General features: G+C 72.5%; 48 protein-coding genes, 1 tRNA gene, 1 other RNA gene and 1 pseudogene (2 of these 51 only partly in view). 18 read left to right on the top strand and 33 right to left on the bottom strand.

Annotated features, from left to right (window positions below; all coding sequences use genetic code 11):
* Positions 1–598 carry the 5' portion of an immune inhibitor A domain-containing protein gene (locus ACZ60X_RS22150; protein WP_469600990.1) on the bottom strand. The gene continues 1,766 nt to the left of window position 1, outside the view, so only the first 598 of its 2,364 coding nucleotides appear in the window; the start codon lies at positions 596–598; its stop codon lies off the left edge, out of view.
* 304 nt (positions 599–902) lie between these two features.
* Between ACZ60X_RS22150 and ACZ60X_RS22145 the strand changes: the two genes are divergently transcribed.
* Positions 903–1,133, top strand: a complete 231-nt coding sequence (locus tag ACZ60X_RS22145) for a hypothetical protein (protein WP_469600987.1) — start codon at positions 903–905, stop codon at positions 1,131–1,133.
* Between the two features lie 20 nt (positions 1,134–1,153).
* Here ACZ60X_RS22145 and ACZ60X_RS22140 read toward each other — a convergent pair whose 3' ends face one another.
* Both ACZ60X_RS22140 and ACZ60X_RS22135 read right to left on the bottom strand, forming a co-directional pair.
* Positions 1,154–1,816: an RDD family protein gene (locus tag ACZ60X_RS22140; protein ID WP_469600985.1), complete on the bottom strand. Its 663-nt coding sequence runs from the start codon at positions 1,814–1,816 to the stop codon at positions 1,154–1,156.
* Between the two features lie 77 nt (positions 1,817–1,893).
* Entirely contained in the window at positions 1,894–3,612 is a 1,719-nt protein-coding gene (locus ACZ60X_RS22135; protein WP_469600982.1) for an RDD family protein, read from the bottom strand.
* Positions 3,613–3,850: 238 nt separating this feature from the next.
* Between ACZ60X_RS22135 and ACZ60X_RS22130 the strand changes: the two genes are divergently transcribed.
* A complete protein-coding gene (locus ACZ60X_RS22130) occupies positions 3,851–4,264 on the top strand; it encodes an SsgA family sporulation/cell division regulator (RefSeq protein ID WP_469600980.1) in 414 nt (137 codons plus the stop codon).
* A gap of 26 nt (positions 4,265–4,290) precedes the next feature.
* Here ACZ60X_RS22130 and ACZ60X_RS22125 read toward each other — a convergent pair whose 3' ends face one another.
* A complete protein-coding gene (locus ACZ60X_RS22125; protein ID WP_469600978.1) occupies positions 4,291–5,715 on the bottom strand; it encodes an FAD-binding oxidoreductase in 1,425 nt (474 codons plus the stop codon).
* 531 nt (positions 5,716–6,246) lie between these two features.
* Positions 6,247–7,392: a 4-hydroxyphenylpyruvate dioxygenase gene (gene hppD, locus ACZ60X_RS22120; protein WP_469600976.1), complete on the bottom strand. Its 1,146-nt coding sequence runs from the start codon at positions 7,390–7,392 to the stop codon at positions 6,247–6,249.
* 122 nt (positions 7,393–7,514) lie between these two features.
* Here hppD and ACZ60X_RS22115 point away from each other — a divergent pair, with 122 nt between their 5' ends.
* The 5 genes from ACZ60X_RS22115 to ACZ60X_RS22095 are packed head-to-tail and all read left to right on the top strand — an operon-like array spanning position 7,515 to position 11,811.
* Entirely contained in the window at positions 7,515–7,994 is a 480-nt protein-coding gene (locus ACZ60X_RS22115; RefSeq protein WP_469600973.1) for an Lrp/AsnC family transcriptional regulator, read from the top strand.
* Between the two features lie 20 nt (positions 7,995–8,014).
* Entirely contained in the window at positions 8,015–8,662 is a 648-nt protein-coding gene (locus ACZ60X_RS22110; protein ID WP_469600971.1) for an ABC transporter permease, read from the top strand.
* Positions 8,655–9,932, top strand: coding sequence for a betaine/proline/choline family ABC transporter ATP-binding protein (locus tag ACZ60X_RS22105; protein ID WP_469600968.1), 1,278 nt, complete (start codon positions 8,655–8,657; stop codon positions 9,930–9,932). Before ACZ60X_RS22110 ends, ACZ60X_RS22105 begins: the two co-directional genes overlap by 8 nt.
* Positions 9,929–10,789 carry an ABC transporter permease gene (locus ACZ60X_RS22100; protein ID WP_469600965.1) on the top strand — a complete coding sequence of 287 codons (861 nt, stop codon included), beginning with the start codon at positions 9,929–9,931 and terminating at the stop codon, positions 10,787–10,789. The genes ACZ60X_RS22105 and ACZ60X_RS22100 overlap by 4 nt, the downstream gene beginning before the upstream one ends.
* A 59-nt stretch (positions 10,790–10,848) precedes the next feature.
* Entirely contained in the window at positions 10,849–11,811 is a 963-nt protein-coding gene (locus ACZ60X_RS22095; protein WP_469600962.1) for a glycine betaine ABC transporter substrate-binding protein, read from the top strand.
* A 39-nt stretch (positions 11,812–11,850) separates the two neighbouring features.
* Here ACZ60X_RS22095 and ACZ60X_RS22090 read toward each other — a convergent pair whose 3' ends face one another.
* The 4 genes from ACZ60X_RS22090 to ACZ60X_RS22075 form a co-directional block, all read right to left on the bottom strand.
* A complete protein-coding gene (locus ACZ60X_RS22090) occupies positions 11,851–12,642 on the bottom strand; it encodes a S16 family serine protease (protein ID WP_469600960.1) in 792 nt (263 codons plus the stop codon).
* Between the two features lie 494 nt (positions 12,643–13,136).
* On the bottom strand, positions 13,137–13,778 hold the full coding sequence (locus tag ACZ60X_RS22085) for an IclR family transcriptional regulator (RefSeq protein WP_469600956.1): 642 nt from the start codon (positions 13,776–13,778) through the stop codon (positions 13,137–13,139).
* Positions 13,779–14,141: 363 nt separating this feature from the next.
* Positions 14,142–15,938: a DEAD/DEAH box helicase gene (locus ACZ60X_RS22080; RefSeq protein ID WP_469600953.1), complete on the bottom strand. Its 1,797-nt coding sequence runs from the start codon at positions 15,936–15,938 to the stop codon at positions 14,142–14,144.
* Between the two features lie 201 nt (positions 15,939–16,139).
* Positions 16,140–17,579, bottom strand: coding sequence for an MFS transporter (locus tag ACZ60X_RS22075; protein ID WP_469600950.1), 1,440 nt, complete (start codon positions 17,577–17,579; stop codon positions 16,140–16,142).
* A gap of 173 nt (positions 17,580–17,752) precedes the next feature.
* Between ACZ60X_RS22075 and ACZ60X_RS22070 the strand changes: the two genes are divergently transcribed.
* A tRNA-Cys gene (locus ACZ60X_RS22070) sits at positions 17,753–17,824 on the top strand.
* 18 nt (positions 17,825–17,842) lie between these two features.
* Here ACZ60X_RS22070 and ACZ60X_RS22065 read toward each other — a convergent pair.
* The 8 genes and pseudogenes from ACZ60X_RS22065 to ACZ60X_RS22030 form a co-directional block, all read right to left on the bottom strand.
* Positions 17,843–19,003, bottom strand: a complete 1,161-nt coding sequence (locus ACZ60X_RS22065; RefSeq protein ID WP_469600948.1) for an SUKH-4 family immunity protein — start codon at positions 19,001–19,003, stop codon at positions 17,843–17,845.
* Between the two features lie 112 nt (positions 19,004–19,115).
* A pseudogene (locus ACZ60X_RS22060) lies at positions 19,116–19,617 on the bottom strand (AAA family ATPase).
* A gap of 47 nt (positions 19,618–19,664) precedes the next feature.
* Positions 19,665–21,974, bottom strand: coding sequence for a xanthine dehydrogenase family protein molybdopterin-binding subunit (locus tag ACZ60X_RS22055; RefSeq protein WP_469600947.1), 2,310 nt, complete (start codon positions 21,972–21,974; stop codon positions 19,665–19,667).
* A complete protein-coding gene (locus ACZ60X_RS22050) occupies positions 21,971–24,079 on the bottom strand; it encodes a (2Fe-2S)-binding protein (protein ID WP_469600944.1) in 2,109 nt (702 codons plus the stop codon). Before ACZ60X_RS22050 ends, ACZ60X_RS22055 begins: the two co-directional genes overlap by 4 nt.
* On the bottom strand, positions 24,076–24,969 hold the full coding sequence (locus tag ACZ60X_RS22045) for an FAD binding domain-containing protein (protein WP_469600941.1): 894 nt from the start codon (positions 24,967–24,969) through the stop codon (positions 24,076–24,078). Before ACZ60X_RS22045 ends, ACZ60X_RS22050 begins: the two co-directional genes overlap by 4 nt.
* A gap of 298 nt (positions 24,970–25,267) precedes the next feature.
* Positions 25,268–26,920 (bottom strand): beta-N-acetylhexosaminidase, encoded by a 1,653-nt coding sequence (locus tag ACZ60X_RS22040; protein WP_469600938.1) that lies wholly within the window; start codon positions 26,918–26,920, stop codon positions 25,268–25,270.
* 186 nt (positions 26,921–27,106) lie between these two features.
* A complete protein-coding gene (locus ACZ60X_RS22035) occupies positions 27,107–27,388 on the bottom strand; it encodes a DUF3039 domain-containing protein (RefSeq protein WP_031159440.1) in 282 nt (93 codons plus the stop codon).
* 29 nt (positions 27,389–27,417) lie between these two features.
* A complete protein-coding gene (locus ACZ60X_RS22030; protein WP_469600935.1) occupies positions 27,418–27,990 on the bottom strand; it encodes a YqgE/AlgH family protein in 573 nt (190 codons plus the stop codon).
* 278 nt (positions 27,991–28,268) lie between these two features.
* Here ACZ60X_RS22030 and murA point away from each other — a divergent pair, with 278 nt between their 5' ends.
* Positions 28,269–29,609 (top strand): UDP-N-acetylglucosamine 1-carboxyvinyltransferase, encoded by a 1,341-nt coding sequence (murA, locus tag ACZ60X_RS22025; RefSeq protein WP_469600932.1) that lies wholly within the window; start codon positions 28,269–28,271, stop codon positions 29,607–29,609.
* A 130-nt stretch (positions 29,610–29,739) separates the two neighbouring features.
* Here murA and ACZ60X_RS22020 read toward each other — a convergent pair whose 3' ends face one another.
* The 7 genes from ACZ60X_RS22020 to ACZ60X_RS21990 form a co-directional block, all read right to left on the bottom strand.
* Positions 29,740–30,021: an HU family DNA-binding protein gene (locus ACZ60X_RS22020; RefSeq protein ID WP_023550134.1), complete on the bottom strand. Its 282-nt coding sequence runs from the start codon at positions 30,019–30,021 to the stop codon at positions 29,740–29,742.
* Positions 30,022–30,421: 400 nt separating this feature from the next.
* Positions 30,422–31,837 carry an NAD-dependent malic enzyme gene (locus ACZ60X_RS22015; protein ID WP_469600929.1) on the bottom strand — a complete coding sequence of 472 codons (1,416 nt, stop codon included), beginning with the start codon at positions 31,835–31,837 and terminating at the stop codon, positions 30,422–30,424.
* Between the two features lie 356 nt (positions 31,838–32,193).
* On the bottom strand, positions 32,194–34,545 hold the full coding sequence (locus tag ACZ60X_RS22010) for a HelD family protein (RefSeq protein ID WP_469600927.1): 2,352 nt from the start codon (positions 34,543–34,545) through the stop codon (positions 32,194–32,196).
* A 343-nt stretch (positions 34,546–34,888) separates the two neighbouring features.
* Complete coding sequence (locus ACZ60X_RS22005) at positions 34,889–35,671, bottom strand: anti-sigma factor family protein (protein WP_469600925.1); 783 nt, start codon at positions 35,669–35,671, stop codon at positions 34,889–34,891.
* Positions 35,672–35,721: 50 nt separating this feature from the next.
* Positions 35,722–36,315: a sigma-70 family RNA polymerase sigma factor gene (locus tag ACZ60X_RS22000; protein ID WP_385847370.1), complete on the bottom strand. Its 594-nt coding sequence runs from the start codon at positions 36,313–36,315 to the stop codon at positions 35,722–35,724.
* 235 nt (positions 36,316–36,550) lie between these two features.
* On the bottom strand, positions 36,551–37,144 hold the full coding sequence (locus ACZ60X_RS21995) for a CGNR zinc finger domain-containing protein (RefSeq protein ID WP_469600921.1): 594 nt from the start codon (positions 37,142–37,144) through the stop codon (positions 36,551–36,553).
* An 89-nt stretch (positions 37,145–37,233) separates the two neighbouring features.
* Positions 37,234–37,392: a hypothetical protein gene (locus ACZ60X_RS21990; RefSeq protein WP_469600918.1), complete on the bottom strand. Its 159-nt coding sequence runs from the start codon at positions 37,390–37,392 to the stop codon at positions 37,234–37,236.
* Between the two features lie 572 nt (positions 37,393–37,964).
* On the opposite strand from ACZ60X_RS21990, the gene ACZ60X_RS21985 reads away from it, so the two are divergent.
* Both ACZ60X_RS21985 and ACZ60X_RS21980 read left to right on the top strand, forming a co-directional pair.
* On the top strand, positions 37,965–39,305 hold the full coding sequence (locus ACZ60X_RS21985; protein WP_469600913.1) for a S1 family peptidase: 1,341 nt from the start codon (positions 37,965–37,967) through the stop codon (positions 39,303–39,305).
* Positions 39,306–39,453: 148 nt separating this feature from the next.
* The gene (locus ACZ60X_RS21980; RefSeq protein WP_469600910.1) at positions 39,454–40,002 is read left to right on the top strand and encodes a hypothetical protein; all 549 of its coding nucleotides are present in this window, start codon (positions 39,454–39,456) and stop codon (positions 40,000–40,002) included.
* Between the two features lie 196 nt (positions 40,003–40,198).
* Here ACZ60X_RS21980 and ACZ60X_RS21975 read toward each other — a convergent pair whose 3' ends face one another.
* The 4 genes from ACZ60X_RS21975 to ACZ60X_RS21960 all read right to left on the bottom strand — a co-directional run bounded on the left by ACZ60X_RS21975 (position 40,199) and on the right by ACZ60X_RS21960 (position 45,390).
* Positions 40,199–41,350, bottom strand: coding sequence for a uroporphyrinogen-III synthase (locus ACZ60X_RS21975; protein WP_469600907.1), 1,152 nt, complete (start codon positions 41,348–41,350; stop codon positions 40,199–40,201).
* 123 nt (positions 41,351–41,473) lie between these two features.
* Entirely contained in the window at positions 41,474–42,844 is a 1,371-nt protein-coding gene (locus ACZ60X_RS21970; RefSeq protein ID WP_469600905.1) for a nitrate/nitrite transporter, read from the bottom strand.
* A 162-nt stretch (positions 42,845–43,006) separates the two neighbouring features.
* Positions 43,007–43,696 carry a response regulator gene (locus ACZ60X_RS21965; RefSeq protein ID WP_469600902.1) on the bottom strand — a complete coding sequence of 230 codons (690 nt, stop codon included), beginning with the start codon at positions 43,694–43,696 and terminating at the stop codon, positions 43,007–43,009.
* Entirely contained in the window at positions 43,693–45,390 is a 1,698-nt protein-coding gene (locus ACZ60X_RS21960) for a sensor histidine kinase (RefSeq protein WP_469600898.1), read from the bottom strand. Before ACZ60X_RS21960 ends, ACZ60X_RS21965 begins: the two co-directional genes overlap by 4 nt.
* 238 nt (positions 45,391–45,628) lie before the next feature.
* Between ACZ60X_RS21960 and ACZ60X_RS21955 the strand changes: the two genes are divergently transcribed.
* The 3 genes from ACZ60X_RS21955 (at position 45,629) to ACZ60X_RS21945 (ending at position 48,511) form a co-directional block, all read left to right on the top strand.
* Positions 45,629–46,489: an ABC transporter ATP-binding protein gene (locus ACZ60X_RS21955; protein WP_469600895.1), complete on the top strand. Its 861-nt coding sequence runs from the start codon at positions 45,629–45,631 to the stop codon at positions 46,487–46,489.
* On the top strand, positions 46,486–47,361 hold the full coding sequence (locus tag ACZ60X_RS21950; protein ID WP_469600892.1) for an ABC transporter permease: 876 nt from the start codon (positions 46,486–46,488) through the stop codon (positions 47,359–47,361). Before ACZ60X_RS21955 ends, ACZ60X_RS21950 begins: the two co-directional genes overlap by 4 nt.
* Before the next feature lie 70 nt (positions 47,362–47,431).
* Entirely contained in the window at positions 47,432–48,511 is a 1,080-nt protein-coding gene (locus ACZ60X_RS21945) for an ABC transporter substrate-binding protein (protein WP_469600889.1), read from the top strand.
* Between the two features lie 48 nt (positions 48,512–48,559).
* Here ACZ60X_RS21945 and ACZ60X_RS21940 read toward each other — a convergent pair whose 3' ends face one another.
* Positions 48,560–49,528: a LysR family transcriptional regulator gene (locus ACZ60X_RS21940; protein ID WP_469600887.1), complete on the bottom strand. Its 969-nt coding sequence runs from the start codon at positions 49,526–49,528 to the stop codon at positions 48,560–48,562.
* Positions 49,529–49,612: 84 nt separating this feature from the next.
* On the opposite strand from ACZ60X_RS21940, the gene ACZ60X_RS21935 reads away from it, so the two are divergent.
* The 4 genes from ACZ60X_RS21935 to ACZ60X_RS21920 are packed head-to-tail and all read left to right on the top strand — an operon-like array spanning position 49,613 to position 53,935.
* Positions 49,613–50,902, top strand: coding sequence for an MFS transporter (locus tag ACZ60X_RS21935; RefSeq protein WP_469600884.1), 1,290 nt, complete (start codon positions 49,613–49,615; stop codon positions 50,900–50,902).
* Positions 50,896–52,194: an ABC transporter substrate-binding protein gene (locus ACZ60X_RS21930; protein WP_469600879.1), complete on the top strand. Its 1,299-nt coding sequence runs from the start codon at positions 50,896–50,898 to the stop codon at positions 52,192–52,194. The genes ACZ60X_RS21935 and ACZ60X_RS21930 overlap by 7 nt, the downstream gene beginning before the upstream one ends.
* Positions 52,191–53,114 (top strand): carbohydrate ABC transporter permease, encoded by a 924-nt coding sequence (locus ACZ60X_RS21925; protein WP_469600877.1) that lies wholly within the window; start codon positions 52,191–52,193, stop codon positions 53,112–53,114. Before ACZ60X_RS21930 ends, ACZ60X_RS21925 begins: the two co-directional genes overlap by 4 nt.
* Positions 53,111–53,935: a carbohydrate ABC transporter permease gene (locus tag ACZ60X_RS21920; protein WP_469600874.1), complete on the top strand. Its 825-nt coding sequence runs from the start codon at positions 53,111–53,113 to the stop codon at positions 53,933–53,935. The genes ACZ60X_RS21925 and ACZ60X_RS21920 overlap by 4 nt, the downstream gene beginning before the upstream one ends.
* Positions 53,936–54,016: 81 nt before the next feature.
* On the opposite strand, the gene ssrA is transcribed toward ACZ60X_RS21920, so the two are convergent.
* From ssrA to ftsX, 4 genes are all read right to left on the bottom strand, one after another.
* Positions 54,017–54,385: a transfer-messenger RNA gene (gene ssrA, locus ACZ60X_RS21915) on the bottom strand.
* 106 nt (positions 54,386–54,491) lie between these two features.
* Positions 54,492–54,971, bottom strand: a complete 480-nt coding sequence (smpB, locus tag ACZ60X_RS21910) for an SsrA-binding protein SmpB (RefSeq protein ID WP_469600871.1) — start codon at positions 54,969–54,971, stop codon at positions 54,492–54,494.
* 75 nt (positions 54,972–55,046) lie between these two features.
* On the bottom strand, positions 55,047–56,231 hold the full coding sequence (locus tag ACZ60X_RS21905; protein ID WP_469600868.1) for a S41 family peptidase: 1,185 nt from the start codon (positions 56,229–56,231) through the stop codon (positions 55,047–55,049).
* A gap of 68 nt (positions 56,232–56,299) precedes the next feature.
* Positions 56,300–56,689, bottom strand: partial view of a permease-like cell division protein FtsX gene (gene ftsX, locus ACZ60X_RS21900; protein WP_469600866.1) — the end only. 528 nt of this gene lie beyond the right edge of the window; the window shows 390 of its 918 coding nt (coding positions 529–918); its start codon lies off the right edge, out of view; it ends in the stop codon at positions 56,300–56,302.

The raw sequence follows: 56,689 nt of genomic DNA, 5'->3' as shown, positions 1-56,689 counted from the left end.
CCTTGACCCAGTCGGAGACCTCGCCGTCGACCGAGTAGCGGCCCGAGGACTGCTTCTCGTAGTACTTCTTCAGCGACTCGGTCTTGCTGCCGGTGCCGAAGTAGAGGTCCTGGAAGTGCTTCCGGCCGTAGTCCGGCTGCCAGGCCGTCGAGTTGTCCTTCGTCCGGTCCGGCGCGGCGATGGTGTTGTGCAGCGGGCCGGGCGTGCCGCCGTACTTCGGGTCGGTGCTGTCCCCGAACTCCACCAGGATCGTGAAGATCTTGTCGGTCTTCTCGCGGCCCAGCTCGACGTACTTGCCGTCGCCCCTGCCGCTCTTGAGCTGGACGACCTTGGAGCCGTCCCGCTCCCTGGCCTTGGCCTTGCCCGATATCAGCTGGGCCAGCGCCTCCTGGCGCTGGGCCTCGCGGGTCTTGCTGAGCGGGCCGTCGAGGTCGTGCGCCTTCTGCGTCACCGGTGCCGGGTCGTGCCGGTTCGCGGCGGCGGAGCGGGCCGGCTGCACGGCGGCCTCCGCGACGGCGAAGGTGGCGAACGTGGCGGACGCCGCCGCGAGCGTCACACCGACCGCGGCCACCCTGAACGTCCAGGATCTGCTGGTCACTTGTTCCTCCCCTGCGCCTGTTCGACGCATGTCAAGTGACGACATTTGACTAGAGGTTTAGAAGAAAAGACAGATCTTGACTCGCTCGGGTGGGGTGCACTATGCCGTCCTGGTGTTCGCTTTACGAATCTGCGAGCGGACTATGCCGCCACCCCATGACTCCGTGCGCCCCCTGTGCACCGGGACCGTGGGTTAGGTCACGCTTACCGACCGTCCGGCTCGGGCATGCACGCGAAGAGAGTCGAACGGCAACCCCCGATCCACCGACGACGATCCCCCGAAGACTTCCGAGGACACGATTGCCATGCCTCGTCCGACCGCCGCACAGCTCGCCTACGGTTCCTGCACCGTGATCTTCTCGACGCTCGCCATGCTGCTGCTGTCCCGGACGGGTTCGGGCCTCGGGATCACCGTCATCGCCCTCGCGGCCCTGGCCCTCGGGCTGCTCGTCGCGATGACGGTCCCGCTGCCGAAGGCCCGCACGGTCCCGGCACCGGCCGAGCCCGCGCCCAGGGAGGAACCGGTCTCCCTGTGAGGGGTTGACACGTCACTCGCTCACGCCGTGCTGACCACCACCGTCTTGGCCGCCTTGTCGTGCAGGCCCTGCTTGTACGGCCGGTCGAAGTAGCTCCAGCCGCCGCAGATCGCCGTCCAGACGCAGGCGCAGCAGAAGGCGAACGGCACCCACAGCACCAGGGAGCGGATCAGCATGGTCTGCACGGAGGGGGTGGCGCCGTTGTCCAGGTTCGCCACCCGCATGCCGAGCCACTTCTTGCCGAGGGTCTGGCCGTACCTGCTCATCATGTAGGTGTCGTACGCGATGTAGAGCACGGCCCCGATGAACGACTGCGCGACGGACTTGCCGACCTCGACGTGGTCGCCGTTGATGTCGTACTCGCGCACCCCGAACGCCCAGGTGAGCAGCCAGACGACGATGCCGACGAGGATGATGTCGAAGATCCGCGCGAGGGTCCTCCTGCCGCTGTCCGCCAGCGGGGGCATCCCGGCGAGCGGATCGGCGGGATAGCCGTAGGGGCCACCGCCGTACGGACCACCGCCGTAGGGGCCGCCCCCGGGCGGAGGGGGCTGGGCACCGCCGGGCGGGGTGTCGTACGGCGAGCCCGGTCCCTGGCCCGACTGGTCCGACGGGGGCCGCTTCCTGAACGGGTCGTCCTCGGGGGGCTGCTCTGCCGAGCCGGGAGGCGGTTGGCTGCTCATGGCCCGAGTGGACCGCGAACGCCCCGGCGCCGCATCCGGCGGGCGGCCGGACGGAGTAGCGCGGGGCGCGGTCGGGGTCAGCCGGCGACGAAGGTGTGCGCCGCCTTGTCGTGCCAGCACTGGCGCCAGGGCCGGTCGAACAGGCACCACAGCACACCCACGATCCCGACGCCGAGCAGCCCGGGGACGCTGAAGACCAGCCAGCGGCGCAGCGCCGGGCCGAAGGCGGGCGGCTCGTACCCCTCGATGTCCCGCACCTCCAGCCCCAGCAGCCGCTTGCCCAGGGAGCGGCCCCACTTGACGGTCGGCAGCACCTCGTAGGCCACGCCGACGAGGAGGAGGACGGCGACCACGACGCCGAGGCTGGTGGCGGTCGTGCCGTCGAGCAGCCAGACGGTGACCTCGCGGCCGGACAGCCTGGCCGCGTCGATCTTCTGCTGGACGTGGTCGGCGGCCCGCAGCCCGAGCGGTACGGCGGCGGCGGCCGTCACGAGGCCCACGATCAGGGTGTCGATCAGCCGGGCGGCCAGCCGCTTGCCGAGTCCGGCGGGCCGGGCCGCTGCCTGGCGGCGCGCGGCCGCCTGGAAGAGGTCCTCCACCGGCGGCTTCCACGGCGCCACGGGCTGCTCGTCACCGCCGCCGGCCAGTTGGTGCACCTGCTGTGCCCAGGATGTCTGACCGCCGCCGGGGCCGCTGGTCAGGGGGGTGGCGGGGGCCGCGGCCTGGGCGGGTACGGAGGGGGCGACGGCGGCGGGCGACGCCTGGGGCGGCTGTCCGGCGGCGCGCGCCGCGGCGGCCTTGCCCGCGCCGAAGCCGGGACCGCCGGCCGGGGACGGGCCCGCCGCGGAGGCGGCGGAGGGCGGGGTGGGCGCGCCGACGGGGCCCTGCGGGCCGTACCCCTGTGACACCCCGGGCCCGCCGAAACCGGCTTCGGCGCCGGGGGCTTGGGGGGTGGCGGCCTGGGAGCCGGGCGCCTGCGGACCGGCGGAGTGGCCCCCGGGGCCCTGGGGGCCCGGAATCTGCGGACCGGCGGAGTGGATCGCGGGGCTCTGGGGGCCGGGGGCCTGCGCACCCGTGGCCTGGGGACCGGCCGTCCGGGCGCCGGCGGAATGCGGGCCGAAGCCGGCGGGCGCACCGGCAGCGCCGGCCGCGCCCCGCCCCTCGGAGCCCGGGTTCTGGGCCGCGCCGTACGGGCCGAAGCCCGTGCCCGGCCCGGCCTGCCCACCGGGAGCCTGGGCGTCTGAGGCCTGCGGGCCGGGCGCGGACGGCTGTGCGCTGCGCTGTACCTGGCCCGGTACCGGGCGGAAGGTGATGGTGCCCTCGTCCTTGACGGCCGCGGGGCCGGGGACCGGGCGGCGGAAGATGAAGGTGCCGCCGTCCGGGGCGTCGTCCTCGTGGGCCGCCGTGCCGTCGGCGCTGCGGCTGCCGCCGGCCGGCCCGCCCGGCGGCCCCGCGGGGACCCGGGGATCCGCGGCCCACGGGCCGCGCCGGTCACTGCCGGCACCCGTCTCTCCCGCCGCGTGGCCGAAGGACCCCTGGCCGGACGCCCCCTGGCCGGCAGGCCCCGGCTCCGTGTCCTCGTCGAAGAAGTGGGGGCCCGTCTCCTCCACCGCCGGGGTCGCGGGGCGGACGCCCGGGGGCGGGGTGAGCGGCTCGCCGTCCTTCGGCGCCGGACGGCTGGTGCCGGGCACCCAGGAGGCGCCGTTCCAGTACCGGACGTAGCCGGGGATGGACGGGTCCGGGTAGTAGCCCTCGCGGGGCCGGTCGTCGCCTGGGGCCGGGGTTGGGGCGCTCATGTCCGTCGTCCCGTATCTGCTCGGGGGTGGGATAGGGGCTCCACATCTATCAGACCGGGGCGTCCCGCAACGCCAGTCCCGTGGGACCGAACCCCTTCCGGGTGGGAGCCGTGCACGGCTCCCACCCGTCCGCGGGAGAAAAATCCCCGAACCCGCGTAATGGCCCGGCCCCTGCCCCCTCTCCCCGGGTGCGGGCCCGTTCCGAGCGGTCCGCCGAGGAGAGAGAAAGGGCAACGTCATGCATCACACCGTGGTGGAACGGGAGCTGGAGCTGAAGCTCGTCCTGTCGCCGGAGCGCAGCGTCCCGGTCCCGGCCCGGCTCGGCTACCGCTCCGACGACCCCTACGCCGTCCACATCGCCTTCCACATCGACTCCGACTTCCCCGTCCACTGGACGTTCGCCCGCGACCTGCTGGTGGAGGGGGTCTTCCGGCCGTGCGGGCACGGGGACGTGCGGGTGTGGCCGACGAAGTCCGACGGGCGCAGCGTCGTGCTGATCGCGCTCAGCTCGCCGGACGGGGACGCGCTGCTCCAGGCGCCCGTCCCCCAGGTGTCGGCCTGGCTGGAGCGGACGCTGACGGCCGTGCCGCCGGGCATGGAGGGCGCGCGGCTCGGCATCGACGACGCGCTCGACCAGCTGCTGGCCCGGTGAGCCGGCGCGCCGAGTGCGCGAAGGGGTCAGAACAGCTTGCCCGGGTTGAGGATGCCCAGCGGGTCGAAGGCGTGCTTCACCGCGCGCTGCATCTCGACGCCGACCGGACCGATCTCCCGGGCCAGCCACTCCTTCTTCAGCACGCCGACGCCGTGTTCGCCGGTGATGGTGCCGCCCAGCTCCAGGCCGAGGGCCATGATCTCGTCGAAGGACTCGCGGGCCCGCCGGGACTCGTCCTCGTCCTGGGCGTCGAAGCAGACGGTGGGGTGGGTGTTGCCGTCGCCGGCGTGGGCGCAGACGCCGATGGTGAGCCGGTACTTCTCGGCGATCCGCTCGACGCCCTCCAGCATCGCGCCGAGCCGCGAGCGCGGTACGCACACGTCGTCGATCATCGTCGTGCCCTTGACCGCCTCCAGCGCGGTCAGCGAGAGCCGCCGGGCCTGGAGGAGGAGTTCGGACTCGGCGGCGTCCTCCGCCGGGACGATCTGGGTGGCGCCGGCGGCCTCGCACAGGGCGCCGACGGCGGCCAGGTCGGTGGCCGGGTCCGGGGTGTCGAAAGCGGCCAGCAGCAGCGCCTCGGTGGTCTCCGGCAGACCCATGTGGGCGAGGTCGTTGACCGCCTTGACGGTCGTACGGTCCATCAGTTCGAGGAGGGACGGGACGTGCCCTCCCTCCATGATCCGGCACACGGCGTCGCAGGCGGCCGCCGCGGAGGGGAACTCGGCGGCCAGCACCAGCTGCTGCGGCGGCTTCGGCTTCAGCGCGAGGACCGCGCGCACGACGATGCCGAGGGAGCCCTCGGAGCCGACGAAGAGCCGGGTGAGGTCGTAGCCGGCCACCCCCTTCGCCGTACGGCGGCCGGTGGACATCAGGCGGCCGTCGGCGAGGACGACGTCCAGGCCGAGCACGTACTCGGCGGTGACCCCGTACTTGACGCAGCACAGACCGCCGGAGCCGGTGCCGATGTTGCCGCCGATCGTGCACATCTCCCAGCTGGAGGGGTCCGGCGGGTAGTACAGGCCGTGCTCCTCGACCGCGCGGGAGAGCGTGGCGTTGATGACGCCGGGCTCGACCACCGCGACGCGGTCGACGGGGTTGATCTCCAGGATGCGGTCCATCCTGGTCAGGGACAGTACGACGCAGCCGTCGCTGGCGTTGGCGGCGCCGGACAGGCCGCTGCGGGCGCCCTGGGGGACGACCGGGACGCGCAGCTCGGTGGCGACGCGCAGGACGTGCTGCACCTGCTCGACCGTACGCGGCAGGACCACGGCGGCGGGGGCGCCGGCGGGGCAGAAGCTCGCCATGTCGTGGGAGTAGGCGGCGGTGACGTCGGGGTCGGTCAGGACGGCCTCGGCGGGCAGGCCGGCCAGGAGCCGGTCGGTGAGACGGCTCGTCCCTGCGGTGTCCGCGGTGTCCTCGGAGCGGGGCGCTTCGATACGGCTCATGATCACAGCGTGACACTCACGGCCATCGGTGTGAACCCCGTCCCCGGCCTCCTTGGGCCACGTGGGGCGCGCTGACCACGCCGACGCACAGTGCGCGCCGTGGACCCCCGGCCGAGCGTGCCGGTCACGTCCCCGCCGGCCGGGCTCGCCGCGCCGCGCCGACAGCGGTGGCCGCGCCGGGTGCCGTGCGCCGCGCCGGCGGGCGGGGCCGCTGCGGGCGCGGTGCTGACACCGCTGCCGCGCCAGGCCCCGCGGCCCCCGGTGGCCCGGCCGCCCGCCGCCGGTCCGCAGGCGAAGGGCGTCGGCCGCGCCGGGCTCGGGGGTGCCGGCCGCGCTGCCGCGGCCGGCGGCGCTGACCGGGCGGCAGGAGCGGCGGGTGCGGGCGCGGCCGGGGGACGCGCGGGCGTGGGCGGTGCTGGGCGGCGCCCACGCCCGATGCGCGACCCACCGCCGGGCGTGCGCCGGCGGCACGGGCGGCGCTGCGGGCGCTGGGCGACCCTCCCGGGGAGGCGCCGCCCAGCTTGAGCACAGGGGCGGCTACAGGTTGCCCCGCTTCTCCTGCTCGCGCTCGATGGCCTCGAACAGGGCCTTGAAGTTGCCCTTGCCGAAGCCCATGGAGCCGTGCCGCTCGATGATCTCGAAGAAGACGGTCGGGCGGTCCTGGACCGGCTTGGTGAAGATCTGCAGCAGATAGCCGTCCTCGTCGCGGTCGGCGAGGATCTTCAGCTCGCGCAGGGTGTCGACCGGCACGCGGGTGTCGCCGACCCACTCGCCGAGGGTGTCGTAGTAGGAGTTTGGGGTGTCGAGGAACTCGACGCCGGCGGCGCGCATGGTGCGCACGGTCTGCACGATGTCGCCGGTGTTCAGCGCGATGTGCTGGACGCCGGGGCCGCCGTAGAACTCCAGATACTCGTCGATCTGGGACTTCTTCTTGGCGATCGCGGGCTCGTTGAGCGGGAACTTCACCTTCAGGGTGCCGTCCGCGACGACCTTCGACATCAGCGCGCTGTACTCGGTGGCGATGTCGTCGCCCACGAACTCCTTCATGTTGGTGAAGCCCATGACGTTGTTGTAGAACGCCACCCACTCGTCCATCCTGCCGAGTTCGACGTTGCCCACGCAGTGGTCGATGGCCTGGAAGGTGCGCTGGGCGGGCTGCTCGACGATCGGCTCGGCGGCGGTGTAGCCGGGCAGGTAGGGGCCGTCGTAGCCGGTGCGCTGGACGAGGGTGTGGCGGGTCTCGCCGTAGGTCGCGATCGCGGCGAGGACGACGGTGCCGTGCTCGTCCTTGACCTCGTAGGGCTCGGCGAGGGAGCGGGCGCCGTGCTGGACGGCGTAGGCGTGGGCGGCGCGGGCGTCGGGGACCTCGATGGCCAGATCGATGACGCCGTCGCCGTGCTCGGCCACGTGCCGGTCGAGGAAGCGGCCCCAGTCGGTGCTCGCCTTGATGACCGAGGTGAACACGAACCGGGCGGAGCCGTTCTCCAGCACGTAACTGGCGGTCTCGCGGCTGCCGTTCTCCGGTCCGGAGTAGGCGACCAGCTTCATGCCGAAGGCGGTGGAGTAGTAGTGCGCCGCCTGCTTGGCGTTGCCCACGGCGAAGACGACCGCGTCCATTCCCTTGACCGGGAAGGGGTCGGCCTGCCGGGCGGTGTCGGGAGTGAGGTGTGTGGTCTGCGTCATAGCGGAAGGGTGGCCCCGCTCTGCAAGGTGCGCAATAGTTCTCGTATTCGCTGGGCAATCTGTACAGCAGTACGGCCGCTTCGGCGGGCTTTCTGTACAGGATGCTCATCCCTGGAGGTGCCGTGGCGATCGATCATCTGGACGGGCGGATCATCGTGCTGCTGGCGGAGGAGCCGCGCATCGGGGTGCTGGAGATGTCCCGGCGGCTCGGGGTGGCGCGCGGGACCGTGCAGGCGCGGCTGGACCGGCTTCAGTCGAACGGAGTCATCCGCGGATTCGGTCCGCAGGTGGATCCGGCGGCCCTCGGCTACCCGGTGACGGCCTTCGCCACGCTCCAGATCCGGCAGGGTCAAGGGCCCGATGTCCGCGCCCACTTGGGAGGCGTACCGGAGGTGCTGGAGCTGCTGACCACGACCGGCAGCGGGGACATGCTGTGCCGGCTGGTGGCCCGCTCGAACGCCGATCTTCAGCGGGTGATCGACCGCGTCGTCGGTTTTGATGGCATCGTCCGGGCCTCCACGGCGATCGTCATGGAGAACCCCGTTCCGCTGCGGATCATCCCGCTGGTGGAACAGGCGGCCCGGGACAGCGAAGCGACCTAGGCGGATGTCGGGGTGAGCGGGTGAACTTCTGGGAGTACCTGGGCAACCGTCACCAGCAGCTGCTCGCCGACGCCTACCAGCACGCCGGCGCGGTCTTCCAGTGCATGGTCCTCGCGACCGTCATCGGGGTGCTGATCGGGGTCGTCACCTACCGCACCGACTGGGCGGGCAACCTCGCCACCACCGCGACCTCCACCATCCTGACCGTTCCCTCCCTCGCCCTGATCGGTCTGCTCATCCCGGTCGTCGGGCTGGGCGTGCCACCGACGGTGACCGCGCTGACGCTGTACGGGCTGCTGCCGATCGTGCGCAACGCGATCGTGGGCCTGCGCGGGGTGGACCCGGCCCTGGTGGACGCGGCCCGGGGCATCGGCATGTCGCGGTCCATGCGGCTGCTGCGGGTGGAGCTGCCGCTGGCCTGGCCGCCGATCCTGACCGGGATCCGGGTCTCCACGCAGATGCTGATGGGCATCGCCGCGATCGCCGCCTACGCCTCCGGCCCCGGGCTCGGCAACGAGATCTTCCGCGGGCTCGCCTCCCTGGGCAGCAGGAACGCGCTGAACCAGGTGCTCGCGGGCACGCTCGGGATCATCATCCTCGCGCTCCTGTTCGACGCCGCGTACGTCCTGATCGGGCGGCTGACCATTCCCAGGGGGATCCGTGACTGAGACCCCCACCCGCGAGGGCCCCGGCGCGCAGACCCCCGCCCGCGAGAGCCACGGCGCCTCGATCGAGCTGGAGAACCTGACCAAGCGCTACCCGGGCAGCGCCCAGCCGGCCGTGGACAACGTGAGCATGGAGATCAAGGCGGGCGAGACGGTCATCTTCGTCGGCCCGTCCGGCTGCGGGAAGTCCACGACGCTCAAGATGATCAACCGGCTGATCGAGCCGACCAGTGGCCGCATCCGCATCGGCGGCGAGGACGTCACCGACATCGACGCGGTGAGGCTGCGCCGCAAGGTCGGGTACGCCATCCAGTCGGCCGGGCTCTTCCCGCACATGACCGTCGCCCAGAACATCGCCCTCGTCCCCAGGATGATCGGCTGGAAGAAGGCGCGGATCCGCTCCCGCGTCGAGGAACTGCTCGACCTCGTGGGGCTCGACCCGGGCGAGTTCCACGACCGCTATCCGCGCAGGCTCTCCGGCGGCCAGCAGCAACGCGTGGGCGTGGCGCGGGCGCTGGCGGCCGACCCGCCGGTGCTGCTGATGGACGAGCCGTTCGGCGCGGTCGACCCGATCACCCGTGACCACCTTCAGGACGAGCTGATCCGGCTCCAGCGCGAGCTGCACAAGACGATCGTGTTCGTCACCCACGACTTCGACGAGGCGATCAAACTGGGCGACCGGATCGCCGTCCTGCGCGAACGCTCGCACATCGCGCAGTTCGACACCCCGGAGGCGATCCTCACCAACCCGGCCGACGACTTCGTCTCCGGTTTCGTCGGCGCCGGCGCGGCCCTGAAGCGGCTGAACCTGACCCGGGTGCGGGACGTGGAGATGCGGGACTACCCGACGGTGACCGTGGACACCCCGCTGCAGCAGATCTTCGGGCATCTGCGCGGCAGCGGCACCAGCGAGATCCTGCTGCTCGACAAGCGGCGCCGCCCCTACAAGTGGCTGCGCCGCGGCGACCTGATGCGGGCCAAGGGCTCGCTGGCCCGCGCGGGCACGCTCGTGCACGACACGGTGACCCGGGACGCGACCCTGCGCGACGCGCTGGAAGCGGTGCTCACCGACAACGCGGGCCGGGTCGCGGTGACCGGGCGGCGCGGCGAGTACATCGGCGTGGTCGACATGGAGACGCTCATGAACTCCGTGCACGAACTGCTGGAGGCGGACCGGCTGGACGCCATGGAGCACCAGCACGACCTGGAGGAGGCCCGCGCCCGGCAGACCCATCTGGAGCAGGAGGGCCCCGGAGGGGTGACGAAGGCATGAGCACCTCTTCCGGCCCGGACGTACGCCCCGACGGCGAACACGAGGTCAGGGGGCTCGCCTTCCGCGACGAGGGCGAGGCCGAGCAGGAGGCCCCGCGTCCGGCGCAGCGCCCGCCCGCGCGCCGGGTGACCTGGCAGCGGCTGACGGTCCTGCCGGCGTTCCTCGTCGCCGTACTGCTCGCGACCTGGCTGTGGTTCCGGCAGGCGCGGCTCGACACGATCTCGAAGAACGCCCTGTCGAACGGCCAGGTCTCCAAGGCGCTGTGGCAGCACGTGGAGCTGACGGTGGTCTCCACGTTCTTCGTGCTGGTCATCGCGATCCCGGCAGGCGTCGTGCTCACCCGGCGGGCCTTGCGCCGGGTCACCCCGGTGGCGGTGGCCTTCGCCAACACGGGCCAGGCGACGCCCGCCATCGGTCTGCTGGCCCTGCTGGTCATCTGGCTGGGCACGGGGACGCGTGCCCCGCTGATCGGCATCATCGTCTACGCGATCCTGCCGGTGCTGGCCAACACGATCGCCGGCCTGCGGGCCAACGACCCGACGCTGCTGGAGGCGGCCCGCGGCATCGGCATGTCCCCGCTCGGCGTGCTGGCCCGGGTCGAACTCCCGCTGGCGGTCCCCCTGATCCTCGCGGGCGTCAGGACCGCCCTCGTACTGAACGTCGGCACGGCGGCCCTGGCGACCTTCGGCGGGGGCGGCGGCCTGGGCGTGCTGATCACCACCGGCATCACCACCCAGCGTATGCCGGTGCTGGTGCTGGGCTCGGTCCTCACCGTGGCGCTCGCCCTGCTCGTGGACTGGCTGGCCTCGCTGGCCGAGGTGCTGCTGCGGCCGCGCGGCCTGGAGGCGGGGACGTGAGAACGGCGGGCGCGGACGTGGGAGCGGGGGGTGCCGGCAGCGGAGGAGGAGGCGCAGGCATGAGAGGGCGTACGTGCCTGGCACTGGCGGCGCTGCTCACGGCGCTGGCCGCCGGCTGCGGCCTGACCAGCGGCTCCCCCATGGTCGACGACGTGGCGCCGGGCGCGATCGGCACGGGCGAGCCGCTCAAGGGCGCCCATCTCACCGTCACCTCCAAGGAGTTCACCGAGCAGCTGGTCCTCGGCGCCATCATGGGGATCGCCTTCCAGGCGGCCGGCGCGGACGTGCTGGACCGCACCGGCATCCAGGGCTCGATCGGCTCGCGGGAGGCGGTCAGGGGCGGCACGGCGGACGCGCAGTACGAGTACACGGGCACCGGCTGGATCACGTACCTCGGCCACAGCCGGCCGATCCCCGACCCCCACCAGCAGTGGCAGGCGGTGCGCGACGCCGACCTCAGGAACGGCCTGACCTGGCTGCCGCCCGCGCGGCTGAACAACACCTACGCCCTCGCCATGAACCAGGCCGGCTTCAGGAAGTACGGCACGAAGACCCTCTCCGACGTGGCGGCCCTCGCGGCGAAGGACCCCGGCGCGGTCACCCTGTGCGTGGAGAGCGAGTTCGCCAACCGCGCCGACGGACTGCCCGGCCTGGAGAAGGCGTACGGCATGCGGATCCCGGCGGGGAACGTCACGCAGATGGACACCGGGATCGTCTACACCCAGGTGGCCAAGGGCAAGTGCACTTACGGGGAGGTGTTCACCACCGACGGGCGGATCAAGTCGATGAACCTCGCGGTGATGACGGACGACCGGAAGTTCTTCCCCGACTACAACGCCGCCCCGGTGATCAACAGCGAGGTCCTGCGGAAGTGGCCGGCCATCGCGAGCGTCATCGGACCCGTCACCGACAGGCTGGACAACTCGGTCGCGCGGATGCTGAACGCCAGGGTGGACGTGGACGGCCAGGACCCGCACCAGGTGGCGCTGGACTGGATGCGGCAGCAGGGGTTCGTGAAGTAGGGGCCGCGTGGCGGCTGTCCGGTACGCCCCGGGGCCCGGTCAGCAGCCGGGGACGGAACCCCTGCCGCTCTCCAGGGCCTTCAGGGAGTTCACCGCGCTGCTCAGCGTGGTGACGGGGACCAGCTTCAGGCCCTTCGGCAGGTCGGCCCGGGCGTCGCTGCACTCGGCCTTCGGCACCAGGAAGACGGTGGCGCCGTCACGGCGGGCGGCCTGTGTCTTCAGAGCCACCCCGCCGACCGCGCCGACCGTGCCGTCGGCGTCGATCGTGCCGGTACCGGCGATGGTGCGGCCGCCGGTGAGGTCACCGCCGTTGCCGTCGCCCCGCAGCTTGTCGACGATCCCCAGCGTGAACAGCAGGCCCGCGCTCGGGCCGCCCACGTCGGCGAGCTTCAGTGTGACCCTGACCTTGTCGGCGCTCAGCCGCAGGTACTTCAGCGCCGCCTGGGTCGCCGCGTCCTGGGACTGCTGCATCTGCGCCTGGTTGTGCTGCTCGATCTCCTTGACGGTGCCACCACTGGGGTACACGGCGTCGCGCGGCATCACGGCCCGGTCCGTGCGGAACCAGCCGTCCACCACGTCCGCCAGGGACACCGGGGCGTCCGGAGCGGTCGCCACGATGGTCACCATCCGCAACTGCCCGCTGGTCCTGCGGACCTGCGCCCCCGAGACGGTGATCACCTCGGCCCCCTTGTTCTCACCCAGCACATTCGCCGTCGGCCCCGGCTGCGCCACGGAGAACGGCAACGGCGCGAACACCGCCGTGGCGGCCAGCGCCACGACGGGCACGGCGCAGACGGCTACGGCCTGGGGACGTGTGAGACGTGAGAGCACGGACTCAATCTAACGTGACCGCCACGGGCGCCATACGTCACGTGCCCCAGGCGACGTCCGGAACAGGCCGGTACGCGGCAGGCCTGCCGCGCTGGTCGCGGCGGCGGCGTCCGGTGCGGGCCTCCCGGCGGTACGGCACCGGTCTCCCACGCGGGGCACGGCAGGGGCGACGGACAGGCACGGCGACGGCGGGGCCCCTGCGGGCGCCCTTGCGTCACGTGCTCAAGGCGGCGTACGGAGCGGACCTCCCGGCGGTACGGCCCGCGGACGCGGCCGGTACGCCCGGCGGGGGTGGCGATGGCGTCCTGTGGGGGCCGGAGGGGTGAGGTCGGCGGATGCGGGGGGTACGCCCCGCGGACGCGGCAGGTGCGGCCGGCGGTCACCACGCGTACGGCCCGCGGACGCGGCCGGTACGCCCGGCGGCCGCCGGGCCAGCGGGCACGACGACGCGGGCGGCACGTGCGACGGCGTGGCAGGCAGCGCGCGGCCACGGCTCAGCGCAGCGCTTCCGCCACCTCCCGGGCCGCTTCCACGACCCTCGCTCCCACCCGCTCCGGTACGGAGTCGGCCAGCATCACCACGCCCACACTGCCCTCGACCCCGGTGACCCCGACGAGCGGCGCGGCGGCGCCGCTGGCCCCGGCCTCCAGCTCCCCGTGCGTCAGCGTGTATCCGGGATCGGCCGCGGGCGACTGCCGGGCGGCCAGAATGGCCCTCCCCGCCGCCCCGCGGTCCAGCGGGTGCCGGAAACCGGCCCGGTACGCCACGTGATAGTCCGTCCACGTCGGCTCGACCACGGCGACGGCCAGCGCCTCGGCCCCGTCCACCAGCGTCAGATGAGCCGTCGCCCCGATGTCCTCGGCGAGCGAGCGCAACGCGGGCAACGCCGCCTCCCGGACCAGCGGGTGGACCTGCCGGCCGAGCCGCAGCACCCCGAGGCCCACCCGGGCCCGCCCGCCGAGGTCGCGCCGGACGAGCGCGTGCTGTTCGAGCGTGGCGAGCAACCGGTACACAACGGTGCGGTTCACGCCCAGTTTCGTGGACAACTCGGTCACGGTCAGCCCGTGGTCGGTGTCGGCCAGCAGCTTCAGGACACGCAGTCCTCGGTCGAGCGTCTGGGAGGTCTCCGCGGTCACGACGCCCACTCCTTCGGTGGTGAGGCCGGCGGGCCCCTGAGCGGCGGATGCGTGGCCGAGTCCCGTCGGCGACGCGTTCAGAGGCCGCCGATCGGCAGAACGGCTCCGGCGGCTCCGGGCCAGGGTCGCTTCACGGCTGCGCTCCGCGGCGACGCTGCCACGGGGCGTGTGCGTAGCGGGACAGTAGCGAAGGCAGTTCGCTGAGCGGAAGCCTTCGTCCAGAATCCGGGCAAGGGCAGATCCGGCCTGCCTGCATTCGTCCGGATACGCACGGGGCGCCGCACAGCGCCGACACAGCCGACCGGGACCAGGGGGAGCGGGTGGGCGGGTCGGCGGAAGGACGCGGCCGACCCCAGCGGAGCGTCACCGCATGCGCGTCGCCCACTCCTGCACCTTCGCGATCCGCTGCTTGAGCTGCCCCGCCGTCGCCTCCGCGCTCGGCGGCCCCCCGCACACCCGCCGCAGCTCGGTGTGGATCACCCCGTGCGGCTTGCCGCTCTGGTGGACGTACGCGCTGACCAGCGTGTTCAGCCGCTTGCGCAGCTCCATCATCTCCTTGTGGGAGACCACGGGACGCCGCTCGGCGGGCAGCTCCAGCAGATCCGCCTCGGTGTCCGGCTTCTTCTTGCTGTGCGCGATCTGCCGGGCCTGCCGCTTCTGGAGCAGCAGCTGCACCTGGTCGGGTTCGAGCAGCCCCGGGATGCCGAGGTAGTCCTGCTCCTCCTCGCTGCCCGGGTGCGCCTGCATACCGAACTCGGCGCCGTCGTAGAGGACCCGGTCGAAGACGGCCTCGGACTCCAGCGCCTCGAAGGAGAACTGCTCCTGCTCGCCGGTGTCCTCGTCCTGCTGCTTGTTCGCCTCCTCCATCTCCTTCTCGGATTCGGCGTACGGGTCCTCCTCGCCCTCCTTCTTCGGCTTGTCGAGGGCGTGGTCCCGCTCCTTCTCCATCTCGCCCGCGAAGGTCAGCAGGTCGGGCACGGTCGGCAGGAACACGGACGCGGTCTCGCCCCGCCGCCGGGACCGTACGAAGCGCCCGACGGCCTGCGCGAAGAAGAGAGGAGTGGAGATGGTCGTGGCGTAGACCCCCACCGCGAGCCGCGGCACGTCCACGCCCTCGGACACCATCCGGACCGCGACCATCCACCGGTCGTTGCCCTCGCTGAACTCGTCGATCCGCTTCGAGGCCCCGGCGTCGTCGGACAGCACGAGCGTGGCCTTCGTCCCGGTGATCTCGCGGATCAGCTTGGCGTAGGCGCGGGCGGAGTCCTGGTCGGAGGCGATGACGAGGGCGCCGGCGTCCGGGATGGCCTTCCTGACCTCGGTCAGCCGCTGGTCGGCGGCGCGCAGCACGCTCGGCATCCACTCGCCGCGCGGGTCCAGCGCCGTGCGCCAGGCCTGGCTGACCGCGTCCTTGGTCATCGGCTCGCCGAGCCGCGCGGCGATCTCGTCACCCGCCTTCGTACGCCAGCGCATGTTGCCGCTGTAGGAGAGGAAGATGACCGGGCGCACGACATGGTCGGCGAGGGCGTTGCCGTAGCCGTAGGTGTAGTCGGCGGCCGAGCGCCGGATACCGTCCGGCCCCTCCTCGTACGTCACGAAGGGGATCGGGTTGGTGTCCGAGCGGAACGGCGTACCCGTCAGCGCCAGGCGCCGGGTGGCCGGCTCGAAGGCCTCCAGGCACGCCTCGCCCCAGGACTTGGAGTCACCGGCGTGGTGGATCTCGTCGAGGATGACGAGGGTCTTGCGCTGCTCGACGCGGTTGCGGTGCAGCATGGGCCGGACGCCGACACCGGCGTAGGTGACGGCGACCCCGTCGTACTCGCGGCCCAGCGGTCCGGCGCTGTACTCGGGGTCGAGCTTGATCCCTATCCGGGCCGCGGCCTCGGCCCACTGCTTCTTCAGGTGCTCGGTCGGTGCGACCACGGTCACCTGCTGCACGACGTGGTGGTGCAGCAGCCAGGAGGCGAGCGTCAGCGCGAAGGTCGTCTTGCCGGCGCCGGGCGTGGCGACGGCGAGGAAGTCGCGCGGCTGCTCCTGTACGTACTTCTCCATCGCCCCCTGCTGCCAGGCACGCAGCTTGCTGGCGGTACCCCAGGGGGCCCGGCCGGGGAAGGCGGGCGAGAGGTGGTGGGACGTCGCGGAGGAAGCGGAAGCAGACATAGGGGTGGACCCGGAGGGTCCTCCGTTGAGGGTGGTGGCGGGTGACGGGCGGGCAGTAGTCACGGTCTCCGTTTTTGTGGGGCTCGGGCTCGGCTACGTATGACAACCGGGCCACCCTACCGGCGCCGCCCCGCCGTCAACGCCCGGACGAGGCCGGGTCAGCCGTGGGTGGGACCCACGTCACAGCGGCGGTGATCGCCGTCAGCTGCGCAGCCGCCGGATCACCCACGCCCCCACCAGCGCGACCCCCGCCATCGGCAGGAAGACGGCCGCGAAGGCGAGGGGGCGGGTGCCGTCGGCGGTGGCGGCCGCGCCGGCCGCCGTGCTGCCGCCGCCCAGGGCCGCGAAGGCGGCGCCGGTGGCGGCGAGGAGGACGACGTTGGACAGGGCGTCGGAGATCTGGAGCGCCGCGGAGTTGGCGCCGGCCTCCTCGGGGGCGGACAGCCGCAGCAGGAGCACGCTGGTGGAGGAGATCACCAGGCCCATGCCGAGGCTGCCGAAGGCCCAGGCGACGGCGGCGATCCACACGGGCACGGCGGGCTGGAGCACGCTGGGCGCGGTGACGACGGCGCCGGCGACCAGCAGCATCCCGAGGGTCATCAGCCGCTCCCGGTACGGCGCCATGCGCGGGCGGGACTGGACGAACGAACCCAGCGCCCAGGTCGGGCCGCCCGCCGCCAGCGAGAACCCGGCGAGCGTCGGCGACAGCCCGCGCTGGGTGACGAGCATCAGCGGCACGAAGGACTCGGCGACGATGAAGGATCCGGCGGACAGCCCGCGCAGCAGCACGACGGAGGGCAGTCCGCGGGCGGCCCGGAAGGTGCCGCGCGGGAGCAGGCCGAGGACGGCGGGCACGAGCAGGGCGGCCCCGGCCAGTGCGGGCAGTACGGCGAGGGGCCGCGGGTCCTGGGCGGCGTACTGGAGGAGTCCGGCGCCCAGGGAGATGCCGAGGGCGAGGCGGATGCGCCGCCGGTCGAAGGAGCCGGTACCGGGCCCGGTCCGGACCGGGCCGGACGCCCGGCGCCGTATCTGCGGCAGGGCGAGGACGAGCGGGAGGACGACGAGGACGGGGATGCCGAGGAAGACCCAGCGCCAGCCGAGGTGTTCGGTGACAGCGCCGGAGGCGAGGGGACCGACGATGGAGGGCACCACCCAGCCGGCCGCGAAGGCCGCCATGATCGCGGGCCGCAGCCGCTCGGGGTAGGCGCGGCCCACGACGACGTACAGCGCGACGATGACCAGCCCGCCGCCGAGTCCCTGCACCGCCCGCCCGAGGATGAACACCCACATGGTCCGGGCGGTGCCGGCGATGACGAGCCCGGCGGCGAAGCCCGCGATGCCGGTGCTCAGCGGGCCGAGGGGGCCGCGCCGGTCGGACCACTGGCCGGAGAGCACCATGCCGAAGAGGCTGGTGGTGAAGTACCCGGAGAACGCGAACGCGTACAGCGCCACTCCGTCCAGCTCCCGCGCCGCCACCGGCATCGCGGTGCCGACGGCGGTCGCCTCGAACGCGATCAGCAGCACGACGGAGACGATCCCGACGCTCAGCGACCGGTACGCCCCGCTCAGCACACCTTCGTGATCGGCTTCTGCGTCGGCTGCGGTCACGACGTCGGCGTCGCGGGGCTCCAGGGCGGTCATGCCCGACAGCGTAAGTCCCGCAAGCCCCCTTTGCCCCTGTCGGAAGCCCGGTCCCACCTGGGACCTCGGTCGTACACCCCCGTTTCGTGAACGCGGTGTGGCAGTCGCATTGCAGCCCCGCCGCACCTCTTGAGCCCCTCACCTGCCGCCCGTAGGTTCAATCCCACGAACAAGGCCGTGTGCCCGAGTGGTTGAGGGGCTCGCCTGCAAAGCGAGTTACGTGGGTTCGATTCCCGCCACGGCCTCTGCGCGGGCGGGGTGTGTCAGAGCACTCCGCCCGCTTCGTCCTGGAACAGTTCCGTCCAGTAGTGCCAGTCCGTGTCCGCGGACGTGCCCGTGGGGTCGACGGTCGACAGGGTGTGGATCATGGCCGCGGCCAGGTCGTCGTAGGCGAGCGTCGTCAGTTCGTCGTGCAGGTGGCGGTGGATGGTGCGCTCGTGGTGCAGCAGCCAGAGGGTGAAGGCGAGCGTGGAGACGTCCGTGTTCAGGGGGTGGAGCGTGGCGTCCGGCTCGCTGAACTGCAGGACCGCGCCCGTTCTGCCGTCGACCAGCAGGCTGGTGTCCTCCAGCAGGTAGCCGAGTCGGATCAAGTGGTCGGCGTGGGCGGGGAGTTCGTCCAGGGGGAACTCGCCCGGGCGCTCCTGCGTGAAGTGCTCGCGCAGGGTCGGCAGGGGGACGTCCGTGTCGCTATGGAAGAGGACCGCCTGCTCCGGCAGTCCCGTCTCGCGCAGGAAGCGCCGGGTCGGCTCGTGCGTGAGCGTCGGGGGGAAGTCGACCTCCTCGAAGCGGGTCACGCGGCCGGGCCCGAACTCCTCGTCCAGGACGCGCGCGGGGACGTCCAGGGTGAGGCCGGACGCCGTGCCGGGGCCGGCGACGAGGGCGAGCGGGCGGATCAGGGCAGCCACCTTCCAGTACGGCGGGATCTCGCCGTCCGCGCCCTCCTCGAAGAGGGACAGCAGGCGGCGCGTCGCCTCGGCGGCCGTCTCGGGGCCGTACCGCCCGGCCAGGGACGCGAACCGGCCGCGCAGGCCCGCCAGTTCCTCGGTGACGGCGGCGAAGCTCAGGAGCGTGGCGAGGGAGGGCGCGAAGGGGCGGGCGTCGGCGGGGTCGAAGAGGTAGGCCGTGGTCAGCTCGCCCGTGGCGCCGTCGAGCAGGATGGACTCGCGCTCCATGCCGGCCGGGGTGAGCAGTTCGCCTATCACCAGGCGGGCCCGCAGCTCCTCCGCCAGGCGGAAGGGTGCCTCCGTGGCGTCGCCCAGCGTGCGCAGGCCGTGCGTGCGCAGCGGGGAGAAGGTCAGCAGATCGGTGTCCACGGGCAGTCCGGCGCCGGCGAGCAGGCCGCGCGTCGGTGCGTGTGTGACGTAGCGGTCAAGCTCCGCCTCGGTCAGCGTGATCGCCGTAACCCCGGTGTCGGTCGTGCTCATCGCTCCCCCGCGATCTTCCCCGTGCCCCGCCATGCGTCCGCGGGAGCCGTTGCCCCCACTGCTTGCGCAGCCTACGCCGCCCCACTGACAACGCCCCTCGCCCGCCAAGACGTCAGGCGACGCGCGCACGTTGCACGCCGGCGAGGCTCGCCGCGACCGTCTCCTGCGGCGTCCACCGGGAGGTGTCCAGCCACAGGCCGATGCGCGGGGTGCGCCGGCGCAGTTCCTCGTCGAGGGCGGCCACCGTCCACGCTGCGCCGCCGTAGCCCGTCTTCGGCCGCCCGGCCTCGCGGGCCGCGACCGTCTCCGCGTCCGGGGCGAGGACGACGACGTGCAGGGGGCGGGTGCGGATCAGGCCGGTGCACGTCCGCAGGTGCTCGCCGAGCAGCACGTCCTGCACCACCGCCGTGAAGCCCGCCTCGGCGTACGCGTCCGCCGTGGCCGCCGACAGCCGGTGGCGCAGGCGCAGTTGGGCGGCCGCCTGCGCCGGCCCCCGGTGTGTACTCCGCGCGGCCCGTCACGATCATCCGGCGGAAGGCGTCGCCCCGGGCGTGCGCCGCGCGCGGCAGCCGCTCGGCGAGGAGCTGCGCCACCGTCGACTTGCCGGCCGCCATCACCCCCGTGACGATCGACCATCCCGTCGATCACGCGGAGCGGCCGCTCACCGGTCCGTCACCACCGCCGCCTGGGGGCGGATCGGGAGGCGGTTGACCGGGCGGCCCGTCGCCGCGCGCACGGCCGAGGCGATCGCGGCCGGTGCCGTCACGACCGGGACCGCGCTGACCGACTTGGCGCCGAAGGGCGCGACCACGTCGCGTTCCTCGACCAGTTTCACGATCTGGACGTCCGGCACGTCCAGCGCCGTCGGCAGGGCGTATCCGGTCAGGTCGGGGTGGCGGACCAGTCCGCGCGGGGTGCGCAGGTTCTCCGTGAGCGCGATGCCGACGCCCTGGGTGACACCCGCCTCGATACGGGCCGCCAGTTGCGCGGGGTTGAGGATCCGGCCGACGTCCTGGGCGACCGCCAGCTCCACCACCCGCACCGAGCCCAGCTCGATGTCGACGTCCACCACCGCGCGGATCGCGCAGAAGGCCAGCCCGACGAACGCGTCGCCCTGGCCGGAGGCGTTCAGCGGCTCGGTGGGATGCGGGCGGCACTGCGCCGTGGCCCACAGCTCCTTGCCCTCCATCGCCTCCGTGACGGTGGTCGACAGCACGCCGTCGTAGGAGGTGATCTTGCCGTCGGTGATCTGCAGCAGCTCCGTCGACATGCCGAACTTGTGGGCCAGCGGTTGCAGGAGCTGGGTGCGGACCATCTTCGCCGCGCGCTCCACCGCGCCGCCCGACACCCAGGTGTGCCGGCCCCGGCAGCCCGCGCCGGCCGGCGGCTGGTCGGTGTCGACCGGGGCCACGTGGACTTCCTCGATGCCGAGGGTCTCCTGGACGATCTGGCGGGCGAGGGTGGTGAAGCCCTGGCCCGTCTCCACGGCCGCGCACAGGACCGTGGCCACGCCGTCGTGGACCTTCACCGTCGCCGTGGACACCTCGTCGGCGCCCTCGGCGCCCAGCATGTGCACCATGCCCAGGCCGTAGCCGACGCCCCGGCGCACCGCGCCCGGTTCGCCCGCGCCCTCGGGGCCGCCGGGCAGCAGCCAGTCCTCCTCGGGCGTGTCCTTGGGCAGCGCCGGCAGGGGGAAGTCCCGTACGGCCTGCAGGAGTTCGGCCACCGGCGCCGGGCAGGTCACCGTCTGGCCGATCGGGAGGACGTCCCCGGTCGCGAGCGCGTTGCGCAGGCGCAGCTCGGCCGGGTCCACGCCCAGCTTCTTCGCCAGCTTGTCCATCTGGGCCTCGTAGGCCGCGCACACCTGCATCGCACCCTCGCCGCGCACATGGCCGGAGGGCGGGTTGTTCGTGCGGACGGCCCAGCCCTCGATGAAGGCGTTCGGGACGACGTACGGGCCGCACGCGAAGGAGACGGCGGCGGCCAGCGCGTCGGCGGAGGTGTCGGCGTACGCGCCGGCGTCCAGCAGGATCTGCGCCTCCACCTTCACCAGCTTGCCCTCGCCGTCCGCGTGGTGGCGGTAGCGCAGCAGGGTGGGGTGGCGGTGGGCGTGGCCGAGGAAGGACTCCTCGCGCGTGGCCGTCAGTTTCACCGGGCAGCCGGTCTTCAGGGCGAGCAGGCCGAGCGGCAGCTGGAAGCCCTGGTCCTCGCGGTCGGCGGTGGCGCCGGGCACCCCGGTGACGACGATCTTCACCCGATCGGGGGACAGCCCGTAGCAGGCGGCGGCGGAGTTGCGGTCGGTGTGCGGGTCGGTGGACCCGACGTACAGCTCCACCCCGCCGTCCGGGCGGGGCACGGCCAGCCCGGCCTCGGCGCCGATGGGGGCCGGGTCCTGGCGCCCGATGCGGTACAGGCCCTCGACCACGATCTCGCCGACCGCCTCCGGGTCGCCGTGGTGCAGCGGGATGTGCCGGATCAGGTTGCCGTCGGGGTGCAGGGGTTCGGCCTCGAAGGCCTGCTCCGGGTCGGTGACGGGATCGAGCAGCTCGTACTCGACGATGACGGCGGCGGCGGCCATCCGGGCGGTGTCGGGGTGGTCGGCGGCGACGGCGGCGATGGGCTCGCCGTGGTGCCGTACCAGCTCGGAGGCGAACACCGGGCGGTCCGGGGTGCCCCGGCCGTGGCTGGGGGTGCCGGGCACGTCCTCGTGGGTGATGACCGCGCGGACGCCGGGCATCTCGCGCGCGTGCGTGGTGTCGATGTTCACGATGCGCGCGTGCGCGTGCGGGGAGCGCAGTACGGCCGCCCACAGCAGGCCCTCGGCCCACAGGTCGGCGGCGTACGGGAACGTGCCCTCGGTCTTCGCGCGCGCGTCGGCGTGCGTCAGCGACGCGCCGATGCCGTGCGGCGGCTGCTCGGGCTCGGGAGCGGGTTCGGCTGCGGTGGTCGCCATGGCGGCCTCGTTGCTCACACCTGGCCTCCGTCCTGGCCGTAGTGCTGGTCGTGCGGTCCCGGTGCGCCGTGGCCGCCCTGGGTGTCGTACGGGCCGGGCGTGCCGTAGGCGTCCGGCGTGTCGCCGTAGCCGTCGTAGGGGCCGTGTGCGTCGTGGGCGTCACGGCCGGCGTGACCGGTCCGCGGCGGGTCGAACGCGCCGGGCGCCTCGAACGCCGACGGGTGGACGCCGCCGGCGCCGGGGCCCGCCTGGTGCGGGATGCGTGCCTCGTCCGCGCCCGTCCCGGCGTCGGCGGTGTGCGACGCCTCGCGTTCGGCGACGACTTCCTGGACGGCCCGCAGGACGCCCCGGTAGCCGGAGCAGCGGCACAGGTTGCCGCACAGCGCCTGGCGGGTCTCCAGCTCGTTCGGCGCGGGGTTGCCCTCCAGCAGGTCGTGCACGGTCATCGCCATGCCCGGCACGCAGAAGCCGCACTGCACGGCGCCGCACCGGGCGAGCGCGCGCTGCACGTCGGAGGGCTGCCCGTCGACGGCGAGGCCCTCCACGGTGCGCACCTCGCTGCCGGCCGCGGTGACCGCCGGGACCAGGCAGGAGGCGACCAGCCGGCCGTCGACCTGGACGTTGCAGGCCCCGCACTCGCCCTGCGAGCAGCCGTCCTTGGCGCCCGCGAGGCCGAGCCGCTCGCGCAGCACGTACAGCAGCGACTCGCCGATCCAGGCGTCGGTGACGGGGCGGTCGGAGCCGTTGACGCGCAGGACGTACGAGGCGAGGGGGTGGTCGTCGGCGGGCGGGAGCGGCGCGGCGTGCTCCTCGGCGAGGGCCGCCTCGCGCGCGGGCGCGTGCTCCGCACGGTCGTCACCGGCGGGCTCCTCGGCGCCCGCGCCGGGCGTGTCGTCGGTCGCCGCCGCGGCGGCTCCGGGGGCGTCGGCGGAGGGCGCCGCCGCGACGGCGGCCTCGTCCCGCGCCGCGCCGCGCTCCTCGGCCGCTGCCGCCCCGGTCGCTGCGTCCGCGTCCTGGGAGGGCGCGGCGGCGGTCGCTTCCGCGGCGGCGACGGCCGTGGCGGGCGTTGTCGGGGCCTGCGGGGTCCCGGCCGGGATCGTGGGCTCCTCGTGGCCCGCGGGGCCCGTGGCGGGGCCCTCAGGGGCTTTCGCGGGGGCGTGGCCGTCGTGGCCGTCACGGCTGTCCACGGCCATGTCCGCGGCGGCCTCCGGACCGGCCTGCGGCGCCACGGCTCCTGCGGGGGCGGGGACTTGGGCGGGCCCGGCGGATTCGGCGGCAGCGGCGGCCTCGGCGAAGCCGGTGAACTCGCCGGTGTGACCGGCGTCCACGTACCCGGTGTCCACCCGTTCGGGCCGCTCCCGCTGTTCGGGCTCGGCGTGTTCGGTGTGCTCGGCCTGTTCGTGGCCGAACCGCTCGTCCGCTCCGTACCGCCCGTCCGGCCCGTACTGCTCTGCCGCGTACGCCCGCGCCTGCTCCCCCGCGTACGGGTGCGTCGGCGGGCCGCCCGCCGGGTGCGCGCCGGTGTGGTCCGGCAACGGGTGGGCGGCCGGGGGCTGCTGGTCCTCGGGGCGGTGGTCCCAGGGGCGGCCGGTGTCCTGGGTCGCCCAGGGTGCGGGCGCGCCGCCGGGCAGGGTGGCCGGCGGGGTGCCGCCCCACTGCTCGACGAGGGACGATGTGGTGAACTCGCCCGATTCGTCCGGAAGATCACCGCTCGCGACCGGGATGGACCACTGCCCGGTGACGTCATGTCCGGGGCCGGCCGGGGCGGCGGGCTCCTCGAAGGTCCACTGCTGGGTGGCGGCCGGCTCGTAGGTGAACCGGTCGTCCGCGCCCGGCACCGGCGGCACGGCGTTCGGGTCGGGCCACTCGGTGCCGCCCGCGGGCGCGGCCCAGGCGCCGGGCGCGGCGGGGTCGCCGGTGTCGGGGGCGACCGCTATCCGCGGCGGCACGTAGCCGTGACCCGGCGCGGCCAGCGGGCTGTCGCCGTTCAGCAGGGCGTCGATGCCGCCCTCGGGGAGCTTGACGAAGGCCGTGGCGCCGTCGTCGTAGTCGCCCTGGGGCAGCGGGTCCCAGCGGCCGCCGCCGTGGGGCGCGCCCTCTCCGTGCTGGTCGTCGGCGGTCACGACAGCGCCCTCCCCAGTGCTCGTCGGGCCAGCGCGGCGACGGTGCGCCGCAGGTGCAGTACGGCGGGCGGAAGCGCCGGCACGGAGCCGTCGGGCTCCGGCGCCGGGTCCGGGATGCAGGCCGCGGCGACGTACTCGCCGAAGGCGCCCAGGGCCTCGGGCACGAGGGCGCGGTCGTTGTCCCAGTCGATGAGCTGCGCGATCCACTGCTCGGCCTCCAGCGGCCTGAGCGGCATCGGCGCTATGGCACCGACGGCGCACCGCACTCCGCGCCGGGCGGGGTCGAGGACGAGGGCCACGGAGGCCAGCGCGCGGCCGGGGCCGGTGCGTCCGGTCGCCTTCAGGAAGACCTGCGGCGCGTGCAGCAGCGGTACGCGCACGTAGCCGATGAGTTCGCCGCCGCGCAGCATCTCCATGCCGGCCAGGAGGTGCGACACCGGGATCTCCCGGCGGGCGCCGCCCGGGCCCGCGATGATCAGCGTCGCCTCCAGGGCGGCCAGTACCGGCAGCGCGTCCCCGGTGGGCGCGGCCGAGGCGATGTTGCCGCCCAGCGTGCCCGCGTTGCGGATGTGCGGCGGGCCGGCCGCGCGTGCGGCGGCGGCGAGCGCCGGGATCAGGGCCGCGAAGTCGGGGCGGCCCATCCGCGCGTGCGTGAGGCCCGCGCCGAGCAGTGCGTGGCCGTCCTGGTACTGCCAGCCGCGGATCTCGCTGATCCGCCCGAGGCCCACCAGGGCGGCGGGCCTGAGCTGGCCGGAGTTGACGGCGGCCATGAGGTCGGTGCCGCCCGCGACGGGCACGGCGGCGGGCACGGCGCCGAGGGCCGCCACCGCCTCGTCCAGCGTCGTGGGCAGCGTGACGGCCTGCGCCGCCTGCGGTGCGTGCGTGGTCAAACCGGCTGCCCCTTCCCGCTGCCCCACCTGGTCCCACCTGTGTGGCCGTACCGTACGTGCTCACAGGGCGGACGTGGCAACTCTGGCACATCTTCGCAAGGGCCGAACGCGGGGGTCCACTAGCAGGCACTAGGAGGCATTCGCCCATCTCATCCCTGAGATGGGGGGTTTTCGCACGGCATCACCGGTGAGCTCCGATTGACACTCTTCGGTGACTCTTGGCGTGTTCTTCACCGCGCGTTCGGAGTTGTCGGCCGTGCCGGACCTTCACGGGTGCGGGGGCGTGCGCGCCGGGTCTTCACCTGAGCGGCGGCGGCCCGTCGAGCGGGCGGCCGGGGACGCCGGGGCGCTGCTGCCACGGCTTGGGGCCCGTGGGCGGCCGGTACGCGACCCCGAGCGCGTCAAGTCGCCCGTAGTGGGCGGCCATCCGGCGCTCGAAGCCGGCGAAGTCCCGCCGCGCGGGGTCGGGCAGCGGGCTCCAGGCCACCTCGGCGAAGGCGGCGAGCCGGGGGAAGGCCTGGTAGTCCACGCGCGCGGTGTCCTCCAGCACCTCGGTCCAGACGTTGGCCTGGGTGCCCAGCACATGCCGGGCCTCGGCCTCGGTGAGCCCGTCCGGGACGGGTTCAAACCGGTAGACGTCCTCCAGGGTGCGCACGAACCCGATCGGCACCGGCTCGTCCTCGCCCGGCGCCTGGCGGTGGTCCAGGTAGACGTACTGCTCGGGGCACATGACGACGTCGTGGCCGGCCCGCGCGGCCGCGATCCCGCCGCCGTAACCGCGCCAGGAGGACACCGCGGCGCCCTTCGCCAGGCCGCCCTCCAGGATCTCGTCCCAGCCGATGAGCCGCCGCCCGCGCGCGGAGAGCCACGCGTCGAAGTGCCCGATGAACCACGACTGCAGGGCGTCCTCGTCGGCGAGTCCGAGATCCGCGATGCGGGTCTTCGCCGCGACCGATTCGGTCCATTGCTCCTTGCGGCATTCGTCGCCGCCGATGTGCACGAACGGCGAGAACGACGAGGGTCCCGCGGCGTCGGCCGGGAACAGTTCCAGGACTTCCTCGAAGACCCCCTCGAAGAACCGCAGGGTGGTGTCAGTGGGGGCGAGTACGTTGGCGGAGATCCCCCAGTTGTCCCAGACGGTGAGGGCGGTGGTGTCGATGACGTCGGTGTTGCCGAGTTCCGGGTACGCGGCGATGGCGGCCTGCGAATGGCCCGGTACGTCGATTTCCGGGACGACGGCGATATGCCGCTCGGCCGCGTAGGCGACGATCTCCCGGATGTCGTCCTGGGTGTAGTAGCCGCCGTGCGGCTTCTCCTCCCACAGCGGCGAGGCCCGGTGACCGAATTTCGACCGCGCCCGCCAGGAGGCGGTCTCGGTCAGTTTCGGATAACGCTTGATCTCGATGCGCCAGCCCTGGTCGTCGGTCAGATGGAAGTGGAAGACATTGAGTTTGTGCGCGGCCATCAGATCGAGATAGCGCAGCACGCCTTCCTTGGGCATGAAGTGCCGGGCGACGTCGAGCAGAAGACCGCGCCAGCGGAATCGCGGACCGTCCTCGACGGTGACGGCGGGCAGTTCCCAGGCCCGGCGCGGCCGCAGCGGCGCCCGGCGGAAGGCGTCGGCGCCGAGCAGCTGACGCAGGGTCTGGGCGCCCCAGAAGACACCGGCGGGGCTGCCGCCCTCGATGCGCAGGGGTTGCTTGTCGGTGACGAGGCGGTAGCCCTCGGGCGGCAGGCCGGGATCGACGGCCAGCACGATCCGGTTCGGGCGGCCCGGGTCCTCCGGGAACGGCAGGCCGGTCGCCGCGCCCAGGGCCGCGCGCAGCCAGCGCGCGGTGCCCTCCGCGCCCGGCAGCGTCTCGAGCGCCGTGCCGTCGTCCACGCGCGCGTGCCCGGACGCGCTGCGGACGGCGCTCGCCGGCGCGGGAATCACGTCAACCATGTCAGTCATGTACCGCTCCGCCCGTTGCGTCATGTGCAATGACTGTTTCGCCACGTACAACAGACTGGAGGCTAGGGACTGCGCGGGCGGCCCACAAGAGGTCTGGACCACCCCGGCCGCGCGTCCCGGCACACGAAAGCCCCCGGAGTGTGCCGCCGCGCACCCCGAGGGCCCCTTGAAACCGCAGGCGGGGGACTACTTCTTGTCGCCGCCCTTGTCGTCGCCGCCACTGCCCATGGACTCGTAGATCTCCTTGCACATGGGGCACACGGGGTACTTCTTCGGGTCGCGGCCCGGCACCCAGACCTTGCCGCACAGCGCCACGACGGGGGTCCCGTCGAGGGCGCTCGCCATGATCTTGTCCTTCTGGACGTAGTGGGCGAAGCGCTCGTGGTCGCCGTCGCCGTGGGACACCTGTGGCGTCGGCTCTACGAGGGTCCCCGTACCAGTCCCGCGCTCGGGCTCAAGAGTGCTCATATCAGCAAGAGTACTGAAGCGCACCCGCATCAGTTGAGCGAAGGGTCGTCCGGGTACGTGGCCACCATCGCCAGCTCGTTGCGCTGGCGGCGCAGCACCTCGCGCCACAGCCGCTCCGGGGCCGGCGAGGAGACGTCCCCGGGCTCGGACTCGACCACGTACCAGGCGCCCTCGACCAGCTCGTCCTCCAGCTGGCCGGGGCCCCAGCCCGCGTACCCGGCGAAGATCCGCAGGGAGCCGACGGCCGAGGCGAGCAGCTCCGGCGGGGCCTCCAGGTCGACCAGGCCGATCGCGCCGTGCACCCGCCGCCAGCCCAGCGGGGCGCGGTCGGCTCCCGCGCCGCCCGGGATGACCGCGACGCCGAGCGCCGAGTCCAGCGAGACGGGGCCGCCCTGGAACACCACCCCGGGCTCACCGGCGAGATCCGCCCAGCCCTCCAGGATGTCACCCACGCCCACCGGGGTGGGGCGGTTGAGGACGACACCGAGGGAGCCCTCCTCGTCGTGGTCGAGAAGGAGCACCACCGCACGGTCGAAGTTCGGGTCCGCCAGAGCGGGGGTTGCCACGAGCAGCCGCCCTGTGAGCGAGGACACCTCGGTCATGCCAGACATGATCCCGCATCTTCCCCCGGTGTGGGGAGCCGATGCGAGGCAATCGGGGCTGTGCAGCTCAGGGCGCGGGGATCCGGGCCCGGCGCACGGCTCCCGCGGTGACCCCATGTGCCCGATAGCGCACGGTTCGTGTTGTGACACAGCCATGACCCGGCTTGGGGGTCCTTTGGCTTACGAACGGGGGGTGATCGGCGACTACGCTGTCCCTCCCGGCCCGCGCGCAACAGTGACCGGCCGCCCCCTGCCCAACTCATCGGAACGCGAGATTCATGACCGTCAACGACGATGTCCTGCTTGTCCACGGCGGAACCCCGCTCGAGGGCGAGATCCGTGTCCGCGGTGCGAAGAACCTCGTGCCGAAGGCCATGGTCGCCGCCCTGCTGGGCAGCGGCCCCAGCCGACTGCGCAATGTTCCGGACATCCGAGACGTGCGCGTCGTGCGCGGCCTGCTCCAGCTGCACGGGGTGACGGTCCGTCCGGGCGACGAGCCCGGCGAACTGGTCCTCGACCCGACGCACGTCGAGAGCGCCAACGTGGCCGACATCGACGCCCACGCCGGTTCCAGCCGGATCCCGATCCTCTTCTGCGGCCCCCTGCTGCACCGCCTCGGCCACGCCTTCATCCCGGGCCTCGGCGGCTGCGACATCGGCGGCCGGCCCATCGACTTCCACTTCGACGTGCTGCGCCAGTTCGGCGCGAGCATCGAGAAGCGGGCCGACGGGCAGTACCTGGAGGCGCCGAAGGGCCTGCGCGGCACGAAGATCCGCCTGCCCTACCCGTCCGTGGGCGCGACGGAGCAGGTCCTGCTGACGGCCGTACTGGCCGAGGGCGTCACCGAGTTGTCCAACGCGGCCGTCGAGCCGGAGATCGAGGACCTCATCTGCGTGCTGCAGAAGATGGGCGCGATCATCGCGATGGACACCGACCGCACGATCCGCATCACCGGTGTGGACAAGCTCGGCGGCTACACCCACCGCGCCCTGCCGGACCGTCTGGAGGCCGCCTCCTGGGCGTCCGCGGCGCTCGCGACCAACGGCAACATCTACGTCCGCGGCGCCCAGCAGCGCTCGATGATGACGTTCCTGAACACCTACCGGAAGGTGGGCGGTGCCTTCGAGATCGACGACGAGGGCATCCGCTTCTGGCACCCCGGCAGCCAGTTGAAGTCCATCGCGCTGGAGACCGACGTACACCCCGGTTTCCAGACCGACTGGCAGCAGCCCCTGGTGGTGGCCCTCACCCAGGCGACGGGCCTGTCGATCATCCACGAGACGGTCTACGAGTCCCGCCTCGGCTTCACGTCGGCGCTGAACCAGATGGGCGCCCACATCCAGCTCTACCGCGAGTGCCTGGGCGGCTCCGACTGCCGCTTCGGCCAGCTCAACTTCCTGCACTCCGCGGTGGTGTCGGGCCCGACCAGGCTCCAGGGCGCCGACCTGGTCATCCCCGACCTGCGCGGCGGCTTCTCGTACCTCATCGCGGCCCTGGCCGCCGAGGGCACGTCCCGGGTCCACGGCATCGACCTGATCAACCGCGGCTACGAGAACTTCATGGACAAGCTGGTCGAGCTGGGAGCCAAGGTGGAGCTGCCCGGCAAGGCGCTGGGCTAGTCTTCGCGAACGCCAAGAAGGGCGGCCCCCCTCGACGGGGGCCGCCCTTTCGGCGTCTTCGAGTCACTCCACTGAAACGGCCACGCCACTGAAACGGCGCTCCCGTGGACCGGGGCTCGAAGCGGAGCGCTTACTTGCCCTTGGCCGCTTCCTTGAGCTTGCTGCCCGCGGTGACCTTCACGCTGTAGCCGGCGGGGATGTTGATCGGCTCGCCGGTCTGCGGGTTGCGCGCGGTACGAGCGGCACGGTGGGTGCGCTCGAAGGTCAGGAAGCCGGGGATGGTGACCTTCTCGTCGCCCTTGGCGACGATCTCGCCGACGGTCTCGGCGAACGCGGCCAGCACGGCGTCGGCGTCCTTGCGGGTCACCTCGGCGCGGTCGGCCAGCGCGGCCACCAGCTCACTGCGGTTCATGTTGTTACTCCCGTGTTTTTCTTGCCGTTGGGGTGTGCCGCGCGGCGATCCGCCCGAGGCACTGCGATGCCGATGCGCTCGCGCCCAGGGACGCATCCTGCCCCTACCTGCGGCGGGAAAGCCAATCCGGCACCCGTAGGAGTCGTGAGAACACCCTGGGGAGTCACACGAAAAGCGCCCGCTCGGCGTCACCCTAGAGTGCCCCCGGCATCGGCTGGATCCACGACGCGCCGGGCGGGCGCGGCCGTGGCGATCCTCACAGCCCCTGCACAGTACGACATGACGTCACCGGGCCGTCGCCCGGGCGTCACCCGGCGGGGCAGGGCGCAGCGGGCGCCGGGGCACTGCGGGGCGCCGCAGCGCCCCGGACCGGGCGCTCGCGAGGGGGCTCGGACGCCGCTCAGGCCGTCGCGCCGGCCGCCTTCGCCGCGTCGCGCACCGCGCCCGCCACGGCGCCCGCGACCTTGTCGTTGAAGACGCTCGGGATGATGTAGTTCGGGTTCAGCTCGTCCTGGCTGACCACGTCCGCGAGGGCCTTGGCGGCCGCGAGCATCATCTCGGTGTTGACGGTGCGGGACTGGGCGTCCAGCAGGCCGCGGAAGACGCCCGGGAAGACCAGCACGTTGTTGATCTGGTTCGGGAAGTCGGAGCGGCCGGTGGCCACGACGGCGGCCGTCTGGCGGGCGATCGCCGGGTCCACCTCGGGGTCGGGGTTCGCGAGCGCGAACACGATCGCGCCGTCGGCCATGGCGGCCACGTCGTCGCCGTCGAGGACGTTCGGGGCGGAGACGCCGATGAAGACGTCGGCGCCGCGCACGGCCTCCTTCAGGGTTCCGGTCAGGCCCTCGGGGTTGGTGTTGTCGGCGATCCAGCGCAGCGCGGACCCGGCCGGGGCGTCCACGAGGTCGGCGCGGCCGGCGTGCACGACACCGTGGATGTCGGCGACGACCGCGTTCTTCACGCCCGCGGCGAGCAGCAGCTTGAGGATGGCCGTACCGGCGGCGCCGGCGCCGGACATGACGACCCGGATGTTCTCGATCTCCTTGCCGGCGACCCGCAGGGCGTTGGTCAGGGCGGCGAGGACGACGATGGCGGTGCCGTGCTGGTCGTCGTGGAAGACGGGGATGTCGAGGGCCTCGCGCAGCCGGGCCTCGATCTCGAAGCAGCGCGGCGCGGAGATGTCCTCCAGGTTGATGCCGGCGAAGCCGGGGGCGATCGCTTTGACGATCTCCACGATCGCGTCGGTGTCCTGGGTGTCCAGGCAGATCGGCCAGGCGTCGATGCCGGCGAAGCGCTTGAAGAGGGCGGCCTTGCCCTCCATGACCGGCAGGGCGGCCTTCGGGCCGATGTTGCCGAGGCCGAGCACGGCGGAGCCGTCCGTCACGACCGCAACGGAGTTGCGCTTGATGGTGAGGCGGCGCGCGTCCTCGGGGTTCTGGGCGATCGCCATGCAGACGCGGGCCACACCCGGCGTGTAGACCATGGAGAGGTCGTCACGGTTGCGGATGGGGTGTTTGGACTGCATCTCGATCTTGCCGCCGAGGTGCATCAGGAACGTGCGGTCGGAGACTTTGCCGAGGGTGACGCCCTCGATGCCGCGCAGCTTCTCGACGATCTCCTCCGCGTGGGCCGTGGAGGTGGCCGCGATGGTGACGTCGATACGGAGCTTCTCGTGGCCGGACGCGGTGACGTCGAGGCCGGTCACCGAGCCTCCGGAGGACTCCACGGCGGTGGTGAGCTGCGAGACGGCGGTTCCGCTCGCGGGCACCTCCAGCCGGATGGTCATCGAGTAGGAGACGCTGGGCGCCGTTGCCATGGCCGACTTCCTCTGCTTTCACCGTGTCGCGAAGTTGTGCCGTCCGATCGTCGCACCTACCCCTGAGTACGTGGTAGTCGCCTCGGATTGCGGACGTTTTGTTCATGAGGAGAGCGTGGTTTCGGAAAACCGTTTCCACCATACGAGAAACGATCAGACAAAGAAAGAGACCCACGTCACGAAGGACGTGGGTCTCTCTCACACCTGCGACACCGACCCGCCATGCTCGCCTCGCGGCAAGTGGTCGCTCGTGGCGACGAAGGTTGGGCCCGGGGGCTTGGATCGAGCCGGTGCCACGACAAGGCTAACAAACGGATGGCGCGAGGCCATTCCCGTCCAGAAGGTTCACAGGAAAGTCAGTCCCGGAGCAGGTCCGGCACCCCGGCCGCGTCCGGCTCGTCCCGCTCCCCCGACACCACCGTCAGCTGCTGGGTCGCCCGGGTGAGTGCCACGTACAGCACACGCAGCCCGGCCGGTGACTCGTCGGCGATCTCCGCCGGGGAGACGACCACGGTCGCGTCGTACTCCAGTCCCTTGGCCTCCAGGCTGCCGAGCGCCACGACCCGGTCGCCGAGCCCGGCCAGCCAGCGCCGCGCCTCCTCGCGCCGGTTCATCGCGACGACGACGCCGACCGTGCCGTCGACCAGGTCCAGCAGCCGCTCGGCCTCCGCGCGCACGGCCCGCTCCAGGGAGTCCCGTACGACACCGAAGCGCGGTTCGACCCCGGTGGAGCGCACCGCGCTCGGCGCCACGGAGCCGGGCATCGCGAGAGCCAGCACCCTGGCCGCCAGGTCGGCGATCTCGGCCGGGTTGCGGTAGTTCACGGTGAGCTGGAAACGGCGCCGCGGGCGGGTGCCGAGGGCCTCGTCCCGGGCCTCGGCCGCCTCGTCCGGGTCGGACCAGGAGGACTGGGCGGGGTCGCCGACCACGGTCCAGGTGGCGTGCCGGCCGCGGCGGCCGACCATCCGCCACTGCATCGGCGTGAGGTCCTGCGCCTCGTCCACGATGACGTGCGTGTACTCGGTGCGCTCCTGCGCCAGGCGCTCGGCCCGCTCCCGCTGGCTCTCCTCGCGCACCGGCATCAGCTCCTCCAGCCCGGTGAGCTGGTCCAGCGGATCGAGGTCCCGCCTCTTCCTGGGGCGGGCCGGCGCGCCGAGGATCGCCTGCAGCTCGTCCAGCATGGCGATGTCGTGCACGGAGTGGCCGTCCCGCTTCAGGGAGCGGGCGACCTTGCGGACCTCGCCGGGGTTGAGGATCCGGCGCGCCCAGCGGCCGAGCCGCCTCTCGTCGGACATGGCGGCCAGGACCCGCCGCGGGGTCAGCTCGGGCCACCAGGCGTCGAGGAACGCGATGAAGGAGTCCTCGCCGGTCACGTCCTCGTCGAAGGAGGAGCGCAGCTCGGCGGCCAGTTCCGGATCGGTGTGCCGGGCGGCCGCGCCGGAGCGCGCCCACAGGGCGTCCAGCAGCAGCTTGCGGGCGCGCGGGCGCAGCAGGTTGACGGGCGCGGTGCCGCCGAGCGCGGTGCGGCGGACGCGTTCCAGCTCCGCCGCCTCCAGCTCCACCCGCCGGCCGAAGGCGACGACGCGCAACCGGGTGGGCGGACCGGTGACCGCCCGCGGCTCGCCGTCCTCGTCCGGCGCGGGAGCGGCGGGCCCCAGTTCCAGGGCACCCCGGGCGGCCTTCCGCAGCACCTTCAGCATCCGGTACGAGCCCTTGGCGCGGGCCACGGACGGGGAGTCGTACAGCGTGGCCTCGGCGCCGTCGACCAGCGAGCCGATGGCGCGGATCGCGACCTGCCCCTCCTCGCCGAGCGAGGGCAGCACGCCCTCGGTGTAGGCGACGAGCAGCGGGGTCGGCGAGACGATGAGGATGCCGCCGGCGTAGCGCCGCCGGTCCTGGTAGAGCAGGTAGGCGGCGCGGTGCAGGGCAACGGCGGTCTTGCCTGTCCCCGGTCCGCCCTCGACGTACGTGATGGAGGCGGCGGGCGCCCGGATGACGAGGTCCTGCTCGGCCTGGATGGAGGAGACGATGTCCCGCATGGTGTGGGTGCGGGCCTGGCCGAGGGCGGCCATGAGGGCGCCGTCGCCGATGACGGGCAGCTCGTGGCCGTCGAGGTAGGCGGTCAGCTCGGGCCGCATGAGGTCGTCCTCGACGCCGAGCACGCGGCGCCCCTTGGACCGGATGACCCGGCGCCGTACGACCCGGCCGGGGTCGACGGGCGTGGCCCGGTAGAAGGGGGCGGCGGCGGGTGCCCGCCAGTCGATGACCAGCGGCGCGTAGTCCTCGTCGAGGACGCCGATCCGGCCGATGTGCAGGGTCTCGGCGATGTCCGCGGTGCTGTCCTCGCGCACGGCGCCCTCGGCCGGTTCCACCGCCGTGTACGCCCCGTCGGGGCCCTTCTTCCCGTCCTTGCCGAGGAGGAGGTCGATCCGGCCGAAGAGGAAGTCCTCGAACTCGTTGTTGAGCCGGTTCAGGTGGACGCCGGCCCGGAAGACCTGGGCGTCGCGCTCGGCCAGCGCGCCCGGGGTGCCGACCTGGCCGCGCTTGGCCGCGTCGTTCATCAGGAACTCGGCCTCGTGGATCTTCTCCTCCAGCCGCCGGTACACCCGGTCCAGGTGTTCCTGTTCGACGCTGATCTCCCGGTCACGGACGGAATCGTGTGCGCCGTGTACCGAGCCGACCGCGGACTGCTGAACCTGAGCGGCCACCGGGCCCCCTTCTGACGTGCTGGGCAGCCGTCAACCGTACGCGAAGGGATGCCATGAAAGCTACGGGAAGGACACCTGGTGCCCGGCGGGCGACGTTCGCCCCGTCGCGACGCCCGGCACGCTGCCCTGCCGCGCGGGAGGTGCCCCCACTCGCCGTACCGGCCGAAAGCCCGAGTACGCCCAGGGCGAGGACTTCCGACCGGCACGCCGACGGCACGCACCGGACGCCGCTCCCCGACGGGCGAACGTTGCCTGCCGGGCACGGGCCCGACCACAACCCGCTCGCGGACGAACTCGGCCGGAGGGCACCCGCCCCCGCCCCGGCCGAGCCCCGCGGCAGGCGCTACGCGCCCACCTGCACCAGCTTCTTGCCGTCGAAGGTCACGACCTCGAAGTGGTCGATCTCGTTCGGCTTGAAGGCCGTGGCGCCGCCGATGTAGAGCGGTTTCCTGGCCTCCTCCGTCTTCGCGTCCGGAATGCCGTAGCCCCAGTCCGGCACGGACCACGAGGACATGGTCACGCGCTGCCCGTTCTTGGCGACGGCCACCAGTGAGCACTTCAGCGGCCCCGTGGCGTTCTTCAGCTCCAGGACCGCCTGGGTACCCCAGATCTTCTGCTCCATGCCGACGGTCGCGCTGATGTGGGACGACGGGTCGGTGGCGGACCTCTTGTCGGACATCGCGGAGAAGGTCGTCTGCGCGGAAGAGGCCGTGACCTGACTTCCACCGGACCCTGCGCCGCTCTGAGCCGCGACGGCGGCCAGCGGTCCGGCGATGATCAGCGCGGCGGCCGCGGCGATCATGTAGAAGGAGCGGCGCCGCTTCCGGGCGCGCTTCTCCGCGACCTCGTCGACGAGCCTCTCCACCAGCCGCGGGCTGGGCTTGGCGGACAGCGAGTCACCGATCGCCGGCGTGCTGCCCGAACCCGGCAGATCCGCGAGCGCGGCGAGCATCGGCTCCATCCCGGCCAGCTCGTCCAGTTGCTGGGCGCACCATTCGCAGCCCGCGAGATGCGCCTCGAAAGCGGTTGCCTCGGCGTCGTCGAGAATCCCGAGGGCGTAGGCGCCGACGGTCTCGTGTTCGCTGGGCACAGAAGATCCTGAACCGGGCTGCATGGGCCCAGACATACCCGGACCACCAGGGCCGAATCCCTGAATCCCCCCGTAACCACCGCTCATCACGCCGTCACCCCCCGCTCCTCCAGTGCCAGCTTCATCGATCGCAGGGCGTAGAACACCCGAGACCGCACCGTGCCACTGGGTATGCCCAGCGTCTCGGCCGCCTCATTGACCGTACGCCCCTTGAAGTACGTCTCGACGAGCACCTCCCGGTGGGCCGGGGTCAGGTCGTCGAGCGCGTCCGACAGCGTCATCAGCCACAGCGCCTTGTCGATCTCGTCCTCCGCGGGGATGACCTCCAGCGGCGACGGATCGACCTCCTGCGGCCGGGCCTGCCGGCTGCGGTGGCCGTCGATGACGATGCGGCGCGCGACCGTCACCAGCCAGGGGCGTACCGAACCGGTCGCCCGATTGAGCTGACCGGCGTTCTTCCAGGCACGGATGAGCGTTTCCTGTACGACGTCCTCGGCGCGCTGCCGATCACCGGCGACCAGCCGCAGGACGTACGCGAGCAGGGGTCCGGCGTGCTCCCGGTACAGCGCACGCATCAACTCCTCGTCGGGCTCCGAGGGTTGTGAGGGCTGTGAGGACATGCGATGTCGGGCCCTCGATCCACGTTCATTGGCCACGGCCGCATCCTTGCGCACGCCCACCTCCGGTGTCCGGGGGTTCCCCCAGTCGGTCGCTCGCCCACCCGTACGGAAGGGAGGGGCGAGGCGTTCAAACGGAAGCGACAGTTTTATCGGGGAACGTGAGACGAGCGGGACATGCGCGCACATTTCCGCCGCGCGATCTTTGCATTTCCGACACACCGCACGCGGGGGCGCGGAATTCCCGTGTACGAGGCACCTAAACCCGGTGTTACCGAGATCACGCCCGTCACACCGGTCACGCCCGGGCGAGCGCCGCCCGCCGCCGGTGCCTGGCCACCCGCTCCCGGTTCCCGCACACCTCACTGGAACACCACCGCCGACGCCGCCCGCGGGACGTGTCCAGATACACGAGCGGGCAGTTGTCCCCCTCGCACTCCCGCACGGCCGCCCGCGCGACGGGGTCGGTGAGCAGCTCGACGGCGTCCCGGGCGACGAGGGCGAGCAGCGCGGGACAGCCGGGCGGCTCGGTCAGCCGCCGTACGAGATCCCCGCCGTCCCCGGGCACGGCACGGGGGGCGGGGGTCGCGGCCTGGGCGAGCGCGTTGACCTGCCGCAGGGCGTGCTCGTACGGGGCGGTGCGCGGCGGGTGCGGGCCGCGCACCAACTGCCCGACACAGGAGCGCAGTTCCTGAAACCGCGGCACCCAGTCGCTCTCGGCGCGGGCGAGCGACGTACCGTCCGGCACGAGCCCGGCACCCCCGATCCACGCGCACAACGCGCCGACACCGTCGAGCCGTTCGACGGGATGGTCGGTGGCGAGGAGGTCGAGACAGATCCGCCCGGCGTCGAACCGCAGCTCGTACGGGGGCGTGGCCGTACCCAGTGCCATGCGCCTGTCACCACCTAGGCAGGAACCGTGGGGGCTCGTCCCTTCACAGTGCCTCCCGGAACGCCGGGCCGGAACCCCTCGTACCGGCCCTACCGGTCGGCGTCGCCCGCGGGTCGGGGGGCGTCCGGGGTGCGGCGCGGGCCCAGGAAGACGAAGCCCCGGCTGTCCCGGCGGCCGCGCAGCCGTTCCGTACGGCGCACCGCGGCCGTCTCAAGGGCCCGCGCGGCCGGCGAACCCAGCAGGCCCACTCGCGGTCGTCCGGCTCCCGGCGCGTGCCGACGTGTCCGTCGACCGGGGCCCAGCCGTCGGCGACGACACGCTCCACGGTGGCCGCGAGGTCGGTGACGTGCCCGAGCGTCTCGACGGCCCCGGGCGACGAAAGGCGCTCCCGGAAGCCCTCGCCGATCAGGACGCGGCCGCCGGGGCCGGATGCCGACGGGCGGCCGCGAAGGCGGGGAGCAGACCGCCGAAGGCATGCGTCGCGCCGAAGCGGGACCGCGTCGAACGGCTCGGCGGACACGAAGTCCCCTCCTGCGCAGCCGGGGTCGAGCACGCGCTCGCCACCCCTCGGCAGGCCTCGTTCCCGGAACCGGTGCGCCGGGCCGTCGTCGAGCGGGACGTGACCGGGCGTTCGGCAGGGGCGATGCGGGACATCTCTCCACGATTCCCCGGGGCAGCCCGCCAACGGCGGGACACCTGCGCACCCGAAGCGAGAACCAACTCCCCCCTCAGCGCCCTCTCTCATACCAGCATGTCGAAGTCGTTTGCGTAACCGAGAAAGTGAGTTCCCGTGAAGATACCCGGAAGAGGCCGCGGACGGGTGGCCATAGCCCTGCCCGTCGCCGCGCTTGCCCTCTCCCTCCCCTTCCTCTCGTCGCCCGCGGCCGCGGGCAGCCAGGCGCGCCCCGCCGCGGATCCCCGGCCCGCCGCGATCGAGAAGAACCAGGAAACCCTCGACAAGATCGCCGGCCGGATCACCGAGGGCCTCTCCGAATCGGACCGCGCCCGGATCCCCGGCTTCACCGACATCGAGGTCGACCCGCTCCACGACAGCCTGCGTCTGCACTGGAAGGGCACCCCGCCGCAGCGCGTCCGGCGCATCCTCGCCCACCTGCCCAAGGGCGTGACCGCGTCGGTCCTCCCGGCCCGCTACTCCAAGGCAGATCTGCACGCGGCCCGCAACCGGCTGCTGCACGCCGGGAAGCCCGCCGCTCTGCGCGTCGCCGGTCTGGCGACCCCGCTGCGCATCACCAGCATCGGCCCCGCCGTCGACGGCAGCGGACTGCGGATCGGCTACGACGAGGACCGGGGCGCGGGCAGGAGCGACCGGATGGACCCGCTGGCGTCGGCCGCCCGCCAGGACCGGTCGAGCGAGGTCGGGGCGCTCACCGCCCGCCTGACCGGCGTGCGCACCACCGTGGCCTACCAGCCGCTGAGCGTGGACCTCGCCTCGCGGCAGGAGGACGACACCCCGTGGCACGGCGGGGCCGCCCTGCGCATCCCCAGCGGGGGCATCTGCTCCAGCGCCTTCAGCGTCCGGACCTCCAGCGGGCAGGACGAGTTGAGCGCGGCCTACCACTGCGACGGCAGCGGCGGGCAGTGGCACACCTACTGGGGCGGCCGGCTCATCGGCACCACCGACAGCGCGCAGCGCCTCGCCTCGGACGACGCCCTCGGCATCCGCCTGCCGTCCGGGCAGTCCGCCGGGCGGCTGTACGACGGCCCGGCGAGCGAGACCGACGGGTACTCCAAGCCCGTCTCCGGCTGGGGCCACAACAACGTGGGTGACTACGTCTGCACCGACGGGGCGAACTCCGGTGTGCACTGCGGCGTGCAGATCGCCGAGACGGACATCGGCGTCACGGGAGCGAACGGCGTCTACCGGCCGGCCACCGACCTCGCCTACGCCACGTCCCGCACGCAGGACCACATCGCGGCGGCGAACGGCGACAGCGGCGGCCCCGTCTTCGCGGGGGTGAACAACTACACCTCCGACGAGGCACGCGGCATGATCACCGCCCTCGACCGCACCGTGACCTGCCCGTCGTCGGAGTACGTCCTCGACAGCGGCGTCCGCACGCCCTGGTGCGTCCAGGGCGTGTACTTCGTACCGATCTACCAGACGCTGCACGACATGCACTGGACGCTGGTCACGCAGTGACCGACGGCTGAGCGACCGGTGGGCCGCCGACCCGAACCGGCGGCCCACCGCGATCGTCACGAATCCATCACCTCTTCTTCACCCTCCCTCCCCTCTCCGGTGCCGCAGGACTACCGTCGTCGCTCCTGAGACATCCCTGGGGGGACGAATGACCAGCCCGTACATGCCGCCGCCGCCACCCGCCCCGCCGGTCCGCCCGGCCCCGAAGTGGGCCCGCAAGCGCTACGTCCTGCCCGCGATCGGTTTTGCCTTCCTCGTCGGAATCGGCGCGGGCGCCGGCGGCCAGCACAATGACGGCAGCGCCAACAGTGTGAGAACGGCGGCCAGTCAGCCCCGGCCGACGGCGACGGTCACCGCCACCGCCACAGCCACGGCGACGGCCACGGCGAAGCCCGCGCCGGGGCCGACCGTGACGAAGACGGTCAAGGCGACGGTGACGGTCACCGCCCAGGCGGCCACCGACAACGGCTCCGGTTCCGGGTCCGGTTCCGGGTCCGGGTCCGGTGACGGCAGCTCGGGCGGTACCGGCGGCCACAGCGCGTCCGGCACCTGCTCGATCGTCTCCAACGCGGGGAACTGCTACTCCGCCGGCGAGTTCTGCCGCAACAGCGACCACGGCGCGACGACGACGGACGCCTCCGGCACGAGCATCACGTGCGCGCCCAGCGGGAGCAGGTGGCGCTGGACCTACTCCTGACCGCTGTCCCGCTTCGAGGTCTGCCCCAGCCGGCCTCGCGGTCGTGGTGGGCGGCGGCCATGACGATGTGCGGGGGCGCGGGCGGTGACCTCGGCCCACAGCTCCCGCATGCGCTCGTGCGGCCGGCCCTCGGCCATCGCCACCGGTATGGGCGGGCCGGAGGGAGCCCGGGACCCGCTGCCCTGCCCGCTGCCCGCTAAGCGTCCGCGTACTTCGCGTCCGCCGCCGGGTCCAGCGCCAGCCGGTACCCCCGCTTCACCACCGTCTGGATCAGCTTGGGCGCGCCCAGGGCCGTGCGGAGGCGGGCCATCGCCGTCTCCACCGCGTGTTCGTCGCGGCCCGCGCCCGGCAGGGCCCGGAGCAGGTCCGCGCGGGCCACCACCCAGCCCGGTCGGCGGGCCAGGGCACGCAGCAGGGACATGCCCGCGGGCGGGACGGGCTTGAGGTCGCCGTCGACCAGGACCGCGTGGCCACGGATCTCCACCCGGTGCCCGGCGATCGGCAACGCCCGCGCCCTGCCCGGCAGTTCCTGGCACAGCAGCTGCACCAGCGGGCCCAGGCGGAAGCGCTCCGGCTGGACCGTGTCGACGCCGTGCGCCTGGAGCGGCAGCGCCGTCACCGGGCCGACGCAGGCCGGCAGGACGTCGTGGGACAGGGCCGACAGCAGTTCCGGCAGCTGGCGCCGGTCCTCCGCCCGGGACAGCAGCGACGCCGCGGCCGGGGCGCTCGTGAAGGTCAGCGCGTCCACCGAGCGCGCGATCGTCGCGTCCAGCAGGCGGTCCAGCGGGGTGGTGTCCTCCGGCGGCATCCAGCGGTACACCGGCACCGGGAGCACCTGCGCCCCGCCGGCCCGCAGCGACTCCACGAAGCCGGGGAGCGGTTCGCCGTGCAGCTGCACGGCGATACGGCGGCCGTCCACGCCCTCCTCCAGGAGGCGGTCCAGGACCTCCGCCATGGACTCCGAGGACGGGGACCACTCCTCCGTCAGGCCCGCCGCGCGGATCGAGCCCTTCACTTTCGGACCGCGGGCGAGCAGTTCCGCCTCCCGGAGCCGGCCCAGCAGCGCCTCGCCCAGGCCCCAGCCCTCGGCCGCCTCCACCCAGCCCCGAAAGCCGATCGCCGTCGTCGCCACGACCACGTCCGGGACCTGGTCGATGATCTCCTTCGTCGCCGCCAGGAGTTCCCCGTCGTCGGCGAGCGGCACGATCCGCAGGGCGGGCGCGTGCAGCACGGCGGCGCCGCGCCGCCCCAGCAACGCGCCCAGTTCGTCGGCCCGGCGCGCGGCGGTGACGCCCACGGTGAATCCCGCGAGCGGACCGTGCTCGCGATGCTGCTCTTCGTCGTACATGGCTCTCCTCGCTGACCGGCACGCCCCTGCCGGTACGCCCTTCGAGCCTGTCAACGGCGCGTGACAGGCTCGGTTCGGTGTGATGTCACCGGTGTTACGGACTACCCGGGCACCAGTCGTACGTCACACTTCGGCGTAGCTGAGCTGGGACTTCGTCCCGGCCGTGGCCTCCGCCGCGGCCTGCCTCGCCGGGCGGCGGAGGTATACGGTCCACGTCAGCGCGAAGCACACGCCGTAGAAGGCGAGGAAGGCCACGAACGCGCCCGTGCCGGAGCCGTAGGACAGGAACGACTGGCGGAAGGCCATGTTGATGCCGACTCCGCCGAGCGCGCCCACCGCGCCGATCAGGCCCATCGAGGCTCCGGACAGGCGGCGGCCGTACGCGACCGCCTCCTCCCCCGTCAGCCCCTTGGCCAGCGCCTTCGCCTGGAAGATGCCCGGGATCATCTTGTACGTCGAGCCGTTGCCGAGGCCGCTCAGCACGAACAGCACCACGAACACGCTGACGAACAGCGCGAGCGACTTCTGCATGCTCGCCGCCACCAGGACGGCCGTGGCCGCCGCCATGCCCACGTAGTTCCACAGGGTGATGCGGGCGCCGCCGTAGCGGTCGGCCAGCCAGCCGCCCACCGGGCGGATCAGGGAGCCGAGCAGCGGGCCGACGAAGGTCAGGTAGGCCGCCTGGAGCGGGGTGCGGCCGAACTGGTTCGTCAGGACCTGGCCGAAGGCGAAGCTGTAGCCGATGAAGGAGCCGAACGTGCCGACGTAGAGGAAGGACATGATCCAGGTGTGGGCGTCCTTGGCGGCGTCCTTCGCCGCGCCGGTGTCGTTCTTCACCGTCGCGAGGTTGTCCATGAAGACCGCGGCCAGCACCGCCGCGACGACGATCAGGGGGATGTAGATCCCGAGCAGCAGCCTCGGGCCGCCGTTCGCGCCGATGATCGCCAGCGCGACCAGCTGGATGACCGGCACGCCGATGTTCCCGCCGCCGGCGTTCAGGCCCAGCGCCCAGCCCTTCTTCCGCAGCGGGAAGAAGGCGTTGATGTTGGTCATGGAGGAGGCGAAGTTGCCGCCGCCGATGCCGGCCAGCAGGCCGACCAGCAGGAAGGTGGTGAAGGAGGTGCCCGGTGTCATCACCGTGTACGCCGCCACCGTCGGCACCAGCAGCATGCTCGCCGAGATGATCGTCCAGTTGCGGCCGCCGAAGACGGCGACGGCGAAGGTGTAGGGGACGCGGACGACCGCGCCGACCAGCGTGACCATCGAGGTCAGCAGGAACTTGTCGGCGGGGCTGAGTCCGTACTTCGGGCCCATGAAGAGGACGAGGACGGACCAGAGGGTCCAGACGGAGAAACCGATGTGTTCCGAGAGCACGGAGAACCACAGGTTCCGGCGGGCGATACGCTCCCCGGTCGCCTGCCAGAATCCCTCGTCCTCCGGATCCCAGTGCTCGATCCAACGGCCACTGCGACGGGGTACGGCTGGGGCTGTCATCGCTCGCTCCTCCACGGGCTCCGGCTGCTCGGTCCGTCATACGTCGGCCTGCTCTACGCACGACTGAGCCCGAAGGTAGGGAGCGGGCGTTTCCTCGCTGTGGCTGTGGGTGACCGGAAGGGAACGTTGCTCTCACTCGCGGGCGGACGGACCCGTGAGGCCTCAGGACGCGATGCGGTACCGGTGCTCGGGGCGGCCCGTCGCCCCGTAGCGGAGGATCAGCCGGACCGTGCCCTGCTTGACGAGGTAGGACAGGTAGCGCTGGGCCGTGGCCCGGGAGACGCCGGTCAGTTCCGCCGCCTCCGCGGCGGACAGGTCGCGGTGGGCGGTGCGCAGCGTCTGCTGGACGAGGGCGAGCGTGGGCGCCGAGTGGCCCTTGGCGGGGACGCGCGGCACGGCGGGCGGCCGGACCGCGCTGAACAGGGCGTCCACATCGGCCTGTTCGGTCTCCGTGGTCTCGCCGAGGGTGTCGACGCGGTGCTGCAGTTCGCGGTACGAGGTGAGCCGCTCGGCCAGGTCGGCGGCGCCGAAGGGCTTGACCAGGTAGCCGACGGCACCGAGCTTCATCGCGGTGCGCACCGAGGCGATGTCCCGGTCGGCGGTGATCACGAAGGCGTCGGGGCGGGCGCCGCCCGCGTCCCCGGTGAGCCGGCGCAGGACGTCCAGCCCGCTGCCGTCGGGCAGGAAGATGTCCAGCAGCAGCAGGTCGGGGCGCAGGTCCTGCGCCGCCTGGAGGGCCTCGGCGACGCTCGACGCCTCACCCACCACCTCGAAGCCCCGGACCCGGGACACGTAGTCGCAGTGGATGTGGCTGACCCGGAAGTCGTCGTCCACGACCAGGGTGCGGATCACCGGCGGTCACCTCCCACGGGGTCCGGGAATGCCATGGATGCCACGGGCAGTGCCTGCGGCTGCCCGACGGTCACGGGGTCCGGCACGGGCAGCCGTACGGTGAACACCGCGCCCGGCCCCTCACTGACGCTGATCGTGCCGCCGTGCCGCGACACCAGGCGGTGGACGAGCGCGAGACCCAGCCCGCGCCGGGCGGTGCCCCGGTCGGGGCGGGTGGACCAGCCGTCCTCGAAGATCGAGTCGCGGGCGGCGGGCGGGACGCCGGGTCCGGTGTCCGCCACCCGTACGGTCGTCGCCCCCTCGTCCTCGGTGAGGGTCAGGCGTACCGCGCGCCCGCCGGGCGGCGGCGGACCGTCGGCCGCCGCGTCGATCGCGTTGTCCAGCAGGTTGCCGACGATCGTCAGCAGCCGGCGCAGATGCGGTGGGTCCTCGCCCAGCGCCGAGCCGTCGTCCAGTTCGACCCATACCCCGCGTTCGGCGGCGACCGTCGTCTTGGCCACGACCAGGCCGACCATCAGCGGGTTGCCGATCCGCTTGCGCACGGACTCGGTGAGCGCCTGCCCGGCCCCGGCCGACTCGACGGCCAGTTCGTACGCCTCCTCGTGCGCCCCGATGTCCAGCAGCCCGGCGAGCGTGTGCATCCGGTTGGTGAACTCGTGCTGCTGCGCCCGCAGCGCGTCGGTCAGCCCGCGCACGGAGTCCAGCTCCCGCAGCAGACCGACGAGTTCGGTGCGGTCACGTACGGTCACCACCGCGCCCAGCGCGCGCCCGCGCAGGGTCACCGGCATCCGGTTGACGACCAGGCAGTGCTCGTCGGTCAGCACGCTGATGTCGGTGCCGGTCAGGGTGCCGTCCAGGGCGCGGCGCAGCCGGCCCTCGGGCAGCACCTCGTCCAGGGTGCTGCCGAGCGCGGTGCCGAGGCCGAGCAGCCGGCGCGCCTCGTCGTTCACCACGGTGATCCTGCCGTCCGGGGCGAAGGCGAGGACGCCCTCGCGGATGCCGTGCAGCATCGCCTCGCGGTCCTGGAGCAGACCGGCGATCTCCTCCAGCTCCAGCCCGAACGTGGTCCGCTTCAGCCGCCTGGCCAGCAGGAACGCGGCCACCGAACCGAGGGCGGTGGCGATCGCGGCGTAGAGGCCGAAGGTGGGCAGCTCGCGCCACAGCTCCCCGAGGACGTCGTGCTCCGCGATGCCCACGGACACCTCGCCGACCAGCTCGCCCGTCGGCCCGTACAGCGGGACCCTGCCGTTGGCGGACCGCCCGGTCGCGCCCTGGTCGGTGCCCACGTGCGGCAGGCCGTCCCGGGCCACGATCGGCTCGGTCACCGGTGAGCCGACCAGCTGCGGCATGGGGTGCGAGTGGCGGATGCCGTGCAGGTCGATCACCACGACGTACGACGACCTCGACGACCGCCGGATGCGCTCGGCGACGGCCTGGACGACACCGGGCCGTACGGCTCCTCGGCCCTCGCCCTCCTGCATGGCACGCCGGATCTGCGGGTCGGCGGCCGTCGTCCGGGCGATGGCCACGGCCCGGTCCTCGTAGGTGCGGTCGAGCGCGGAGCGCTGTGCGAAGGCGAAAAGGGCGAAGCCGATGGCGCCCGTGAGCGCCAGGATGGCGAGCTGGCTGACGAGGATCCGCGCGGACAGTCTCCCCCTCCCGCCGCGCCCGATCCGTATGCGGATGGGTGTCACAGGTGCCTCATCGCCCCTGTCCTGAGTGGTGCCGGGACGGCCCTGCGCCTGACCCGTGGTGGCGCGATTGTGCCTGATGGCCGGAATTCTGCCCAGCCCCGTTTCACTGAGCAGAACGAGCAGAACCCCGGTTTACGCGGCTATCGCGGGATACCTCGGAAACAGCGACGTAACACCGGGTGGCCTCTAGCGTCTGCCTTCACCTCGACCCCCCGAGGACGGAAGGAGACCGCTCCCCATGGCTTCGCGAAACGATCCCGCGACGAGCCCTCTCGCCGGCGCAGTCGACCGCGAGGGCGCGCGCATCGAGATCTCCGGGCTCACCAAACGATTCCTGACCCCTGCCGGCAAGGTGTTCACGGCACTGCAAGACGTGTCGTTCACCGTCGAGCCCGGCCAGTTCTGCGCGGTGGTCGGCCCCACCGGCTGCGGCAAGTCGACGACCCTGAGCATGGTGTCCGGGCTCGACCGGCCCAGCGAGGGCTCGGTGAAGGTCGGCGGCCGTGAGGTGGACGGCATCACCGAGGGCGTCAGCTTCATGTTCCAGGCGGACGCGCTGCTGCCCTGGAAGACCGTGCTCGGCAACGTGCTGATGGGACCGGTCTTCCGTGGCGTCCCCAAGCAGCAGGCGCAGGCCCAGGCGCGTGACTGGCTGCGCCGGGTGGGCCTCGCCGGGTTCGAGGACCGCTATCCGCACCAGCTGTCCGGCGGTATGCGCAAGCGGGTCGCGATGGCCGCCGCGCTCATCAACGAGCCCAAGATCCTGATCATGGACGAGCCGTTCGGCGCCCTGGACGTGCAGACCAAGGCGATCATGTCGACCGAGCTGCTGGGCCTGTGGGAGCAGATCCGCCCGTCCGTCATCTTCATCACCCACGACCTCGACGAGGCCGTGGCGCTCGCCGACCGGGTCGTCGTGATGACCTCCAGCCCCGGCTCGGTCAAGCAGGTCTTCGACATCGACCTGCCCCGCCCGCGCGGCTCCGTCCAGGAGATCCGCTTCCAGCCCCGCTTCATCGAACTCCAGCACCAGATCTGGGACACGCTGCGCGAAGAGGTCGAGCGCGCCTACGCGGCCACCGCAGGAGGTAAGGCATGAGCACGACGTCCACCGCTTCCGTCGCCCCCGTGGCCGACGGCAGGACCTCGCCGGCGGAGGCCGCCAAGCGGGCCGCCCGGCGGCGCGTCGTCTCGGTGTGGGCGGGCCGCATCGCCATCGCGGTCTTCGTCATCGGCGGCTGGCAGGCCTTCACCACGTGGGGCATCGTCGACCCGTTCTTCTTCGGGCAGCCTTCCGGCATCTGGAAACGGCTGATCGACCTCTTCCAGCACGGCACCGAGTTCGGCTCCTTCTACTCCAACGTCTGGACCACCATCCAGGAGGCGCTCATCGGCTTCGCCGTCGGCGCCGTCACCGGAGTCGTCTTCGGCGTGGCGCTCGGGCAGAGCCGCTATCTGTCCGACGTCCTCGGGCCCTACATCAAGATGGTGAACGCGATCCCGCGCATCGTCCTCGGCTCGATCTTCATCGTCGCCTTCGGCATCGGCGTGACCCCGAAGATCCTGCTCGCCGCGGTGCTGGTGTTCTTCATCGTCTTCTTCAACGCCTTCCAGGGCGTCCGCGAGGTCGACCGCAACATCCTCGCCAACGCCCGGGTGCTCGGCGCCTCCCAGCTGCAGATCATCCGGCACGTCATCGTGCCCTCCGCGCTCACCTGGATCATCGCCAGCCTGCACAGCGCCTTCGGCTTCGCCATCGTCGGCGCGCTGGTCGGCGAGGTGCTCGGCGCGCAGAGCGGCCTCGGCCTGGTCATCAAGACCGCGCAGAACAACTTCGACCCCAACGGCGTGTTCGCCACGATGCTCGTCATCTCGGTCATCGTGCTGGGTGCGGAGTGGCTGATCGCCAAGCTCGAACACCGGCTGCTGTCCTGGCGCCCCCCGGCCCCCTCCGAGGCCAGCTCGCTCTGAGCCCCCGCCGCAGTTCCCCCTCCCCTCCCCTCCCCGCGTCCCCATGCATGTCCGAAAGGAAAGAGCCGCCATGCTGAAAAGAGCCCTCACCGCATCGCTCGTCACCGCCCTCACCCTCGGCGCGGCCACCGCCTGTTCCAGCAGTTCCGGCAGCTCGTCCGCCTCCGGCGGCACCCCCACCGTCAAGATCATGGTCGGCGGCATCGACAAGCAGATCTACCTGCCCTACCAGCTCGCCCAGAACCTCGGCTTCTACAAGAAGTACGGCGTGAACGTCGTGCTGAGCACCGAGCAGGACGGCGGTACCGGCGCCGAGGACGCGATGGCCTCGGGGCAGGTGGACATGGCCGGCGCCTGGTACAACCACACGATCGACTTCCAGGCGAAGGGCAAGGCCGTCGAGGGCGTCATCCAGCTGTCCGGCGCTCCGGGCGAGCGGGAGATGTGCAACCCGAAGAGCGGGGTCCACTCGGCCGCCGACTTCAAGGGCAAGACGCTCGGCGTCACCGACCTGGGCTCGGGCACCGACACCCTCACCAAGTTCCTGGCCGCCAAGAAGGGCCTCAAGACCGGCGACTACAGCCGGATCGGGGTCGGCGCGGGCTCCACCGCCGTCGCCGCGCTCCAGAACGGCAAGACGGCCTGTGTCATGACGACGCAGCCGACGGTCGCCGCGATGGAGAAGAAGGGCGTCGGCACCTCCGCGATCGACCTGGCCACCACCGCGGGCGCCACGCAGGCACTGGGCAGCGCCTGGCCGGCCGCCAGCGTCATCGCCCGTACCGACTGGGTGAACGCGCACAAGGACGCGGTGCAGAAGGTCGTCGACGCCCTCGTGGCGACCATGCACTGGATCAACACGCACACCGCGGCCGACATCGCCGACAAGCTGCCGCAGTCGTTCGTGCAGAACCAGCTGGTGACCAAGGCCGACTACATCACGGCCCTGACCCAGGACAAGGGTCAGTTCCTCCCGGACGGCCTCATGCCGGCCGGCGGCCCGAAGACGGTCCTGGCGACCGAGGAACTGGTCGGCAACGCCACCTCCTCCATCGACCTCGGCAAGACGTTCACCAACGACTTCGTGGTGCAGGCCAACAAGCTGGAAGGCTTCAAGACCACCACGACCCCGGCGGGGGCGAACGGCTGATCCTCCCTGTCCGGTGGGGCCGTCCGGTCGGCAGCGACCGGACGGCCCTCAGCCGTTCGCCGTCATCTCGTCCGCCTCGGGGAGCCAGCTCCCCTCCGGCCGCCGCAGCCACCCCTGCGCCCGCGCGATCCGCGCCGCCGCGCCGCGCAGCGCGTCCAGCCCCGGATGCGACAGCCCCCTGCGCCACACCAGTGACACCGGCGAGAGCGGGACGGGGTCGACGAGGGGGCGGCGGACCGTGCGGGGCAGGGGCGGGAAGTCCACCACGGCCAGCACCGGATGACCGTTCTTGCCCATGATCCGCTCGAACTCCTCGTCCCCGACGGCCAGCGGCAGCGGCGGGGCGAGCCGGATGCCGTACTCCTCGAACAGGCGGGACGCGAGGCCGGTCCACTCCCGGGTGCGCGGATTGCCGGCACCGGCGTACACCGTCTCCCCGGCCAGCGCCGCCACGGGCACCTCGGGCAGCTCGGCCAGCCGGTGCTCCTCGGGCAAGATGACGGCCATCGGCTCGTACCGCACCGGCTGCCGCTCCAGCCCCGCCCGCAGCGCCGGGTCCAGACCGGCGAACCGGCCGAAGGACGCGTCCAGCCGGCCGGCCAGGATCTGCTCGGCGGCACCGGTCAGCCCGCTCTCGTAGCGGGCCATCAGCTCGCAGTCGGGGGCGAGTTCGCGGGCCCGGTGCAGCACCCGGCGGCCGGTGGCCAGGCCCGGCGAGTTGAGGTCCACCAGCAGCGGACGGACCTGCCCGCCGGGCGCGAAGGCCGCCAGCAGCTCGTCCTGCGCGGCCAGCACCCGGCGCGCGTACGGCAGCAGGCGTTCGCCGTCGGCGGTCGGCGTCACCTGCCGGGTGGTCCGGACGAACAGCTCGGCGCCCAACTCCCGTTCCAGGCGCCGCACGTCACGGCTGAGCGCCTGCTGCGCGACGTACAGCCGGGCCGCGGCGCGGGTGAAGTGCAGTTCCTCGGCCACGGCGACGAAGGCGCGCAGCAGTCTGGGGTCCAGGTGGGCGGGCATGCCGGGGAACTTACAACACGGGTGCGTGGATGGGAGCCGGGCAGGTGTTGGACCCGGTGATCCGCTCCGGGCGAGGGTGAGGCCATGTCCCCACTGCCCATAGCCCCGTACCGCCGTCTGTTCTCCCTTCCCGGCACCCGTGCCTTCACGACCGGCAATCTGCTCGCCCGGCTGCCCATGGGCATGTTCAGCGTGAGCGCCGTGGTGATGATCTCCGGGTCACGGGGGTCGTACGCCCTCGCCGGCGCGGTCACCGCGACCGGGCTCGCGGCGACCGCGCTGGCCGGGCCGTGGATCGCCCGGCTGACCGACCGGCACGGGCAGGCCCGGATCGCCGTGCCCGCCACGCTCGCCGCCGTGCTCGGCAGCCTGGCGCTGCTGCTGTGCGTGCGCTACGACGCCCCCGACTGGACCCTGTTCGCCGCCTACGCCGCGACCGCGGCCACCCCGAACATCGGCGGCCTCTCCCGCGCCCGCTGGGCCCATCTGCTGCGCGACGACCCGGGCGCGCTGCACACCGCGAACTCCTTCGAGCAGGCCGCCGACGAGCTGTGCTTCATGCTCGGCCCGGTGCTCGCCTCCTTCCTGACCGGCACGTTCTTCCCGGAGGCGGGCACGCTCACCGGGGCGGTGCTGCTGCTCGCCGGCATGCTGCTGTTCACCGCGCAGCGCGCCACCGAGCCGCCGGCCGTCCAACGGCCGAAGGCGCGCTCGCCCCTGCGCGTCCCCGGGATCCCGCCCCTGCTCGGCTGCTTCGTCGCGACCGGCGCCGTGTTCGGCTCGATGGAGGTCGGCACGATCGCCTACGCCGACGCGCACGGGCATCGCGCGGCGGCCGGTGCCGTGCTCGCGCTGCAGGCGGCGGGCTCGTGCGCGGCGGGCCTGGTGTTCGGGGCGCGGGGGCCGGCGGGCGTGGGGTTCGGCCGCTGTCTGGCGGTCATGGCCGTGCTGATGACCCTGCCGTGGGCGGCCGCCGGCGTGGCCGGTTCGCTGCCGGCGCTCGCGGCCGCGCTGCTGGTGGCCGGGATGGCGACCGCGCCGACGATGGTGACCGCGATGACGCTGGTGCAGCGACGCACCCCGGCCGACCGGCTGGGCGAGGGCATGAGCCTGGTGGTGACCGGGCTGCTCACCGGCATCGCCTGCGGCTCGGCCACGGGCGGCTGGGCGGCCGAGCACCTCTCCCCCGCCACCGCCCTCGCCGTCCCGGCCGCGGCGGCCGCCCTCGCGGTGCTCATCCACACCGCGTCCCGGTCCGGAGTCGAAACGCTTGCACCGATTCCCGTCAGACCTGTTGACGCCCGCGATCACCCCACCTACCGTCCTTCGTCGAAGCGCTTCAACACCAACTCCCCTGGAGGAAATGGATGTTGACCGCACGACGGCGTACGTACCTGGCGGTGACGGCGGTCGTCACCGCGTCCCTTCTCCTGGCCTCCTGCGGCGGCGGCTCGGGCGGCGGTTCCGGCGACGGCAAGACCCTGCGGCTCTGGCACTACGAGGGCCCCGACAGCGCGATGGGCGTGGCCTGGAACGAGGCCGTCAAGGAGTTCGAGGCCCAGCACCCCGGCGTGAAGGTGGAGTTCGAGGAGAAGGGCTTCGAACAGATCCAGAAGACCGCGCCGATGGTCCTCAACTCCTCCGACGCGCCGGACGTCATGGAGTACAACAAGGGCAACGCGACCGCCGGCCTGCTCTCCAGGCAGGGGCTCCTGACCGATCTGACGGCTCAGGCGGCCAAGCGCGGCTGGGACCGCAAGATCCCCGCCGGTGTCCGTACGACCAGCATGTACGACACGAACGGCGTGATGGGCTCCGGCAAGTGGTACGGCGTGCCCGACTACGGCGAGTACACGATGGTCTTCTACAACAAGGACCTCTTCGAGAAGTACGGCATCGCGGAACCGAGGACCTTCGACCAGCTGACGGCCGCCATGGACCGGTTCGTGGCCCGGGGCGTCACCCCGCTGGCCGACGCGGGCGCCGAGTACATGGCCCAGCAGTACCTCTACCAACTCGCCCTGTCCAAGGCCGACCGCTCCTGGGTCGACTCCTACGAGCTGTACAAGACCAGGGCCGACTTCCACGACGCGGCCTGGACGTACGCCGCGACCACCTTCGCCGACTGGGTGCGGAAGGGCTACATCGCCAGGACGTCCACCAGCGCCAAGGCCGAGGACGCGGGCGTGTCCTGGATCCGGGGCAAGGCGCCGATCCTGTTCTCCGGCAGCTGGTGGTACGGCCGCTTCCAGTCCGAGGCGAAGTTCGCCTGGGACACCTCCCTGTGGCCCGGCTCGGACCTCACCCTCGGCTCCGGCGGCAACCTCTGGGTCGTCCCTCAGGGCGCGAAGAACAAGCAGCTCGCCTACGACTTCATCGACATCACCCTGTCCCAGAAGATCCAGAACCTGCTCGGCAACAAGGGCGGCATACCCGTGGCCGCCGATCCGAAGGCCGTCACGGGCCCCAAGTCCCAGCAGCTGATCACCCAGTTCAACACCCTCACCGGCCATGACGGCCTCGCCTTCTACCCCGACTGGCCGGTGGCCGGCTTCTACGACACCCTCGTCTCGGAGACCCAGAAGCTGATGACCGGCAGCGAGCGGCCGGACGCCTACCTGGAGCATCTCCAGAAGGCGTACGACCAGGGCGTTCCCCGGCGATGAGCCTGCCGACGGGACGGCGCCGCCCGCGCGACTCCTACGCGCTCTTCCTGCTCCCGGGCGTCCTCGCCTTCGTCGCCGTCGTCGTCGCGCCGTTCCTGATGAACAGCGCGGTGAGCTTCACCGACTGGCAGGGCGTGGGCAGCCTGCACTGGACCGGGCTCGCCAACTACCGGCAGCTGGCGCACGACTCGGAGTTCTGGGCGTCGTTCCGGCACAGCCTGTTCATGGTCGTCGCCATGGCCGCCGTACCGACCGCCCTCGGACTGGTGCTGGCGGCCGCCCTGTTCGACTACGTCGGCAAGCACTTCGGCACGAAGGTCGCCGCGGTCCTGCGCGCCTGCTTCTACCTCCCGCAGGTGCTGCCGATCGCGGTCGCCGGCATCGTCTGGAGCTGGATCCTCGCCCCCGACGACGGCGCCCTGAACGCGGCCCTGAAGGCCGTCGGCCTCGGTTCCTGGCGGCAGGACTGGCTCGGCGACCCGGAGATCGCGCTGTACACCGTCATGGGCGTGATGGTCTGGGTGCAGCTCGGCTTTCCGCTGGTGGTGTTCATGGCGGGCCTCGGGCGGGTCGACCCGCAGCTGTACGAGGCGGCCGAGCTGGACGGCGCCGGCTGGTGGCGGCGCTTCGCCCACATCACCCTGCCGGGGATCCGGCCGGAGATCTACGTCGTGCTCACCTGGTGCACGATCGCCGCGCTGAAGGTGTTCGGCGCGGTGTACGTGCTGACGAAGGGCGGACCGGGCGGCTCGACGGACGTCCCGTCGTACTTCTCCTTCACCACGTTCTTCGAGAAGACCCAGGTCGGCTACGGCGCCGCGATCTCCACCGTGCTGACCCTGATCGTCCTGCTGCTCGCGCTGGCCGGCCTGAGACTCCAGACGCGCGCGGAGGACGCCGAGGAAGGAGGCCGCGCATGACGGCCGCCCCGCGCCGCTACCCCGTGCTGATCGCCCTCTGCCTCGCCGCCCTGTTCATGATCGTGCCGTTCCTCGTCGTCGTGGTCAACGCGGTCAAGTCACCGGCGGAATACTCCCAGCACGGCCCGCTCGGCCTGCCCCACGGCCTGTACACCAAGGGTCTGACGGACTTCTGGCAGCGCGTCGACTACGGGCGCAAGCTGCTGAACTCCGTGCTGATCAGCGGCTCGGTGGCGGTCCTGGCCGCCGTGCTGTCGGTGCTGAACGCCTACGCGATCGGCATCGGCCGCGTCCGGGGCCGCACCTGGGTGCTGGCCTTCTTCGTCCTCGCCAACCTGCTGCCGCAGGAGTCGCTGGTCTACCCGCTGTACTACCTGAGCAAGCAGGCCGGGCTCTACGACACCCGGCTCAGCGTGATCATCGTCTTCACGGTGATCCAGTCCGCGTTCGGGACCTATCTGCTCTCCTCGGTGCTCGGGCAGTTCCCGCGGGAGATCATCGAGGCCGCCCGGATCGACGGCGCGAACGCGTGGCAGGTGCTGTGGCGGATCGTCGTCCCCGTCAGCCGGCCCACCCTGGGCGTGCTGCTGGTCTTCTTCTTCATCTGGACCTGGAACGAGTTCCTGCTGCCGCTGGTCATGCTCGTCTCCAACGACAACCAGACCGTCTCCGTCGCCCTCGGCGTCCTGCAGGGCCAGCGCCTGATGGACGCCACCATGACCAACGCGGCCGCCCTGCTCGGCGTGCTGCCGGCGGTGGTCTTCTTCCTCGTCTTCCAGCGCACGCTCACCCGCGGGATCGCGGTCGGCGCGGTGAAGTAGCGTCATCGCGCCTGCCCAAGACGAAGGCCCCGCCGCTCGCAGCGACGGGGCCTGTGCCCACATGGGGTCCCCCGGAGGGGTTGGTGGAGATGGCGGGAATCGAACCCGCGTCCAACGGTGCGGAACCAGGGCTTCTCCGTGTGCAGTTCGCTGCGCTTTTCTCGGCCCCGGCGATCACGCGAACAAGTCGCCGACGGGCTCAGTCACTGTGTGGTTTCCCTTTTCACCCCGTGACCGGGATCAAGGTTTAGTTCCCTAGCTGATGCCAGGATCCGGGTCGGGAACAGCCCCGGGCTGACACTTCGCGAGTCGCTACTTAGGCAGCGAGGGCGAAGGAATCGCGCTTGGTGTTGGCGATTATTTTTTTCGGCCTGTGGTTTACGAGATCATGGCCGCTTCCTCGACACGCTTCCCCTGCTTCGACAGCCGCTGTCGAAACCGATCATCCCCATGTTGATTTCTCAAGGTGCACACCGGGCGCTGACGTCCGGTGCTCTGGTGCCATCGTACGGGAACAACGCGGGCGGGTGCCAGCGTATTCCCACCGGCCGCGCCGCTAGCCGCGCTGCTTGCGCCGGACCGCGGCCATGGCCCGGTCCGCCTCGCGCCGGTCCTGCTTCTCGCGCAGCGTCTGCCGCTTGTCGTACTCCTTCTTGCCCTTCGCCAGCGCGATCTCGACCTTGGCGCGGCCGTCCTTGAAGTACAGGGCGAGGGGCACGATCGTGTGGCCCGTCTCCTGGGACTTGGACTCCAGCTTCTCGATCTCCGCACGGTGCAGCAGCAGCTTGCGCTTGCGGCGGGCGCTGTGGTTGGTCCAGGTGCCCTGGCTGTACTCGGGGACGTGCACGTTGTGCAGCCAGGCCTCGTGGCCGTCCAGCTGCACGAAGCCGTCGACCAGCGAGGCCCGCCCCTGGCGCAGCGACTTCACCTCGGTGCCCATGAGGACCAGACCGGCCTCGTAGGTGTCGAGGATGTGGTAGTCGTGCCGCGCCTTCTTGTTCTGCGCGATCAGCTTGCGCCCTTTTTCCTTAGCCATAGTGCCGACCATTTTCGCACCATGGAGGGGGTACGCGTACAGCCGATTAACGCGGCGCCGCGCGGGGCCGGAGGGCTACGACGGGTCGCCGAGGCCGGTGAGGACCGTCTCGGCCCGCGCCTGCGCGTCGTCCGGCCCCGCCTCCAGGTCCGGGGTGATGCCCTGGCCGTCGACCGCGTGGCCGGAGGGGGTCCGGTAGTGGCCGACGGTCAGCTCGGCCACCGAGCCGTCGGGCAGCTTCGTCGGCATCTGGATGGAGCCCTTGCCGAAGGTGCGCGAGCCGATCACCACCGCGCGGCCCCGGTCCTGCAGGGCGCCGGTGAGCATCTCGGCCGCGCTCATCGTGCCGCCGTCGACCAGGGCGACCAGGGGCCGAGCGGTGTCGCCGCCACGGTCGGCGTGCAGGGAGCGCTGGGCGCCGTCGACGTCGTAGGTGGCGACCAGGCCGCCGTCGAGGAAGGCGGAGGCGGTCTCCACGGCCTCGGTGACCAGTCCGCCGGAGTTGCCGCGCAGGTCGAGGATGATCCCGCCGGCCGCCGGGGCCTCGCGCACCGCGTCGCGGATCTCGTCGCCGGAGCCCCTGGTGAACGCGGCCACCTTGATGATCGTGACCCCGCCGGGCAGCTTGCGCACGGTCACCGAGTCGGTGGACAGGCTCGCCCGGCGCAGTTTCTCGCTCCACGCGCGCGTGCCCCGCGCGAGGCCCAGCGTGACCGTCGTACCGGCGGCCGCTTCATCTGCGTCGCCGCGCAGTAAGGAGACCACGTCGGTGACCGGCAGGCCGTCGACCCTGCTGCCGTCGACGCTGGTGAGCCGGTCGCCCTCGCGGATGCCGGCCGCGGCGGCGGGCGAGTCGGGCTGGACCCGGGTCACCTCGATCCGGCCGTCCTGGTCCCGGCGCGCCCACAGTCCGACGCCGGTGTACCTGCCGTCGAGGGCCTCCTGGAACTCCTGGTACTGACCCTCGCTGTAGACCGCGCCCCAGCGGTCGCCGCTGCGGCTGACGGCCCGTTCGGCGGCCTCCATCGGGGACTTGCCGTCGGCCGCCGCCTCGGCGGCGACCCTGCGGACGTCCTCGGGCGAGGCGGCCGGGTGGGCGGGACCGGCGGCCGGTCCGCGCGCCGTGGGCTGCGTGGAGGAGGCGGTCTCCGGGAAGGAGCCGGTGGCGGCGCCGGTGACCAGGACACCGGCGAAGACCAATGTCAGCGCGGCCCCGCGGCGCATGCGGCGGGGCTGGCAGAACAGGTCGCGGCCTGACATGGCCGTGAGTCTAGGACAACGCGAAGGGCCGTACGGGCGGTTGCCCGCACGGCCCCTCTTGGCATGCGTCACACCTTCAGATACTTGCGCAGCGCGAAGAACGCCGCCAGCGACGGCATCAGCACGCTCGTCGCGAGGATCAGCGGCAGCTTGGTCAACACCGCGTCCCAGCCCACGAAGTTGATGAGCTGCAGCTTGTGCGCGAGGTCCATGCCGTGGTCGATGGTGAAGTACCGCCCGACCACCAGCGCCACACAGGCGAGGCCGCCGCCGATGAGCCCGGCGACCGCGGCCTCGGCGATGAACGGCGCCTGGATGTAGAAGCCCGAGGCACCGACCAGGCGCATGATCCCGGTCTCGCGCCGCCGGCTGAACGCCGAGACGCGTACGGTGTTGACGATCAGCAGCAGGGCGACGATCAGCATCATCGCCATGACGCCGAGCGCGCCGCGGTTCAT

It is taken from the genome of Streptomyces sp. NPDC104106 (assembly GCF_055584345.1).
Note: the sequence above shows the minus strand (reverse complement) of the source record. Positions and strands in the feature narration are given on the sequence as shown.

What these genes read in the sequence shown, in the direction of transcription:
- ACZ60X_RS22145 (WP_469600987.1), top strand. Translation starts at nt 903, where the DNA reads ATGCCTCGTCCGACCGCCGCACAGCTCGCCTACGGTTCCTGCACCGTG.
- ACZ60X_RS22140 (WP_469600985.1), bottom strand. Translation starts at nt 1,816, where the DNA reads ATGAGCAGCCAACCGCCTCCCGGCTCGGCAGAGCAGCCCCCCGAGGAC.
- ACZ60X_RS22135 (WP_469600982.1), bottom strand. Translation starts at nt 3,612, where the DNA reads ATGAGCGCCCCAACCCCGGCCCCAGGCGACGACCGGCCCCGCGAGGGC.
- ACZ60X_RS22130 (WP_469600980.1), top strand. Translation starts at nt 3,851, where the DNA reads ATGCATCACACCGTGGTGGAACGGGAGCTGGAGCTGAAGCTCGTCCTG.
- hppD (WP_469600976.1), bottom strand. Translation starts at nt 7,392, where the DNA reads ATGACGCAGACCACACACCTCACTCCCGACACCGCCCGGCAGGCCGAC.
- ACZ60X_RS22100 (WP_469600965.1), top strand. Translation starts at nt 9,929, where the DNA reads ATGAGCACCTCTTCCGGCCCGGACGTACGCCCCGACGGCGAACACGAG.
- ACZ60X_RS22095 (WP_469600962.1), top strand. Translation starts at nt 10,849, where the DNA reads ATGAGAGGGCGTACGTGCCTGGCACTGGCGGCGCTGCTCACGGCGCTG.
- ACZ60X_RS22080 (WP_469600953.1), bottom strand. Translation starts at nt 15,938, where the DNA reads ATGTCTGCTTCCGCTTCCTCCGCGACGTCCCACCACCTCTCGCCCGCC.
- ACZ60X_RS22075 (WP_469600950.1), bottom strand. Translation starts at nt 17,579, where the DNA reads ATGACCGCCCTGGAGCCCCGCGACGCCGACGTCGTGACCGCAGCCGAC.
- ACZ60X_RS22065 (WP_469600948.1), bottom strand. Translation starts at nt 19,003, where the DNA reads ATGAGCACGACCGACACCGGGGTTACGGCGATCACGCTGACCGAGGCG.
- ACZ60X_RS22040 (WP_469600938.1), bottom strand. Translation starts at nt 26,920, where the DNA reads ATGACTGACATGGTTGACGTGATTCCCGCGCCGGCGAGCGCCGTCCGC.
- ACZ60X_RS22035 (WP_031159440.1), bottom strand. Translation starts at nt 27,388, where the DNA reads ATGAGCACTCTTGAGCCCGAGCGCGGGACTGGTACGGGGACCCTCGTA.
- ACZ60X_RS22030 (WP_469600935.1), bottom strand. Translation starts at nt 27,990, where the DNA reads ATGACCGAGGTGTCCTCGCTCACAGGGCGGCTGCTCGTGGCAACCCCC.
- murA (WP_469600932.1), top strand. Translation starts at nt 28,269, where the DNA reads ATGACCGTCAACGACGATGTCCTGCTTGTCCACGGCGGAACCCCGCTC.
- ACZ60X_RS22020 (WP_023550134.1), bottom strand. Translation starts at nt 30,021, where the DNA reads ATGAACCGCAGTGAGCTGGTGGCCGCGCTGGCCGACCGCGCCGAGGTG.
- ACZ60X_RS22015 (WP_469600929.1), bottom strand. Translation starts at nt 31,837, where the DNA reads ATGGCAACGGCGCCCAGCGTCTCCTACTCGATGACCATCCGGCTGGAG.
- ACZ60X_RS22005 (WP_469600925.1), bottom strand. Translation starts at nt 35,671, where the DNA reads ATGTCTGGGCCCATGCAGCCCGGTTCAGGATCTTCTGTGCCCAGCGAA.
- ACZ60X_RS21995 (WP_469600921.1), bottom strand. Translation starts at nt 37,144, where the DNA reads ATGGCACTGGGTACGGCCACGCCCCCGTACGAGCTGCGGTTCGACGCC.
- ACZ60X_RS21980 (WP_469600910.1), top strand. Translation starts at nt 39,454, where the DNA reads ATGACCAGCCCGTACATGCCGCCGCCGCCACCCGCCCCGCCGGTCCGC.
- ACZ60X_RS21975 (WP_469600907.1), bottom strand. Translation starts at nt 41,350, where the DNA reads ATGTACGACGAAGAGCAGCATCGCGAGCACGGTCCGCTCGCGGGATTC.
- ACZ60X_RS21970 (WP_469600905.1), bottom strand. Translation starts at nt 42,844, where the DNA reads ATGACAGCCCCAGCCGTACCCCGTCGCAGTGGCCGTTGGATCGAGCAC.
- ACZ60X_RS21955 (WP_469600895.1), top strand. Translation starts at nt 45,629, where the DNA reads ATGGCTTCGCGAAACGATCCCGCGACGAGCCCTCTCGCCGGCGCAGTC.
- ACZ60X_RS21950 (WP_469600892.1), top strand. Translation starts at nt 46,486, where the DNA reads ATGAGCACGACGTCCACCGCTTCCGTCGCCCCCGTGGCCGACGGCAGG.
- ACZ60X_RS21945 (WP_469600889.1), top strand. Translation starts at nt 47,432, where the DNA reads ATGCTGAAAAGAGCCCTCACCGCATCGCTCGTCACCGCCCTCACCCTC.
- ACZ60X_RS21940 (WP_469600887.1), bottom strand. Translation starts at nt 49,528, where the DNA reads ATGCCCGCCCACCTGGACCCCAGACTGCTGCGCGCCTTCGTCGCCGTG.
- ACZ60X_RS21935 (WP_469600884.1), top strand. Translation starts at nt 49,613, where the DNA reads ATGTCCCCACTGCCCATAGCCCCGTACCGCCGTCTGTTCTCCCTTCCC.
- ACZ60X_RS21930 (WP_469600879.1), top strand. Translation starts at nt 50,896, where the DNA reads ATGTTGACCGCACGACGGCGTACGTACCTGGCGGTGACGGCGGTCGTC.
- ACZ60X_RS21925 (WP_469600877.1), top strand. Translation starts at nt 52,191, where the DNA reads ATGAGCCTGCCGACGGGACGGCGCCGCCCGCGCGACTCCTACGCGCTC.
- ACZ60X_RS21920 (WP_469600874.1), top strand. Translation starts at nt 53,111, where the DNA reads ATGACGGCCGCCCCGCGCCGCTACCCCGTGCTGATCGCCCTCTGCCTC.
- smpB (WP_469600871.1), bottom strand. Translation starts at nt 54,971, where the DNA reads ATGGCTAAGGAAAAAGGGCGCAAGCTGATCGCGCAGAACAAGAAGGCG.
- ACZ60X_RS21905 (WP_469600868.1), bottom strand. Translation starts at nt 56,231, where the DNA reads ATGTCAGGCCGCGACCTGTTCTGCCAGCCCCGCCGCATGCGCCGCGGG.